We start from the raw sequence: 57,671 nt of genomic DNA, 5'->3' as shown, positions 1-57,671 counted from the left end.
AGCCCTGACCCACCGACTGCACAGCATCACGACCGCAGCAGCATCGTCGCCGCGGCGGCGGCCCCGATCAGGCCCGCGTGGGTGCCCAGCATCGCCGGGACGACCTGGAGGTCCTTGACGAAGGACAGGGTCGCGTACGAGGCCAGGTGCGCGCGGACCGGCCCGAAGAGGGTGTCTCCGCAGGCGGCGACGCCGCCTCCGATGACGGCGATGTCGGTCTCGACGAGGGTGGCGGTGGCCGCGATGGCGGCGGCCAGCGCCCGGCCCGCGCGGTCGAAGGCGGCCAGGGCGACGGGATCGCCCGCGGCAGCGGCGGCGGCCACCCCGGCAGCGGTGGCGTCCCCGGCCGGCACCCAGCCCTGGGCCAGGGCCCAGGCCGCGATGGCGGTGCCGGAGGCGAGGGACTCCACGCAGCCGCGGCCTCCGCAGGCGCAGGGCTCCCCGTCGAAGGCGACGCTGATGTGGCCGATGTGACCCGCGTTCCCGGTGGGGCCGGGGTGCAGCTGGTTGTTCAGGACGAGTCCGCCGCCGACGCCCGTGGAGACCACCATGCAGAGCGCGTTGGCGTGCCCGCGGGCCGCGCCCAGCCAGTGCTCGGCGGCGGTCATCGCCACCCCGTCACCGGCCAGCACCGTGGGGATCCGCAGCCCGTGCCGCGCAAGCTCGGCCTCCACCCGGGCCTGGACGGGGAAGCCCCGCCAGGCGCCGATGTTGACCGGGCTGACCGTGCCGCGCGCGGTGTCCACCGGGCCCGCGCTGCCGATCCCGCACCGGACGGCCGATGCCCACAGCGGGGACTGCGCGAGCTCGGCGACGACCTCCGCGACGGCGGCGAACACGGTGTCCCCGTCGGTGCCGCGCGGGGTGGGCCGGCGGGTGGTGGCCGTCATCGCCCCGTCGGAGTCCACCAGCGCTCCGGCGACCTTCGTACCGCCGATGTCGATCGCGACCGTCGGGCCGGAGTCGGCCGGCGCACCGGCGCGGGGGGCGGGGAATGCGGAGGTGGGGGTGGGAGTGGTCACGGTGGCGCTCCAGGAAGGGGTCGGTTTCAGTATGCGGCCGGCGGCGGCGCCGTACTCTCGCGGGGCTCCAGCCTGGGCAGCTCGCTCTCGCGGGACCTCGGCCTGCCCCCCGCGAGGAGGGCGAGGAGCTCTTCTGCGGCGAGCCGGCCGAAGCCGGCGGTATCGCGGACCAGGGCCGTGAGCCGGGGCCGGGTGACCCGGCAGAGCGCGGAGTCGTCCCAGGCGACGACGGAAAGCCCGCCCGGGACCGGGATGCCCAGCTCGGAGGCGACGGCCACACCGGCCACGGCCATGACGTCGTTGTCGTAGACGATCGCGGTCGGCGGCTCCGGCTCGGCGAGGATCCGCCGGGTGGCCTCCGCCCCCTCGGCATCGGAGTAGTCGGTGGTGACCGAGCGCACCTGTCCGGGCCCGAGGCCCAGCCGCCGGGCTTCGGCGCGCAGCGAGGCGATCCGGCGCTCGGTGTGGGCGAGCCCGGGCATTCCCGCGACGTGCGCGATCCGGCGGTGGCCGAGCCCGTACAGGTGGTCGAGCACCTGAGCCATGGCGCCGGCGTCGTCGGCCCGGACGGCGGACAGGGCGGCGGAGTCGGGGGCGGCGGGGGCAGCGGAGTCGGGGGCAGCCGAGTCGGGGGCGGCGGGGTCGGGAGAAGCGGAGGCCGGTCCCGTCTCCCCCACCGTGACGGCCGGCAGCGCGAGCTGTTCGAGCAGGGCCGGGCGCGGGTCGTCGATCCTCGGGTCCACGACGACGACCCCGTCGACGCGCCGCTCGGCCCACCAGCGGCGGTAGACGGCGCATTCGGCGTCGAGGTCCTCGACCACCTGGAAGAGCAGGGCGATCCGGCCTGCGGCCAGCACCTCCTGGATGCCGGAGACGAGCTGGAGGAAGAAGGACTCGACGCCGAGCGTGTGCGCGGGCCGGGCGAGGACCAGGCCCACGGCGCCGGACCGTTCCCCGGAGAGGGCGCGGGCGGCGCTGTTGGGCTGCCAGCCGAGCTCCTCGGCGACCCGCCGGATGCGGGCGCGGGTGTCCTCGGAGACCCCGGGCCGGTTGTTGAGCGCGAAGGAGACGGCGCTCTCCGACACCCCGGCCTGGCGGGCGATGTCCTTGATGGTGGGTCTGCGGGCCATGGCCTGTCTCATCCCTCGCTGACGTGGACGGCAATGGCCGGACCGTACGCGATCCTGCCCTGACAGACCGCCTTGACCACGATCCAGTACTCCCCGGCGGGGGCGCCGAGCGGCGGCCGCACCTCGAAGACGGCCTGGGCCTCGCCGTCCGCCGGGACCTCGACGGGCAGGACGGCGGGGGCCGTCAGCTCCCAGGTGCCGAACGGGGAGACGGCGTACGCCTGCCCCGTCAGGGGGGTGCGGATGCCGGTGGAGCCGATGCGCGCCCGTACGAGGGCCCGCCCGCCGGGGGCGACGGTGACGGCGGGTTCCGGCGCGGCCACCCACAGCCCGGCCGGCATCCCGGCCGGGCCGCCGGGGACGGTGACGGCGAGTACGTCCTCGAAGGTGCCCGCCGGGGTGGTGGCCAGGATCCGGACCAGGTGTTCGCCGGGTTCCGCTCCGGCGGCGGGCTCCACGGTGAGCGGGAAGGAGACGTGACCGCCGGCCGGGAGCTCGGTCCACTGCCGGGTCCAGGAGGTGGTCCAGCCCTCCGGGGCCCGGACCTCCAACCCGACCGGGCCGCCGTCCGCCCGCCCGTGGGCGGCGAGGGTGACCGTGGCCCCGGCGGGGATCCCGTCACACGTCACCGTGTACGGGGCGTCGCCGAGCGGCGCGGTCCCGGTGTTGTGCAGCCAGTACCGGCTGAACACCGGCTGGTGCGCCTCCCGTTCGCCCTCCCGCAGCGGCATGCCGGATTCCGTGAGCAGCAGGAGCGTGGTCGTCGCGGCGCCCTGGACCTGCCCCTCGAAGAAGCCGGTGGGGCGGTCCAGCAGATCGGCCTCGGCGGCCGGATCCGTCGGCCACAGGGTCTCCGCCATCACCGGGCGGCCGTGCGTTTCGCGCAGCCGGACGGCAAGGTCGCCACGGTCGCCGGAGCCCTCGGCCCGCTTCACCGTCTCGATCAGCACCCGGTCGGAAGGCTCCACCCCGAGCAGCGAGCGCGCGGGCGGACGGGGTCCCTCGGCGGGGGCGGCCGTGACGGCGGTGAGCGGTTTGTTGAACTCCCGTCCGCGGCGCGCGAGGTCCACCGCCCGCCAGTCCCCGGAGCCGGCGACCAGCGCGTGCTCGAAGACGTGGGTCCAGTGCTGGAGCTGGAAGGAGCTGCCGTCGGGGGCGGTGCGCCGCGGCGGATCCATCCACTCCCCGCTCGGACGGCCCGTGCAGGACCGCATCAGGGTGCTGTGCAGCCGCCCGGCGGTGTCGACGGCGAAGCTGGGCGTGCCGCGCACCAGGATCCCGACGGTGCGGTCGGCGTACGGATCCTCGTGCGGGCATGCCGTCTCGTGCGGGTACGCCTCCTCGTGCCGGTACGCCGTCGCGTCCGCGCCCTCTTCGCCCGCCGGAGCCACGGCGTCGATCCGGCCCGACGCGGCGACGGCCCGGGCGAGCTGCTCCGGGGGACCGGCGTGGACCAGGACCGGCAGGTCCCGCAGGCCCGTCAGATCGCAGCCGGGGCTCCAGAGCGAGCGCAGCCCCGCTCGGGCCGCCACCCAGACCTGCCCGTGTTCTCGTAGGGCTTCTCGTAGGGCCTTCTCGTGGGCGGGACCGGTCGACTCCAGCAGTGCCGCCGTGAAGGGGTTCTCCTCGGGGCCGCCGAGTGCGATGCGGAAGTCGGGCAGGCTGCTGTCCACCGCGAGGTCGCCCCAGCGCGGCCCGGCCGCCCGGGTCGGGGTCGCGGTGACCCCGTACCGGCCGAGGCCGGTGACCAGCTCGCGCAAGCCCGCAGGGGTGTCCGCGTCCGGGAGGACGATCTCCGCCGCACCCAGGGCCCGTCCGCCCGGCCCGGTCATCGGCGCCGACAGCGCGAACCAGTTCAGGCAGGGGCTGTCCAGGGTCCAGGGGGCCCGGGTGTGGTCGGCCCCGGTGTCCGCCTCGGGGAAGGCGAACCCGCGCCCCACCGCGGAGGCGGCCGTCTCGGCGACCGGCAGCGCCCCGGGCACGTCCGCCGGGATCCGCAGCCGCAGCAACTGGTCGGAGCCTTCGAACGCGTGCACCGTCGTGGTGAGTTCCGCCCGGTCCAGGCCGTTCCACAGGGTGGCGGTCCGGGTCCAGCGGACGGGCCCGGTCCGCCCGGTGGCCACGATGCGCGAACCGAGCGGCCCGCGCTCCGCGTGGCAGGACTCGGCGGGTTCGGCGCCCGAACCGGTGCCCGGGCCCTTGGGCAGCAGGTGCCAGGGGCCCTCTTCGAAGTAGGGGTGCTTGTCGTACTCCTCCTGCACGACGAGCTCGTCCACCTCGCCGGGGGTGAGGATCTCCTGACCCGTGCGCCGCTCCAGCAGCCGGGCCAGGCCGCCGCCTCGCGCGGGATCGGCCTCGGCGCGCAGGAACTCGTTCTCCACGGTGTGCCCGGGCGCGGGCTCCCACCCGCCCGAGAGCGGCAGCTCCGATGCCGCGAGCCACCAGGTGCGGTGGCCGAGCGAGGGCACGTCCTCGGCGAGGAAGGCCAGTTCGGCGGTCCCGTCGGCCACGGCCTCGACGTGCACGGGCGCTCCGCGGCCCGCCCCGTCCAGGACGGTGAGCAGGTCGGCGCGGTCCTCGGCGAGGCCGAGCGCCGCCAGTTCGACGCGGGTGCGGACCAAGTCGGTACGGGTCCACGAGACCGGGTTGTGCACGGTGACGGCGAGCGGCCCGGGACCACGGGTGTCGGCCGCCGCGGTGAGGGCGGCGAGCGCCTCCTCCCGTACGCCTTCGGCCAGTTCGCAGGCCTCGCGCCAGGTGGGGAGCAGGTCGAGGTACACCTGGTCGGAGAAGGTCCCGGTGACGGCGTCGTGGTGGGCGGCGTGCAACAGGTGGCGCCAGGCCTTGGACAGGGTCTGCGCGGGGTAGGCGGTCAGGCCTTCGGCGCCGGCGAGGGCGGCGAAGGTCTCGGCCTGTTCGAGGAGGTTCTCGGCTGCCCGGTGCGCCTGCTTCACGTCGGCGTAGGTGACGTCCTTGCCGGTGTAGACCGGCCCCATCTCCCGGGTGACCGGTAGCGGTTGCCGGCCGCGCGCGGCGAGCTCGGCGCGGACGGCGTCGAAGTGGGCGCGCGGGCCGGTGTGTTCCATCCGGGGCCAGCAGTAGCGGCGGTTCCAGGCGTGCTGCACGTCGAGGCCCCAGCGGTGCGGCCAGGAGAAGTCGGTGCCCATCGGAATCAGGACGTTCTTCGTCGCGGCGGCGGTGCACAGCAGCTCGTACAGGTCCAGCAGCTGTTCGGCGGCGGCCTCGGCGTCCGGCGCCTGGTGGGAGAACCAGCCGGCGGAGTAGTGCGCGGGCAGGTAGTGCAGGAGCAGGCCCTCCCCGCCGGGGGCGATCCACTCGTACTCGGCGGGCAGCTGCATGGCGGCGGGCGGGCGCAGCTCGTCGCCCCAGGTGTCCATCATCGGTCCCCACTGGTGGTGGGGGCCGCGGGCGAGGACGGCGGAGTCGAGCCCTGCGCCGGCCATCAGGGCGGGGAAGGAGGGGTCGTGGCCGAAGACGTCGAGCTGCCAGGCGGTTCGCGGGTCGGCGCCGAGGGTCCCGCGGTGCAGGGCGAGGCCGTGGACGACGGAGCGGATGGTGGTCTCGGCGGAGGTGAGGTTGGTGGAGGGCTCGTTGTAGGTGCCGCCGACGATCTCCACGCGGCCTTCGGCGATCAGCGCGCACAGCTCGGCGCGTTCGGCGGGGTGGGTGTCCCAGTAGGGCTTGAGGTAGTCGACCTCGGAGAGCACGAAGCGGTAGGCCGGGTCCTCGCGGGCCTGCTGGAGGTGGAGCGGGATCAGGGTGAAGGCCGGGACGCCGGTGTACTCCCAGCCGCGCTCGGCCTCGCCGGGTTTCGGCGGGGCGTCCCAGAGGGCGGTGTAGGCGGCCTGGGTGTTCCACCACATGGGGTCGTAGTGGAAGTGCGGGACCAGCCGGACGGTCCAGCCGGGCTCGGCGACGACCAGGTCGAAGGACAGCTCGGCGAGCGGCCGCCCGTCGGGGGTGGTGACGCGGACGGTGGCGGGCAGGACGCTCCCGGGGGCGGCGTCAGGGGTGCGGACGGCGACCTCGACGGTGGACTCCGGGACGGGCCGGGGGCCGGACCCGGCCAGATCGGCGCGGGCGTCGGTACCGGCGTAGGCCTCGGCGGTGTCGGCCCGCACGAGGCGGGGGTGCGGGGTGGTGATGCCGTCGCCGTGCACCGCCACGTGCAGCGGGCCGGCCGGGCGGGCCCTGCGGATGCGGACCCGGACGACCTGGGAGGGGGTTTCCGGCGGGCCGGCGAAGAGGGCCGGGGTGGTGACCGCCGTGACGGTAATTCCGCTGTCCATTTCCGCACACTTCCTTGTGTGACAACACCGCTCAACAAGAACTAAACCGCATTAGTGCGCTTAGCTTCGAGCGGCTGGAACCCTTCTGTCAACGGGACTGAAGCGCATAAGTACCAGCGTCCGCGAGGACAGGACTTTCATCCCGCCAAGTCGGGACGTCCGGAGATAAGGTCGGTGTTGACTTTTCCCTCGCGCAGGCGGCAGGTTGTGGGCATCCCGCGAATTCCCCCCTGAACTCCAGGACCCTTCATGCACGACGGCAACGCCGCCTCCGCACCCGCCCCGGCCCCGGCCCCCGCACCCGCACCCGCCCGCGCCCTGCGTTTCGGCGCCAACTACACGCCGACGCGCGGCTGGTTCCACCACTGGCTCGACTTCGACCTCGACGAGGTCGAAGCCGACCTCGACTCGATCGCCGACCTCGGCCTGGACCACGTACGGGTCTTCCCGCTGTGGCCGGTGTTCCAGCCGAACCGGACGCTGATCCGGCCGCGCGCCGTCGAGCAGCTCGTCGCGCTCGCCGACGCGGCAGCCGACCGCGGGCTCGACGTCAACGTGGACGGGCTCCAGGGGCACCTGTCGAGCTTCGACTTCCTGCCCGCGTGGACCGGCACCTGGCACCGGCGCAACATCTTCAGCGATCCGCAGGTCGTCGCCGGGCAGGAGGAGTACCTGCGCACGCTGGCCGCCGCCCTCGCGGACCGGCCGAACTTCCTGGGCATGACGGTCGGCAACGAGATCAACCAGTTCTCCGACGATCCCCACCCCTCCCCCGACCGCATCACCCAGGAGCAGGCAGGGCGCTGGCTGGAGCGGATGCTCGCCGCCTGCGAGCGGGGCGCGCCGGGCCGCATGCACCTGCACGCGGAGTACGACGCCGCCTGGTACCAGGACGGCCACCCCTTCACGGTGGCCCAGGCGGCCCGTCTCGGCGCCGCGACCGCCGTGCACTCCTGGGTGTTCAACGGCACCGCCCAGCGCCACGGCCGGACCGGGACGGCGACCGAGCACCACGCCGCGTACCTGATCGAGCTCTCCAAGGCCTGGGCCCGCGATCCGCACCGCCCGGTCTGGCTCCAGGAGGTGGGCGCGCCCGCGCCGCTGATCCAGCCCGAGCACGCGGCCTCCTTCACCGAGGCGACCGTGGCGAACGCCCTGGACTGCCCCGGCCTGTGGGGCGTGACCTGGTGGTGCTCGCACGACGTGTCCCGGGAGCTCGCGGACTTCCCCGAGCTGGAGTACGGACTGGGCCTGCTCACCAACGACCGCCGGACCAAGCCCGCCGGCGAGGTGATCGCCGGGATCACCGAGGAGTGGCGGGGCCGCGAGCACCGCCCGGCGGTGCGGTCGACCGCGCTCGCCGTGGACGTCGGCGGCGCCGAGTCCGCGCCGAACCGCTCGGTGTGCGCACCCGGCGGGGCGTTCTTCGAGGCCTGGGCGGCGCTCACCGCCCAGGGGGTCCGCCCGGCCGTGGTCCTGGCGGAGCTGGCCGAGGACGCGGAGCACCTGGCCGCCCGCGGCATCACCGAGGTACTGCACGTGTCCGACGTCCCCACCGGGAACTGACCGGCCCGAGCGGGCCCGGCCGAGCCGGGCCGAATCCGACCCGGCCCCGACCCCCGGCCCCGACCCGGCCCCGCCCCACGGGCCCCGACCCGGCCCCCACCGGCCGCTACGGAGGAGAACCCCTCATGTCCGAGATCGACAACGGCGTCGACCCTCGCACCGCCCACCAGCCCGACCCGCATCAGGTCGACCCGCACCAGGCCGGCCACCACCGGCCCGCCCCCCGCACCGCCTCCATACGCCCGACCCGGCGCGGGATGCTGCTCGCCGGAGCCGGGGCGGGCGCCGCCACCCTGCTCTGCGGAACGGCCGCCCCCGCGACGGCAGCCCCAACGGCCCCGCCCCCGGCCCCCGCCCCGGGCACCGGCCCCGCAACCGCCGAACTCCCGGCCGGACTCGCCCCGTACGCCTCGTACTGGTTCCCCGACTCGCTGCCCGCGGGGACCCCGGGTCCCGGGATCACCTGGCGCTCCCTGATGCGGTGGACCCCGGAGTCCGACCCCGATCTGGCCTACAACACCGCCACCGTTCCGCTGGCGCCCCGCTTCACCCCGGTGCCGCCGAACACCACGGCCCGCGCCGGCCAGGCTCGTATCGCCTCGCTCGTCTCCTTCGGGAACACGGCGGGCAATCCGGCCCAGGGGTCGCCCACCGCCGACTACTACGCCCTCACCCACTGGGCGTACATCGACGAGCTCGTCTTCTGGGGCGGCTCCTCCGGCGAGGGCATCGTGCTCGCCCCGAACGCGCCCGTCACCGACGCCGCGCACCGCAACGGCGTCCGGGTGCTGGGCAACGTGTTCCTGCCGCCCGTGCCCTACGGCGGCGACCTCCAGTGGACCCGCGACCTGGTCCGGCAGGACTCCCTCGGCCGGTTCCCGGTCGCCGAGAAGCTGGTGGAGGTGGCGCGGGCGTACGGGTTCGACGGCTGGTTCGTCAACGCCGAGACCGAGGGCGGCGACAGCGAACTCGCGGCCCGGATGCAGCGGTTCCTGCGCGCCCTGCGCGCCGCCGGTGAACCGCACGGCCTGAGCATCACCTGGTACGACGCGATGAACTCCACCGGGAAGGTCGGCTGGCAGGGCGCGCTGAACGAGCTCAACCAGGAGTTCTACGAGGACCGCAGGGGCAAGGTCGCGGACACGATGTTCGTGGACTTCCGCTGGACCCGGGCGAAGCTGGCCGCCTCCGGCGCCCTCGCCGACCGGCTCGGCCGCAGCCGCCACGAGCTGTGGGCGGCCGTGGACATGGAGTCCCACGGCTGGAACTCGACGGTGGACTGGGACGCCATCGTCCCGCGCGGGAGCGACCACGTCGTCTCCTACGGTTTCTACCGGCCCGAGTGGACCCGCAACCACCTCGCCGACCGCTCCCCCGGCGCCTTCCACCGCGCCGACGACCGGTTCTGGACGGGCGAGTCCCTGGACCCCGCCCACCCCTCCCCCGAGGACACCTGGCGCGCCCCCGCCACCGTCGTCGCCGACCGGTCCACCGTGACCGCGCTGCCCTTCGCCTGCTCCTTCAACACCGGGCACGGGGAATGCTGGTACGAGGACGGCGAGCCCGTCTCCGACACCGGATGGAACCACCTCGGCCTCCAGGACCGGCTCCCGGGCCGCCGTTGGGCCGTGCACACCACCGGAACCCGCCCCGAGGTCACCCTCGACTTCGCCCGGGCCTGGCGCGGCGGTTCCAGCCTGCTCGTCGCCGGCGGGCTCACCGCCCCGGTCTCCGTGGGACTGCACGCCACCCGGCTGCCCCTGACCCGCTCCACCGTCGCCGAGCTGGTGCACTCCACGGAGTCGGGCCCGGTGACGGTCGAGCTCGGCGTGGCCACCCGTGAGCCGTCCGGCGCCGGGCAGGAGGTCCCGTACACCTGGCTGAAGGCGAAGACCCTCGGGACCGGTCAGGGCTGGCGCACGACCAGGGTCCGGCTGTCGGACCTGGCGGGCGGGACCGCCCACGGTCTGGCCGTACGGATCACCCGACGCGGGAAGGAGCCGGTGCGCTGGCGACTCGGCGCACTGACGGTACGCGAGGCCGCCGCGCGGCCCCGCCCGGCGACTCCGGGCACCCCGGCCGTGTCCACTTCCTCCCAACAGTCCGGCAAGGCCGCCCTGCGACTGACCTGGCAGCGTTCCGCCGGGCCCGTCCGCCATTACGAGGTGTCCCGCGTCCTGCCGGACGGCACCCGCCGCTTCCTCGGCGGCAGCTGTGGCACCGCCCTCCACGTGCCGGCCGTCGAGCGCGCCGGCCGGGAGAAGGCGGCCGTCTTCGACATCCGGGCCGTGGACGAGCTGTACGCCGTCTCCGCCCCCGCCCGTACCACTCTCACCTGGGCCTGAGCGGCGCCTCTTCCGCCTCACCCACAGCTCGGCCCGTTCGCACTGGTGACCCGCAAGTTCAGTCGGGGCCGGCGGCGGGATCGGTGCGCGGGACGGCCACCGTCACGCGCAGCCCGTGCGGCGGGTTCTTCTCGTAGGAGAGGGACCCGCCGCCCGCGCCGAGCAGGATGCGGGCGATGGAGAGGCCGAGCCCGGAGCCCTTGATGTTCTGGTGGCGTCCGCTGCGCCAGAACCGGTCCCCGATCCGCAGCAGCTCCTCCTCGGTGAGCCCGGGGCCCCGGTCGGCGACCACGATCAGCACCCGGTCGCCCTCCACGGAGAGCGCCACTTCGACGTCCTCACCCTCCGGAGTGAACTTGAGGGCGTTGTCGATGACGGCGTCGAGCGCGCTGGAGAGCGCGATCGGGTCGGCCCAGCCGGTGGCGGCGCTGCGCCCCGTCCCGGTGAGCCGGACGCCCTTCTCCTCGGCGAACGGGCGCCAGGCGGTCACCCGCTCGGCTGCCAGCCCCGCGATGTCCACCAGGCTGATCTCGGCGGTGGCGTGCTCGGCCAGGGCCAGGTCGAGCAGGTCGTCCAGGACCTGGGTCAGGCGCTTTCCCTCGGTCCGTACGGAGGCGATCTCCTCGTTGCCCTCGGGCAGTTCGAGGGCGAGCAGCTCGATCCGCAGGAGCAGGGCGGCGAGCGGGTTGCGCAGCTGGTGGGAGGCGTCGGCGACGAAGGCCCGCTGCTGTTCCAGCACCTCTTCGACGTTGTCGGCCATCTCGTTGAACGAGCGGGCCAGGCGTCTGAGTTCCGGGGGGCCGCCGCCCGCCGCGACACGGGAGTTCATCCGCCCGGTGGCGATGCCGTGGGCGGCGGCGTCCAGGGTCTGCACGGGCTTGAGCACCCAGCTGGTCAGCCGCAGGGCGGCGCCGAAGGCCACGAGCATGGCCGCGCCTAGTCCGGCGGCGATCACCAGCCAGCCCTGCAGGATCCGGGCGCGCATCTGGCCGGTGGGCGACTCGGTGGCGACCACGGCGACCACGTCCCCGTCGAGGACGACCGGGGAGGCGACGATGAGTTTGCCGTTGGTCTGCCAGGGCCACACCTGGCCGGGGTCGTGGCTGCGCCGTCCGGCGAGCGCCTCTCTGAACGCCTTGCGGCCCTCCCCCTCCCCCGGCAGCTCCCACCAGCTGGGGGACCGGGCGATGGCGTTGTCGTCCCGGCGGAAGATGCCGACGCGGATCCCGTACAGCTCCTGGTAGCGGGCCAGTTCGTGCTGGAGGGTTTCGCGGCGTTCGCCGGCTCCGCTGGACTTCGAGCCCTCGGCGTCGATGACGAACTGGGCGAGCGCGGCGAAGCGGGCGCTGTCGTCGATCCGGTCGACGACCACCCGCTGCTGCTGCCCGGCCGCGAGGGCCACCGCGAGCGGGAAGCCGAAGGCGATCAGGACGCCCGCCATCAGGACGACGAGCAGCGGGAGCAGACGGGCGCGCACGACGGGTGGCCGTTAGACGGCGGGCGGGGCGGAGGCGGCGGGCGGGACCGGGGCCGCCGGGGCGGGCGGTACGACGAGCCGGTACCCGACACCGCGGACGGTCTCGATGAGCGCCGGCATGCGCAGCTTGGACCGCAGCGAGGCCACGTGCACCTCGAGGGTCCGGCCGGTGCCTTCCCAACTGGTGCGCCACACCTCGCTGATGATCTGCTCGCGGCGGAAGACGACGCCGGGGCGCTGCGCGAGCAGCGCCAGCAGGTCGAACTCCTTGCGGGTCAGCGCCACGTCGACGCCGTCCACGCTGACCCGGCGGGTGGAGAGCTCGATGCCGACGGTCCCGAGCCGGACCACGCCGGGCGTGCCCGCGGGGCCGGCGGCGCTCTCCTCGGAGGAGCCGGTACGGCGGGCCACCGCGTGGATGCGGGCGAGGAGTTCGCCGGTGTCGTAGGGCTTGGTGACGTAGTCGTCGGCGCCCATGTTGAGCCCGTGGATGCGGGAGCGCACGTCGGCCCGCGCGGTGACCATGATGACGGGCGTGCTGGTGCGCTTGCGGATCTTGCCGCACACCTCGTAGCCGTCCTGGTCGGGCAGGCCGAGGTCGAGCAGGATCACCCCGTAGGGAGAGGCCTGGGGCGGTGCGCCCGCCGACAGCAGGGCCTGCAGGGCCTCCTCACCGCTGCGGGCGTGGGTGACCTTGAAGCCGTGCCGGGCGAGGATCGCGGACAGGGCGGCGGCGACGTGGTCATCGTCCTCGACGAGCAGCAGTCTCATGTCGTCCCCCTCTCCATCTCTTGATCTCTTCGCGTTCGCATGGCGGACATCATGGGCCACCAAGCATCCACGCCGATGCGGACTCCCACGTCAAGACGGTTCCGGCCAGTCGGGGGTTCCGTTACGCACCCGGTACGGCCACAGCCGGTGCCGAGCACCTTCGCGTACGGAGCGTATCGGCGCGAGGCCGGATCGTTATGCTCAATTCTCCCTCAGATGTGATGACGGTGTGCGCGCCACGTCACTACTGTCCTCCCAACCGAGGAGGACGGAGCCACAAGCCGATGAGCGGAGTATCAGTGACCAAGGACGTGCAGGACGCGGCCGGTGCCGCGGACGACCTGGTCGTGCTGAGCAACGTAAACAAGCACTTCGGCGCGCTGCACGTGCTTCAGGACATCGATCTGAGCATTGCTCGCGGTGAGGTCGTCGTGGTGATCGGCCCTTCGGGGTCGGGCAAGTCCACGCTGTGCCGGACCATCAACCGCCTGGAGACGATCGATTCGGGCAGCATCACGCTCGACGGCAAGCAACTGCCGTCGGAGGGCAAGGCGCTGGCGAAGCTGCGTGCCGATGTGGGCATGGTCTTCCAGTCGTTCAACCTCTTCGCGCACAAGACGGTGCTGCAGAACGTGATGCTGGGCCAGCTCAAGGTCCGCAAGGCGGACCAGGCGGCGGCGCTGGAGAAGGCCAAGTCCCTCCTCGACCGGGTGGGTGTCGGCTCGCAGGCCGACAAGTACCCGGCTCAGCTCTCGGGCGGCCAGCAGCAGCGCGTGGCGATCGCCCGCGCCCTGGCGATGGACCCGAAGGTGATGCTCTTCGACGAGCCGACCTCGGCCCTCGACCCGGAGATGATCAACGAGGTGCTGGAAGTCATGCAGCAGCTCGCCCGGGAGGGGATGACCATGGTCGTCGTCACGCACGAGATGGGCTTCGCCCGCTCCGCCGCCAACCGGGTGGTCTTCATGGCCGATGGGAAGATCGTCGAAGAGGCCACGCCCGAGCAGTTCTTCAGCAACCCGCGGAGCGACCGCGCCAAGGACTTCCTCTCGAAGATCCTGCACCACTGACCTTCGTATCTGGTAGTGATCCGGTGACGGATCGTCGTCCAGCACGCACGTCTCACTTCACTGCTGTCTCACGTCTCACTTCGAGGGAAGTCCACCATGAAGCTCTCCAAGGTCGGCGCGGCCGCCGCCATCGCCGTTGCTCTCGCCCTGACCGCGACCGCCTGTGGCGGCGACAGCGACAAGACCGGCAGCGACGCCGGCGCGTCGGGCGGGACCAAGAAGGACAAGATCGTCATCGGCATCAAGTTCGACCAGCCGGGTGTGGGCCTCAAGGCCCCCGACGGCAAGTTCACGGGCTTCGACGTGGACGTGGCGACGTACGTGGCCAAGGAGCTCGGCTACGCGCCGGACCAGATCGAGTTCAAGCAGGCCGTCAGCGCCGAGCGCGAGAACCTGATCTCCAACGGTGACGTGAAGCTGGTCGTGGCGAGCTACTCGATCAACGACAAGCGCAAGGAGCGGGTCGACTTCGCCGGCCCGTACTTCCTCGCGCACCAGGACCTGCTGGTCCGCGCCGACGACACCTCGATCACCAAGGCCGAGGACCTGAACAAGAAGAAGCTCTGCTCGGTCACCGGCTCCACGTCGGCGCAGAACGTCAAGACCAAGCTGGCCCCCGAGGCCGACCTGCAGCAGCTGGGTGGCTACTCCGAGTGCCTGACCGGCCTGGAGAACAAGGCCGTTGACGCCCTGACCACGGACAACTCGATCCTCGCGGGCTACGCGGCGCAGGACAAGAACAAGGGCAAGTTCAAGCTGGTCGGGCTGAGCCTGAGCAACGAGAACTACGGCATCGGTCTGAAGAAGGGCGACAAGGAGCTTCAGACCAAGGTCAACGCCGCCATCAAGAAGATGGAGGCTGACGGTGCCTGGGCAGCGGCCATCGAGAAGAACTTCGGCCCGTCCGGCTACAAGGCCGAGCCGGCCCCCGCGGTCACCGAAGGCAGCTGACCCGGCGGCCGGTCCGCCGGCCGATCCATCGGTGAGGAGCGTCGCCGCCCGCCTGCCGCGGGCGGCGCCGTGACCCACCGGCCAACCTGGCCATCCTGGGGAGAGCGCAGGCCATCGTGTTCGATTTTCTTGATTCCGGGCAGTACGACGTGCTCGGAGCCTTCTGGGTGACGGTTCAGCTCACCCTCTACTCGGCCGTCGGGTCCCTGATCTGGGGCACCGTCCTGGCCGGGATGCGGGTCAGCCCGGTCCCGCTGATGCGGGGCTTCGCCACCGCGTACGTCAACGTGGTCCGCAACACCCCGCTGACCGTGCTGATCATCGGCTGTTCGCTGGGCCTCAACCAGACCCTCGGCGTCACGCTCGGCGGCGGCACCTTCAAGGACATCGGTTTCCGGCTCGCGGTCCTCGGGTTCATCGCCTACACCGGCACCTTCGTCTGCGAGGCGATCCGCTCGGGCATCAACACGGTCCCGGTCGGCCAGGCCGAGGCCTCCCGCGCCCTGGGCATGAGCTTCGTCCAGACGCTCACCCTGATCGTGCTCCCCCAGGCCTTCCGCGCGGTCGTCGCACCGCTCGCCAACGTACTGATCGCCCTCACCAAGAACACCACGGTGGCGGCGGCGATCGGTGTGGCCGAGGCGGCGCTGCTGATGAAGGAGATGGTCGAGAACGAGCCGCAGGACCTCTTCGCCGTCTTCGGCGTCTTCGCCCTCGGATTCGTCCTTCTGACCCTGCCCACCGGCCTGCTCCTGGGCTGGGTGGCCAAGCGCGTGGCGGTGAAGCGATGACCTCGGTGCTGTACGACGCCCCCGGCCCCCGGGCCAAGGCCCGCAACTGGATCTACAGCGGCGTCTTCCTCGTGGCGGCCGCCGCCCTCGTGTGGTGGGTGCTGTCCTCCCTGGCGGACAAGAACCAGCTCGACGCCGACAAGTGGAGCCCCTTCGCCGAAGGCCAGGTGTGGACGACCTTCCTGCTCCCGGGACTCGGCGAGACCCTGCGGGCCGGCGCCATCGCCATGGTGATCGCCCTGCCGCTCGGCGCCCTGCTCGGCATCGGCCGACTCTCCGACCACGCGTGGGTACGCAGCGCCGTGGGCACCTGGGTCGAGTTCTTCCGGGCCATCCCGGTGCTGATGCTGATGCTCTTCGGCTCCGCCTTCTACGTGCAGTACACGGGCGTCGACTCCGAGATCAGGCCGCTGTACGCGGTGATCACCGGTCTGGTCCTGTACAACTCCGCGGTCATCGGCGAGATCGTCCGGGCCGGCGTCGAGTCGCTGCCGAGGGGCCAGACCGACGCCGCGAAGGCGATCGGCATGCGCAAGGGCCAGGTCATGACCAACGTCCTGCTCCCGCAGGCGGTGACCGCGATGCTGCCGGCGCTGGTCAGCCAGCTCGTGGTGGTCCTCAAGGACACCGCGATCGGCGGTGCCGTGCTGGGCCTCGCCGAACTGCTGTCCACGTACCGGCAGATCTCGGCGAACTACAGCAACACCATCCCGACCCTGGTCGTGATCGCGGCGATCTACATCGCGGTGAACTTCGCCCTCACCACCTTCGCCTCCTGGATGGAGGGCCGCCTGCGCAAGTCGAAGCGGACCACCGACGCGATCGTGCCGGTCAGCGAGTTCGACGTGGGCGAGAACACAGGCGCCTGACCGGACCCCCGGCGGAACATCGGACATGTGCTCGGACCCGCGTCCGGCATCCGACCTGACAGCCGGTCAGTACACTTGCGGGACACGTGTGGTGCGACGGAACTCATACGTCGCACCACACGGCCTTGTCCGGCCCGGCGTCACTTGACGCAGGCACCTCCAGTAGGTTGCATACGTTCTGTGATCACATACCGGACACCGGGAGCCACATCATGGACCCGGTGATCGTCGTCGGCGCGGGGCCGGTCGGGCTGTCCCTGTCCCTCGCCCTGGCCGACCAGGGCGTGCCCTGCGTCGTGCTCGACGAGGGATCCGGCAAGGACGAACCCCGCCCCGCCCGTACCGTCGCCCTGCACACCGACACCGCCGCGATGGTGCACCGGCTGGGCTGTACGACGCTGCGCGACGAGGGTGCGTACTTCACCGCCTGGCGCACCATGCGGCGCGGCCGCGAGTCCCAGCGGATCACCTTCGAGGACGGCCCGGCCCCGATCCACCTGCCCCAGCACGCCCTGACCCGCGGACTGCGCGACGCCGCCGCCGCGCATCCCCTGGTCCAGCTGGTCACCGAGAGCAAACTCGACGCCCTGGAGCAGGACAGCCGCGGGGTCACCGCCCACACCCGGGGCGCCGAGACCACGTGGTGGCGCGGGAGCCACCTGGTCGGCTGTGACGGGGCCCGCTCCACCGTGCGCAAGCTGCTCGGCATCCGCTTCCCCGGCCGCACCGCCGTCGAGCGGCACGCCGTGGCCGCGCTGCGCACCGAACTTCCCTGGCCCGGCGAGGCGTTGCTGGACCGCAGCCCGCCCGACGAGGTCACCGCCCGGCCGCTCGCCGACGGGGCGTACCGGCTGGACTGGCTGCTCCCCGCGCGCGGGGACCTGGTCACCCCCGATGCGCTGGTGACGCTCATCCGTGACAGCCTCGCGCTGTGGTGCGGGGGCACGACACCCCCGTACGAGCTCCTCGACACCGGGGTCCACACCCTGCACCACCGGCTCGCCCGGCGTTGGCGCGACGGCCGCTGCTTCCTCGCCGGGGACGCGGCGCACCTGCTCGGCGCGCTCGGCACCCAGGGCGTGGAGGAAGGGCTCCGGGACGCCGAGAACCTCGCCTGGAAGCTCTCGCTCGCCTGGCACCAGGGGGCCTCCGAGGAACTCCTCGACAGTTACGAGGCCGAGCGCCGCAGGGCGGTGGCCGCCCGGCTGCGCGCCGCCGACCAGGCCATGCCCGCCCTCCGGACCGGAGGAGGCCTGCGCACGTACCTCCCCGGAGCCTCGCGCGCCGCCGAACTCCTACTGACCGACGGCCACTTGGGCCGCGGCCCGCTCGGCGCGGAGCCGGTGTACGCCCCGCCCGTGGCCGTCCACGACGTGCCCACCGCCACCGAGCCGGGCGGGCCCGTCGAGAACGTCCCGGTGACCGCGCCCGACGGCTCTACGGTGCCGCTGCGCGACCAGCTGGGCCGGGGCCGGCTCCTCGTGGTCCTCGTCGCCCCGGGCACCGGGGTCTGGGACCGGCGGCACTGGGTGGGCGCCGGCCTGATGCCCCGCCTCGCGGCGGCCGTCTCCGCGCTGCCGGTCCGGTCGGAACTGCTCGTGGCGGACGGCTACCCCGGGGCGGCGGCGCACACCGTGCTCCTCGTACGACCGGACGGGCATCTCGCGGCCACCTTCGCCGGGGTCCACCCGGCCGGGCTGTACGAGGCCGCGGACGCGGTCCGGCACGGCGCACCGGCTCCGGCAGCCACCGGCCGGCCCGCCATCACCACCGCACCCGTGATCGATTGACCCTCCGGCCGAGTCGTGCTTCACTCGCGGACATGACCGGCAACGACGTACGCCTGTGGCGGAGGGTCCATATGGACCTGCTCCGCTACGCGGGCTGCGTGTGTCGCCCTTCCTGCTGATTCGCCCTTCCTTCGCGCGCCCCCATGCGGGTGTGCCGCGCACTCTCGCGAACCCCCAGGACGGTCATCCTCCATGTCTGCACCCACGCACGCCCCTGCCCCGGCGGCGGCTCCGGCTTCCGCCCCGGCCATCTCGGCGGCGGATCTCCTCGCCTTCACCCGGCGCATCGCCTCCGACCCCGAACTGATCGCCTCCCTCCCCCTCGATCCCGAGGGCCGGACGTGGATCCGGCTCGACGGCCCGGGCGGCAGCGAGGCCTGGCTGATCGGCTGGCCGCCCGGCACCGGCACCGGCTGGCACGACCACGCCGAGTCGCGGGGCGCGTTCACCACCGCGCGCGGCCGGCTCACGGAGAACTCACTCGCGGTCCGCCTCCCCTCGGAGGGCTGGCAGTCCCTCTCCCTGGCCCCCGACGTGGACCGCACGCGCCGGCTGGGCGCGGGCACCGGGCGGGCCTTCGGCGAGCACCACGTGCACGAGGTGCTCAACGAGTCCGCGACCGAGCACGCGATCTCCGTCCACGCGTACTACCCGCCGCTGCCCCTGATCCGCCGCTACAGCCGCACCGGCCCGGTGCTCACGCTGGAGCAGGTCGAGCGTCCGGCGGACTGGCAGTGAGCGGCATCGACGCCCTCGTCGACCGGCTGCGGACCACGTACACCCGGGTGGACGCGGCCCAGGCGCACGCGGAGTCCCTGACCGGGGCCCTGCTGGTCGACATCAGGTACCAGGCCCTGCGCGAGCGGGACGGACTCATCCCGGGCGCGCTGGTGGTCGAGCGCAACGAACTGGAATGGCGCCTCGACCCCGAAGGCTCCCACCGCCTCCCGGAGGCGGTGGACCACGACGTCCGCATCATCGTCATCTGCAACGAGGGCTACGCCTCCACCCTCGCGGCAGCATCCCTCCACGCCCTGGCCCTCCCCAACGCGACGGACCTCACGGGCGGCTTCCAGGCCTGGAAGGCGGCCGGCCTGCCCGTCGCTCATTGACGCACCGCTCAGCGCCGGCGCGCTTCCCGGGCTTCCCGGGCTTCGCGGCGCTGCGCCGGACTCCGTCCGTCGGTGGCCGGTCGGGTGGTGCGGCCACCGCCGCCCAGGGCGGTGGCCCGGTGCGCTGGTGCGGTTACTCCCCCGCCCAGTACGCGGCACGCACCTCCCCCTCCTCGAAGTCCCGGCGCGGCAGACGCAGTCCGAGGGACTCCTCCAGGGCGTGGAAGTACAGCTCGTAGGTGTTGGTCAGTTCGGGGTGGTCCAGCTCGGCGCGGCGAACGGCCCGGTTGAGGAAGTCCAGCTCGCCGCCCCGCAGATAGGGCGCGCGGCCGCGCTCGTACCAGAGCAGCTCCAGCATGCCCCAGCCGTCGTCGACGCGACGGCCGTCGCGCAGGTGGTCGAAGGTGTAGATGGCCTTCGCGGAGGTCGCGCTCAACCACACCCTCTCCGTGATCCCGAGCTCCGCCATCACCTTCTCCCTGTCGGCGAAGTTCCCCGGCGGCGTGTCGTGGTACAGGAGGAACGTCCACTCACCCGACTGCCCGAAACAGCAGCTCTCCCACGCGCGGTCCCCGTGGGCCCTGCCGTTGTCGGCGGCCTCCAGGTCCTTCAGGCGCGTACCGGCGGCGACCTGCGCGGGGTCGGCCCCGTACAGCAGGGCCAGTTGCTCGGGGTCGACGGTACGCCCGGGCTCCGCGCGGAAGAAGGCGAGCGTCGTGTACGGGTCCTGGTCCTTCCAGCGCCCGGCTATCCAGGCGAACCCCTCCAGCGGGTCGCGCCCACAGGCCTCGACCGTCCCCGGGTCGTCGAGGCCGCCTCCGCGGAACCGCCTGCCCCACACCGGATCGATCCGGTCCAGCGCACCGGCCGCCTCTTCGGGGCCGCCGCCGCGTCCGGTCATCGCGGCCTCGGCGATCAGGTACAGCACCTGGTCGAGGTCACGGGTCGCGAAGGCCTCCAGGTAGGGGCCGTAATGGCCGCGCACCGTGCCGTCCTCGTCCAGCAGCAGGCGCAGGTCGCCGTCCTCGGTCCCCTCGACGTCGGCCCAGGACTCCAGTTCGTCCGCCGAGAGCGCCACGGGCGGCAGCCCGAACGTGGCGAGCAGCTCGTGCCGCGCGGCCGTCCGCCGCCAGGCCTCCGCGAGGGTCCCCTCGGTGATCTTCATGACGCCAAGGTAGAAGGGGCCACTGACAACGCGCCGCCCCGGGCGGCGCGGCGCGGGCCGGGCGGCGCGGGTCGGCAGGGTCCTGACGAGACGGCCTATCCCTTGGCCGCCGCGAGGTCCACCGGGCGGGGCCGCATCGCCATCCGCCCGGCGAAGCCCGTGGCGCACAGCGCCACCAGCCCGGCCCCGCCCACGACCACCCCGTACACCAGCGGCAGCACCACCGCGGCCGCCGACCCGGTCATGCCCACGCTGAACGCGGTGAGGACCGCCAGCGAGATCCCCGACCCCAGCACCACCCCCATCAGGAGCACGGCCAGCGCCTCCACCCGCAGCATCCCCCGCACCTGCCGCCGCGTCGCCCCCGCGAGCCTCAGCATCGCGAACTCCCGCAGCCGCTCCCCCGTGGACATCGCCAGCGTGTTGGCCACCGCGATCGCGGTGAAGGCCAGGACGAGCCCCATGGCCAGCAGGTTGATCTCCGACCCGGCCGCCTGCCGCTCCGCCCGCGCGCCGTCCGCTTCGGCCGCGGACAACACGGCCACGCCCGGGTACTCCCGTACCGCCGAGGCGAGCACTTCCCGCGTCGCCGGACCCGCCACCAGCACGCTCGAAGCCAGCGGATCGTCGACGTGCGCGGCCATCAGGCCGTGCGGCAGCGTCACGTCCCCGAAGCCCAGCCCCCGCGCGTACACCGCGGACACGGTCAGGGTGACCGGCGTTCCGTCCCCCAGCGTCAGCGCGAGCGGGCTGCCCGGCTTCAGGCCCAGCTGGTCCGCGGCCAGTTCGCTCACCGCGACGCTCTGCTCCCCGAACCCCGCCAGGCTCCCGGCCGTCACCCCCGGGTCCCAGGTCCGGTCCAGCCCGGCCGGGGTCACGCCTTGCGCCGCGTACTTCGTCAGCCCCACCCGGATCGACGTGTGCACGATCTCGGTGGCCGCGAGGACCCCGGGGGTCCGGCGGATCCGCTCGGCGGCGGCGCCGGGAACCCCCGGCCCCCGTCCCTGGAGCACCCACTCGGCCCGTACTCCCTCACGGGCCTGCGCCCGGGCCGCGTCGCCGAGCGTCGGAGTGACGAAGAGGACGGTGCAGGCCATCCCGATCAGCAGGGTGAGCGGGGTGACCGCGGAGGCCATCCGGGTCGCGTTGCCGCGCAGGTTGGCGGTGGCCAGCCGGCCGCCCGGACCGGCCAGCCGCAGCGGCCCGGCGAGCAGTGCGGCCGCGCCCTTGACGATCAGCGGGCCGAGCAGCGAGACGGCTCCGGCGAGCACCACGACGGCGAGGAAGGTGACCGGAGTCGAGGCCGGTTCGGTGCGCAGCGTACTGAGTACGGCGACCAGCACCACCCCGGCGGCCAGCAGCAACGCCCCGGCGGTGAGCCGTGCCCACGCGGGCCGGTTCCGCTCGACGGCGGCCTCGGCCAGTGCTTCGGCGGGACGGACGCGGGCCACCCGCCGTGCGGTGATCCGGGCCGCGGCCCATGCCCCGAGCAGGCTCGCGCCGACGGCGGCGACCATCGGGAAGATCCCGGCGGTGCGCTCCAGGGTCACCGGGACGACCCCCGCGTCGACGAACCGGCCGTGCAGCCAGGCGGCCAGCGGCAGCCCGGCGAGGGCTCCGGCGATTCCGGCGGCGAGCCCCACGAGCAGCGCCTCGCGGCCGATCATGCGCCGCAGCTGCTTGGGGGTGGCGGCGATGGCGCGGAGCAGGGCGAGCTCGCGGTGGCGCTGCTGGATCGACAGGGAGAAGGTGCCGACGACCACCAGGACCGCAACCAGGAGCGAGGTACCGCCCATCGCGCCGCCCATGGAGACCAGCTTGATCCGGGCGCCGGCCGCGTCGAGGAATTCCACGGGGCCCCGCCCGTCTCCGGTGGCCACCTGCGCGGTGGTGCCGTGGAGCGCCTGGCGGATCCGCCCGGCCAGCTCGCCCGCGTCCACTCCGTCCCGGGGCAGTACCCCGATGGCGCTGACCCGGCCGTCGCGGGCGGCGAGCCGCTGCGCCTCGGCGTCGCCGAAGAACAGCGCGCTCTGGTGCGCGAGGCCCCCGCCGGCCGCGGCCGCGATCCCGCTGACCGTGTAGGTCTTGGGCGCGCCGGTGGACTGCACGGTGAGCTCGGAGCCGGGCTTCAGGGCTGCGCGGGCCGCGAGTCCGCGGTCGACGACGACCTCGTCCCCACCCTGGGGGGCGCGGCCCTCGGCCAGCGTGAAGGGGGTGAGCGCGGCCGAGCTCCAGGCGTGCCCGTACGAGGGCTTCGCGCCTTCGCCGCCGGGGCCGCCCCGGGTGAGCGGTACGGCCTGGAAGGTGAGCTCGGGGACGGCCCGCTCGACTCCGGGCACCGCGCGGACGGTGTCCACGGCGGTGGCCGGCAGCCAGGCCCGTTCGGCGACGGGCTTGGCCTTGTGCTTGGTTTTCGTTTTGCCCTTCTTCTCCTTGACCGTCGTCGCATGGACGTTCTGGTCGGCGGAGACGACCACCGGGGCGCCCGCGTAGCGCTCGGTGGCGATCGTCCCGCGGAGTCCCGTCTCCAGGAGGGTTCCGCAGGCGGTGACGAGGGCCGCCGCGCACAGCAGGGCGAGGAAGGCACCGAGGAAACCGGCTTTGCGGTCCCGGACGGTCTGGAGTGCGTAGCGCAGCATCATGGGGAAAACTCTGCCGCCGGGGCCGCGTTGAGACATTGGAGCGCCCCGGCGTCCTCGGCCGGGGGCTAACCCCACCCCACGCGATCCCGGCCCACCGCTCGGCCCCGTGTCACTCCGTCAGATCGTCGGCGTCCTCGCCCTCCGCCTCCAGCGCGCGACGGACCACCCGCAGGGCCATGCCTTCGGGGTACCCCTTGCGGGCGAGCATTCCGGCGAGGCGCCGGATCCGCTTGTCCCGCTCCAGGCCCCGGGTGGCGCGGAGCTTGCGCTCCACGAGCTCCCGGGCGGTCTCCTCCTCCTGGTCGGAGTCCAGCTGTTCCAGGGCCTCCTGTACGAGGGTGGGGGCCACCCCCTTGGTACGGAGCTCCTGTGCGAGCGCCCGGCGGGCCAACCCCCGACCCCGGTGCCGGGACTCGACCCAGGCCCCGGCGAAGGCGGCGTCGTCGATCAGGCCCACCTCCTCGAACCGGGAGAGGACCTGCTCCGACACCTCCTCGGGGATGTCCCGCTTGGCCAAGGCGTCCGCGAGCTGCCGCCGGGTGCGCGGCATCCCGGTGAGCAGGCGCAGACAGATCGCCCGCGCCTGCTCCTCGGGACTCTGGGGCGGCAGTTCCTGGCGGCCCTCGCGGCCTTCCCGGTCCTCCCGGCCCTCACGGCCCTCCGTACGACGGCCTCCCCGGCCGCCGCTCTCGCGGCGGCCCCGGCGACTGCCCTCGCGGCGGTCCTCAGCGCCGTCCGCGCCGTCGGTGCCGCCCCTTTCGTGCTCCCACACGGGTCAGCTCTTGGCGACGGCGGCCTTGACCGCGGTCTTGGCCTTCGACGCGGGAGCGGGCACCGCGGCGGTCTCGGCGGACGCGTCCGCGCCGGCCTCGGCCGTGGCGGCAGCCGCAGCGGTGTCCTTGCGGATACCGACGCCCAGCTTCTCCTTGATCTTGCGCTCGATCTCGTCGGACAGGGCGGGGTTGTCGCAGAGGAACTTCCGCGCGTTCTCCTTGCCCTGGCCGAGCTGGTCGCCCTCGTACGTGTACCAGGCACCGGCCTTGCGGACGAAGCCGTGCTCCACGCCCATGTCGATCAGGCCGCCCTCGCGGCTGATGCCGTGGCCGTAGAGGATGTCGAACTCGGCCTGCTTGAAGGGCGGCGCGACCTTGTTCTTGACGACCTTGACGCGGGTGCGGTTGCCGACCGCGTCCGTGCCGTCCTTGAGGGTCTCGATGCGCCGGATGTCGAGGCGCACGGAGGCGTAGAACTTCAGCGCGCGGCCACCGGTGGTGGTCTCCGGCGAGCCGAACATCACACCGATCTTCTCGCGGAGCTGGTTGATGAAGATCGCGGTGGTCTTGGACTGGCTGAGCGCACCGGTGATCTTGCGGAGGGCCTGGCTCATCAGACGGGCCTGGAGACCCACGTGCGAGTCGCCCATCTCGCCCTCGATCTCCGCGCGCGGCACGAGGGCCGCGACGGAGTCGATGACGATGAGGTCCAGCGCACCGGAGCGGACCAGCATGTCCACGATCTCCAGCGCCTGCTCGCCGGTGTCCGGCTGGGACAGGATGAGGTTGTCCGTGTCGACGCCGAGGGCCTTGGCGTACTCGGGATCGAGCGCGTGCTCGGCATCCACGAAGGCCACGGTGCCGCCGGCCTTCTGCGCGTTGGCCACGGCATGCAGCGTCAGGGTCGTCTTACCGGAGGACTCCGGCCCGTACACCTCGATCACACGGCCGCGCGGCAGCCCGCCGACACCGAGCGCGATGTCCAGCGCGGTCGATCCGGTGGGGATGACCTCGATGGGGTCGTTCGGCTTGTCGCCGAGACGCATCACGGCACCCTTGCCGAACTGCCGTTCAATTTGTGCGAGCGCGGCTTCGAGAGCCTTCTCGCGGTCGTTGCCTGCCATGGGTTCCACCCGATTTGCTTGAGTCGATCGCTTCACGCCATTGACGCTAACGCCTGCCACTGACAACGCGGTCCCACGTCCGTTTTGGCTGTGGATAACCAATGAGAATGCGTGTTCGATTTCCCTGTCAAGCGCGCCACGCCGGACCCGTCCGCCCCACCGGCTGCTGGCATGATCCACTCCCATGAAGGACACCGCGGACGACACCACATCCAGCATGTTCCCCGCCGGGCGCACCGCGCTCATCGTGCGGATGCCCGAAGCGGAACCCGCCGTCCGGGACTGGCGGGACCGGATCGACCCCGCGGCCCGGGCCGGGGCCGGGGTGCCGGCGCACGTGAGCGTGCTCTACCCGTTCCTCCCGGAGAGCCTGATCGACGCCTCGGTCCACGCCGGGATCGCCGCGGCCCTGAGCCCCCACCACGCCTTCGACCTGCGCTTCGAGCGGACCGGCCGGTTCCCGGGGATGCTCTACCTCGCCCCGGAGCCGGACGCCCCGCTGCGCCGGCTGACCCGCGCCATCACCGAGCGCTGGCCGGACATCCGCCCCTACGGCGGCCGCTACCCGGACCCGGCCCCGCACCTCACGGTGGCCCAGCGCGCCCGGGAGGCGGACCTGGACGCCGCCGAGGCTGACCTGCGCGACCGACTCCCCCTCGCCGCCCGCGTCCGCACCGTCGACCTGGTGGCCTACGACGGGACGGCCTGGCAGGAGCGCGCGAGCTTCACGCTGCGGGAGCCCGGAGAGTGACAACCCAGGGTTGACACCCAGCCGACTGTCAACCTAGGGTTGCACCCATGACGAACCCTTCGGTGGAACCCGTTCGCATGACCAATCCGGTACGCCTCGACGACCTGATCGAGGCCATCAAGAAGGTCCACACCGACACCCTGGAGCAGCTCAGCGGCGCAGTCGTGGCCGCCGAGGCCCTCGGAGACGTCGCGGACCACCTCATCGGCCACTTCGTCGACCAGGCCCGCCGCTCCGGCGCCTCCTGGACCGACATCGGCCGCAGCATGGGCGTCACCCGCCAGGCCGCCCAGAAGCGCTTCGTCCCCAAGGCCGACAAGGAGGGCGACGCCGGGCTCGACCCCAGCCAGGGATTCGGCCGCTTCACGCCCCGCGCCCGCAACGTGGTCGTGACCGCGCAGAACGAGGCCCGCGCCGCGAGCAACACCGAGATCCGCACCGAGCACCTCGTCCTCGGCCTGCTGGCCGAGCCCGACGGCCTCGCCGCCCGCGCCATCGCCGACCAGGGGGTCGCGGCCGACGACGTGCGCGCCGCCGCGACCGCGGGCCTGCCCCCGGCCGCGGCGGACCTCCCCGCCCTGGTCCCCTTCGACGCCTCCGCGAAGAAGGCCCTGGAGCTCACCTTCCGCGAGGCCCTGCGCCTCGGCCACAACTACGTGGGCACCGAGCACGTCCTGCTCGCGCTCCTGGAGCTGGAGAACGGAACGGGTCCGCTCAGCGGCCTCGGCGTGGACAAGGACGCCGTCGAGAACTGGGTCAACGACGCCCTGGCAGCCGTACTCGCCTCCGCGGACGAGGCCGGGAAGTAGAGGCGTCCGCATCGCCGGTCAGCGCGTACCGCTTCACGTACGCGCCGAGGAAGGCCTGCATCGTGGCGACGGCCGGGATCGCGATGAGCGCCCCGACCGCGCCCAGCAGGGCAGTGCCCGCGATGACCGACCCGAAGGCCACCGCAGGGTGGATGTCCACCGTCTTCGACGTCAGCTTCGGCTGGAGCACGTAGTTCTCGAACTGCTGGTACACCACCACGAATCCGAGGACGTACAGCGCGTACCAGGGGTTGACCGTGAAGGCGAGCAGCATCGGCAGCGCACCCGCCAGGTAGGTGCCGATGGTGGGGATGAACTGCGACACCAGCCCCACCCACACCGCGAGCGCGGGCGCGTACGGCACGCCCAGCACCGCGAGGACGATGTAGTGCGCGATCCCGGAGATCAGCGCCATCAGCCCGCGCGAGTAGAGGTACCCGCCCGTCTTGGTGACGGCGATCTCCCACGCCCGCAGCACCTCCGCCTGCTTCCTCGGCGGCAGTACGGAGCACAGCGCGCGGCGCAGTCGCGGCCCGTCGGCGGCGAAGTAGAAGGAGAACAGACCGATCGTCAGCAGCTTGAACAGTCCGCCGAGCACCGTGGCGGACACGTCGAGCACGCCGCTCGCGCTGTTCTGCACGTACTTCTGCAGCCAGTCGGAGTGCAGCAGGCTGTCCTGGATGTCCAGCCGGGACAGGTCCGTGTGGAAGGTGTCGTTGATCGAGCCGATCAGCGAGTCGAGATAGCCGGGGAAGCCTTCCACCAGGTCGACGATCTGAGCGGCGAGGACCGAGCCGAGCAGGACGACGAATCCGACGGCCGCGACGAACACCCCGAGGAACACCAGGAAGGTGGCGAGCCCGCGGCGCATGCCGCGGGCCGCCATCCGGGCCACGGCCGGTTCTATCGCGAGCGCGAGGAAGAACGCGATCAGGATGTTGACGAGCAGCCCGATGAGCTGGTGGAACGCCCAGCTGCCGAGCTGGAAACAGGCCACCAGGGCCAGTACGAGAACCACCGCGCGCGGCAGCCAGCGCGGCATCCGGGCATCCGCCGGAGCCGCTGCCGGATCCCCTGCGGAGCCGGGCGGCGAGGGAGGGCCCGCGCCGGGCCCCGACCCCCCGGCGTCTCCCGTTGCGGGGCCTGCGGCCGGCGGGTCCGCCGGTGCCTGCGGGCCGGCCGGCGGCGCGCTCCGGGGGTCTTCGTGCCGGTCGGTCGTCTCATCACTGGCTGCCACGCCGACCAGTCTGTCCCACCGGCGCCGCGAAGCACGAAGCGGTCGCCGCGGCCGCTCCCCCGCGGGGCGGACCGGACGCCGCTCCGGCGTCGGGCCCGCGGGCGAACCGGCCGGCAGGACGCACCGCGGCTAGCGCAGCGAGGCGGGCACGTCCACCGCCGAACACACCGCGCGCCACACGTCCTTGGTCTCCCAGCCCGCGTCCAGCGCTTCGTGGACCGTACGTCCCCCGAGCTCCGTCATGACGTGGTCCCGCGCGAAGGAGTCCGCGTAGCCCGCACCGAAGTGCTCGGCCATCCGCTCCCAGAAAATCGTCAACCGCATGCCTCCAGTATCCCGCCCCGGAGAGTGCACCCTCCCCGTTCGGGCCACTTCGGCGCAGCCGGGGCCCCTACGGTTCCTGGCATGCCTGGAGACGAAGCGTGCGCCCCGGCGGCGACGACCGCAACGACCGCGCCGAGCGCACCGACGGCGACGAGCGCACTGGCCCGCGCCGAGCAGTTCATCTGGCTCACGGCCCGCGTGCTGGAGCAGCGGCGGTTCGCGTTCCACTTCCTCGGCGGGGACGCGGACCCGGTCGATGCCGCCCTCGGCGCCTACCTCGGCGGCGACGACGGATACGGCCACGCCCTCGACCCGGATCTGCGCGGTCCGCTGAGCCACCCGCTGCACACCGCCCACGCCCTGCGCGTCCTGGACGGCCTGGGCCGCTGCGCCGGACAGCGCATCGAGCGGCTCTGCGCCCACCTGACCCGGGTCTCCACCGCGGACGGGGCGCTTCCGGCGACCGCTCCCGCCTCCGGCGGCTACCCGGCGGCCCCCTACCACCCGCTGCACGACGATCCGCCGGGCGACCTGCTGGCCACCGGCCCCGTCGTGGGGATCCTGCACCGCAACCGGGTGTGGCACGCGTGGCTGTTCCGGGCGACGGACTACTGCTGGGACCGGGTGGAGAACCTGCGCCACTGGAACCCGTACGAGGTCCAGAGCGCGGTGGCCTTCCTGGACGGGGTGCCCGACCGGGCCCGGGCCACGGCGGCCTCCGACCGGCTGGGGCGCTTCGTCCGCGAACAGCGGCTCGTCGTACTGGACCCCGCGCGGCAGGACGCGAACCCGCCGGTCCCCGGCCACGCGCCGGACGAGCACCTGTACCCGTACGATTTCGCCCGCCGCCCGGAGTCCCTCGCCCGCGGCTGGTTCACGGACGCGGAGCTGTACGGCTCGCTGCGCTTCCTCGCCGACCTGCAGCAGCCGGACGGCGGCTGGCCGGAGCACCGCGGGGCGTGGGCGCCGGGCAGCTCGCTGGAGCGGCGCCCGATCGCCACGCTGGAGGCACTGCTGACCCTGCGCGCGTACGGCCGGCTCCCCGGCCCTAGCCTCCCAGGGCCCGCAGCCCCGCGGTGACGGCGACGGCCGCAGCGACCACGACGAGGAACGGGGCCCGCAGCAGCAGCGCGACCGCGGCGGCCGCGAGCCCGGCGGCGCGGGCGTCGAGCACGAGTTCCTGCCCGGTGGCGAAGGTCTGCTGCGCGGTGAGCGCGGCGAGCAGCGCGACCGGCAGGAGCGCGGCGAGCTTGCGCACCGCGGGCCGCTCCAGGGCTCCGGCGGGGACGAGCAGCCCGGCGAGCTTCACGGCGTAGCAGCCGACGACGGTGAGCCCGATGGCGATCCAGACGTTCACGAGCGGCGTCCCTTCATCCACAGCACGATCGGCGCGGCCAGGGCCGCGATCAGCACGGGCACCCCGGCGGGCAGCAGGGGCAGCAGGCCCAGCCCGAGGACGAGGGCGAGCCCGGCGACGGCCCGCTCGGTGCCGGTCTTCAGCATCGGCGCGAGCAGCGCGAGGAACACGGCGGGCCCGGCGGCGTCCAGCCCCCACGCCCTGGTGTCCCCGATGGCCTCGGCGCCGAGCGCGCCGAGCAGCGTGGTGAGGTTCCACAGGACGTAGAGGCTCAGCCCGGTCACGGTGAACCCGAGCCGCGCGGACTTCCGGTCGGGCTGGGCCAGGGCCACGGCGGTGGTCTCGTCGATCACCCAGTGCGCGGCGAACGGGCGCACGCCCTTGGGGAGCGCGAGCAGCTGGGACAGCCGCAGCCCGTAGAAGGCGTTGCGGGTCCCGAGGAAGAAGGCCCCGGCGGCGGCCGTGAACGGATTCCCGCCGGCGGCCAGTGCTCCGACCAGCGCGAACTGCGAGGCCCCGGTGAACACCAGCAGGCTCAGCACGCACGCCTGCAGGGTGCTGACCCCGGACCCGGCGGCGGTCACCCCGAAGGCGAACCCGGACAGCCCGACCGCCACTCCGACGCCGAGCGCGTCCCGGACCACGGCGGCACGCGGCTTGTCCACCGCGGGCGCCCCCGCGGGCGCCCCGCCGGGGACCTCCCGATCGGGTCCTTCTCGTATGATCATCCGCTGTTCTCCCACGCCCCGAAATTACGTGGGTCACGCCATCCCGGTCTTGTACGTTCTTGCACCATGCACGAAGTGATCAAGGAAATGGCGGACCGGCTGGCCGAGGTGCCCGGCGTCCGCGGAGTCATGCTCGGCGGCAGCCGGGCCCGCGGCGAGCACCGCCCCGAATCGGACTGGGACCTCGGCGTCTACTACCGCGGCCCCCTCGACATCGCCGCGCTGGACGCGCTGGCCGGACCGGACGTGGAGGTGGCCGGCCCGGGCGGCTGGGGCCCCTGGGTCAACGGCGGAGCCTGGCTGCGCGTCGACGGCGTGGCGGTGGACTGGATCCTGCGCGACCTGGACCGGGTGGAGCGGGTCTGGCAGGACTGCCGCGAGGGCCGCTACGAGGTGGGCGTGCAGCCGGGGCACCCGCTCGGCTTCTGGTCCCCCTGCTATCCGGGCGAGGTGGCCCTGGGCCAGGTCCTCGCGGACCCGTCGGGCCAACTGACAGCGCTGCGCACCTCGGTCTCGGCCTACCCGGAGCCGCTCCGGGACGCCCTGCTGGCCGGTGCCTGGGAGGCGGAGTTCCTCGCCGCGGGCGCCGCGAAGGGCGCGGCCCGCGCGGACGCCCTGTACGTCTCCCTGTGCCTGTCCAAGGCCTTCGGCATCCTCGTCCAGGCCCTGTACGCGGCAGACCGCCGCTGGTGCCTCAACGAGAAGGGCGCCCTGGCCGCCGCCGAGCTCCTGCCGTCCGCGCCACCCGCCTTCGGCAAGCGCGTACGGACCCTGCTGGGCGCGCAGGGCACCACCCCCGAGTCCCTGACGGCAACGGTGACCGAGGCCCGCACCCTGATCGAGGAGACCCGCGCGGCACTGGCGTCCTAGCTCCGGCCCCTAACCGGCCGCCCGCCCCCGCCGGTACGCCCCCGGGGGTACGCCCACGATGCGGGTGAAGTGCCGGTTCAGGTGCGGCTGGTCGGTGAAGCCGACGGTGACGGCCGCCTCCGCCGGCGGGATCCCCGCGTCGAGCAGCCGGCGCGCCCGCCGGACCCGGGCGTCGGTCAGCCAGGTGTGCGGGGGCATGCCGTACCGGTCCCGGAAGGCCCGCAGCAGGGCGAAGGGGCTCGTGCCCAGCTCCGCCGCGAGCTGCTCCAGGGACGGGGGCTCCCCCATCCGCTCCTCCAGCACGGCCCGGGCCCGCTCCGCGTCGGCGGCGCCCGCGCGGCCCGCCGTACGGGCGGGCAGCGGCCCGGCGTGCCGGGTCAGCATCCGGGCCACCACCCCGCGCAGCAGGGTGTCGGCGGCCAGCGCGTTGCCGGCCTCGGCGGCCCGGTGGACCTCGGTGATGGCCCGCGAGGCCTGCGGGTCGGCGACCATGTCGGCGGTGAAGCCGGGGGTCCCGCGCAGGGTCCCGATCTCGGTGGCGACCTCGGTGATCAGCGCCCGGGAGGGGTAGAGGGTGGCGTAGGCCCAGCCCTCGGGGACCCCGGCGCGGGCGGTGTGCGGGACCTCGGGGTTGATCAGGACCACGCTGCCGGGCCCGGCGCGCAGGGTGTCCCCCGGCAGGCCGATCTCCTCGACGCCGCCGGTGACGGCCGCGATGACGTACCCGTCGTGGGCGTGGCGCGGGAAGGTGTGGCGCACGTAGTGGGCACGCAGGAGGTCCAGCCCGGGCAGTTCCGCGTACTGCCAGTGCCGCGCCCACTCCCGGCGGCCCTCGTCCGCTCCGGTCCCCGTGCCCATCCCCCCATTCTGCGCCCGGCCCGGCCGGGGTGTTTCCACAGGTCCGGCCGGTTGTCAGTGGGCGGGTGCACGATGGGGGCATGTCCGGTACCGCGCTCGACTCGTTCTCCCCCGCGACCCGTTCTTGGTTCACGGGGGCCTTCGTCTCACCCACCGCCGCCCAGGAGGGCGCCTGGCGGGCCATCGGTGCGGGCTCGGACGTGCTGGTGGTGGCCCCCACCGGCTCCGGCAAGACCCTGGCCGCCTTCCTCGCCGCCCTCGACCAGCTCGCCTCGGCCCCGCCCCCGGCCGATCCGAAGAAGCGCTGCCGGGTGCTGTACATCTCGCCCCTGAAGGCCCTGGCGGTGGACGTGGAGCGAAACCTCCGCAGCCCGCTGACCGGTATCCGGCAGGAATCGGTGCGCCTGGGCCTGCCCGAGCCCGAGATCCGGGTCGGCATCCGCTCCGGCGACACCCCGCCGGCCGAGCGGCGCGCGTTGGTGACCCGGCCGCCGGACATCCTGATCACCACGCCCGAGTCGCTGTTCCTGATGCTGACCTCGGCCGCCCGCGAGGCCCTGGCCGGGATCGAGACGGTGATCCTGGACGAGGTGCACGCGGTCGCCGGGACCAAGCGCGGCGCCCATCTCGCGCTGTCCCTGGAGCGGTTGGACGAGCTGCTGCCCCGCCCCGCGCGCCGGATCGGCCTGTCGGCGACGGTCCGCCCGGTGGAAGAGGTGGCCCGCTACCTCGCTCCGCGCGGCAAGGTGGAGATCGTCCAGCCGCCCTCGACCAAGGAGTTCGACCTGTCGGTGGTCGTTCCGGTCGAGGACATGGGCGAGTTGGGCGGCTCCCCCGCCACCGAGGGCAAGGAGGGCGGCGACAAGCCCTCCATCTGGCCGCACGTGGAGGAGCGGATCGCCGATCTGGTCCAGGCCCACCGGTCCACCATCGTGTTCGCCAACTCCCGCCGCCTCGCCGAGCGCCTGTGCAACCGGCTCAACGAGATCGCGTACGAGCGGGCCACCGGCGGCCCGCTGCCCGAGGGCCCGCCCCCGGCCGAGATCATGGCCCAGTCGGGCGCCGCCCAAGGTGCTCCGCCTCTGATGGCCCGCGCCCACCACGGCTCGGTCTCCAAGGAGCAGCGGGCGCTGGTGGAGGAGGACTTGAAGGCGGGCCGGCTGCCCGCCGTGGTCGCCACGTCGAGCCTGGAGCTCGGCATCGACATGGGTGCGGTGGACCTCGTCATCCAGGTGGAGTCCCCGCCGTCGGTGGCCTCCGGGCTACAGCGGGTGGGCCGGGCCGGGCACCAGGTGGGCGCGGTCTCCACCGGAGTCGTCTTCCCCAAGTACCGGGGCGACCTCGTCCAGGCGGCCGTGGTCACCGAGCGGATGCGCACGGGCTCGATCGAGTCCCTGCGGATCCCCTCCAACCCGCTGGACGTCCTCGCCCAGCAGCTCGTCGCGATGACCGCGATGGACACCTGGCAGCTGGACGACCTGCTCGCCCTGGTGCGCCGGGCGGCCCCCTTCGCGGCGCTGCCCGACTCGGCCTTCACGGCGGTCCTGGACATGCTGGCCGGCCGCTATCCCTCGGACGCGTTCGCCGAGCTCAGGCCCCGGGTGGTGTGGGACCGCGTCGCCGGTACGATCACCGGCCGGCCCGGCGCCCAGCGGCTCGCGGTCACCTCCGGCGGCACCATCCCGGACCGCGGACTCTTCGGCGTCTTCCTGGCCGGGTCGGACCCCAAGAAGGGCGGGGGCCGGGTCGGCGAGCTCGACGAGGAAATGGTCTACGAGTCCCGCGTCGGCGACGTCTTCACCCTGGGCACCACCTCCTGGCGGATCGTGGACATCACCCGCGACCGCGTCCTGGTCACCCCCGCCCCCGGTGTTCCGGGCCGCCTCCCGTTCTGGAAGGGCGACCAGCTGGGCCGCCCGCTGGAACTGGGCCGCGCCGTCGGCGCGTTCCTGCGCGAGCTCGGCGGCCTCACCACCGAGGACGCCCGCCTGCGCCTGCTCGCGGCGGGCCTGGACGCATGGGCCGCCGAGAACGTCCTGTCCTACCTCGCCGAACAGCGCGAGGCCTGCGGCCACGTACCGGACGACCGGACCATCGTCGTCGAGCGGTTCCGCGACGAGCTCGGCGACTGGCGGGTCGTCGTCCACTCCCCCTTCGGCGCCCAGGTGCACGCCCCCTGGGCGCTGGCGCTCGGCGCCCGCCTCTCCGAGCGGTACGGGATGGACGCGCAGGTCATGCACGCGGACGACGGCATCGTGCTGCGCCTCCCGGACGCCGACCTGCTGAGCATGGACCTGGACCTGCTGGACCACGACCCGGCACGGAACAACTCCTCCGCCTCCTTCACCTCCTTCGACTTCGACGACGAGAAGCCCCCGCTGGGCGCGGCGGACGTGACCTTCGACCACGGCGACATCCAGCAGATCGTCACCGACCAGGTGGGCGGTTCCGCGCTGTTCGCCTCCCGCTTCCGCGAGTGCGCGGCCCGCGCCCTGCTCCTCCCGCGCCGCAATCCCGGCAAGCGCACCCCCCTGTGGCAGCAGCGCCAGCGCGCCTCGCAGCTGCTTCAGGTGGCCTCCGAGTTCGGTTCGTTCCCGATCGTGCTGGAAGCCGTACGGGAATGCCTGCAGGACGTCTTCGACGTGCCGGGCCTGACCGAGCTGATGGGGGACATCGAGGCACGCCGGGTCCGCCTCGTCGAGGTCACGACGCCCGAGCCCTCCCCCTTCGCCCGCTCCCTCCTCTTCGGCTACGTCGCCCAGTTCCTCTACGAGGGCGACTCGCCCCTCGCCGAGCGCAGGGCGGCCGCGCTGTCGCTGGACTCCCGGCTGCTGGCCGAGCTGCTCGGCCAGGCCGAGCTCCGCGAACTGCTCGACGCGGACGTGCTGACGGAGCTGGAGCGGGAGCTCCAGTGGCTGACCGAGGACCGACGGGCCAAGGACGCCGAGTCGGTGGCCGACCTGCTGCGCCTACTGGGCCCGCTCACCCCGGCGGACCTGGCCGCCCGCGGGGCGGAGGCGGAGTGGGCGCCGTCCCTCGCCGCCTCCCGCCGGGCGATCCGGGTCCGGATCGCCGGCGAGGACCACTGGGCGGCCGTCGAGGACGCCGGCCGGCTGCGCGACGCGCTGGGCACGGCGCTCCCGGTGGGCGTCCCGGAGGCGTTCACCGAGCCGGTGAAGGACCCGCTCGGCGACCTCCTGGCCCGGTACGCCCGCACCCACGGCCCCTTCACCACGGTCACCGCCGCCGCCCGCTTCGGGCTCGGCACGGCCGTGACGGACGGAGCGCTGCACCGGCTCGCCGCGGCCGGGCGGGTGGTGCAGGGCGAGTTCCACCCGGCGGGCATCGGCCAGGAATGGTGCGACGCCACGGTTCTCCGACGGCTGCGGCGACGCTCCCTCGCCGCCCTGCGCCAGGAACTGGAGCCGGTCCCTCCCGCTTCCCTCGCCACCTTCCTCCCCCAGTGGCAGCACCTGGGCGGAGCCCTGCGCGGCATCGACGGCCTGGCCCGCGCGATCGAACAGCTCCAGGGCGCCGCGGTTCCCGCCTCCGCCCTCGAGCGCCTGATCCTCCCCTCCCGCGTGGCGGACTATTCCCCCACCCTCCTGGACGAGCTCACCACCACCGGCGAGGTCGTCTGGGCCGGCGCGGGCGCCCTCCCGGGCAAGGACGGCTGGGTCTCCCTCTACCTCGCGGAGGCCGCCCCCCTCCTCCTCCCGCCCCCGCACCCCCTGGAGCTCTCCCCGCTCCACGAAGCGGTCCTCTCCGCCCTCTCCGGCGGCTTCGGCCTGTTCTTCCGCCAGCTCACGGACCGGGTCCGCGCGCAGCACCCGGACGCATCGGACGCGGACCTCTCCTCCGCCGTCTGGGACCTGGCGTGGTCGGGCCGCCTGACCAACGACACCCTGGCCCCCCTGCGCTCCCTCCTCGGCTCGGGCCGCACGGCGGGCGCCACCGCCCACCGCGCCCGCCGGACGATCCCCCGCGGCCGTTACGGCACCCTCAGCGGCCCTTCTTCCCGTACGGGCCCGCCCACGGTGTCGGGCCGCTGGTCCCTGCTCCCGGTCCACGCCCCGGACCCGACCCACCGCGCACACGCCCTGGCCCGCACCCTGCTCGACCGCCACGGGGTGGTGACCCGGGGTGCGGTGGCCGCGGAAGGCGTGGAGGGCGGCTTCAGCGCGGTCTACCGGGTCCTGTCCGCCTTCGAGGACAGCGGCCAGGCCCGCAGGGGCTACGTGGTCGAAGGCCTGGGTGCGGCCCAGTTCGCCATGGACGGCGCGGTGGACCGCCTCCGCGCCGCCGAGCGGACGCCGCCCCCTCTTGCCGCAGTGGTCCTCGCCGCCGCCGACCCGGCGAACGCCTACGGCGCCGCCCTCCCCTGGCCGGAGCCCCCGACCGGCGCCACCCACAAGCCGGGCCGCAAGGCGGGCTCCCTGGTGGTCCTGGTCGACGGCGAACTCACCCTCTACCTGGAGCGCGGCGGCAAAACCCTCCTCGCCTGGCCCGACCCGGAAGACCCCCGCCTCACAGCCGCCCTGACGGCCCTCACCACGGCGTCCCGCAACGGCACCCTCCCCACCCTCACGGTGGAACGCATCAACGCCGCCCCCTCCCTCACCTCCCCCTACGCCCCACCCACGGAAGCCTCCGGCTTCCACGCCACCCCCCAAGGCCTCCGCCTCCGCCACTAACCCCAAACCGGGCCCGAGCCACAGCCCAGAAACGAGAACCGAGCCGCACCCGGGAAACGAACCCCAGAACACGCCCCAGCAACGAGGGCCCGGTACACGACCACACAACCCCGGAAATCCAACCCCCCACCCGACCCGAGCACCGGGCCCGACGACAGCCCCGGGAACGGCCCGAGGGCAGGCCCGGGGCGGCTCCGGGGGACGAGTCCAGGAGCAGCCCAGGGCGGGTCCGGGGGGCCGGAGGCCGATCCGGGGCGGGTCCGGGCGCAGCCCCGAGGAAGGCCCGGCGGCCGATCCGCGGCGCAGCCCCGAGGGAACGGGTCCGGGGCGGGCCCGGAGGCCGACCCGATGAACGGGTCCGGGGCACAGCCCCAAGGAAGGCCCGGCGGCCGATCCACGACGCAGCCCGAGGGAACGCGTCCGGGGCGGGCCCGGAGGCCGACCCGATGAACGGGTCCGGGGCACAGCCCTAGGAAGGCCCGGAGGCCGATCCACGGCGCAGCCCGAGGGAACGGGTCCGGGGCACAGCCCTAGGAAGGCTCGGAGGCCGATCCACGGCGCAGCCCGAGGGAACGGGTCCGGGGCACAGCCCCAAGCCGGGGTCCGGGGCACAGCCCCGGGGAACGGAGGAAGGGCGGGGCGGGGAGCAAGCACCGCGCAGCGGAGCCCCGGCCGCACCCCACGAGCCCGACTCCGCAGGAGAATGGACGCATGCCCGAAGGCGACACCGTCTACCGCACCGCAGCCCGGCTCCGCGAAGCCCTCGCGGGCAAGGAACTCACCCGCTCCGACCTCCGCGTCCCCCGCTTCGCCACCGCAGACCTCACCGGCTTCACCACCCTGGAAGTCGTCCCCCGGGGCAAGCACCTCCTCATGCGCTTCGGCCCCCCGCCGGCACCCGACACCGAAGCAGGAACCGGCACCGACCCAGGAGCCACCCCCCACCCCCGCCTCACCCTGCACACCCACCTCCGCATGGACGGCACCTGGCGCATCCTCCCCACCACCCCCCGCACCACCGGCACCCCCACCCCACCCCGCCCACCCCGCCCGCCGGGCCCCGCCCACGAAATCCGCGTCATCCTCGCCACCGCCGACCACACCGCCTTCGGCTACCGCCTCCCCGTCGTCGAACTGCTCCGCACCGCCGACGAGCACCGCGCCGTCGGCCACCTCGGCCCCGACCTCCTCGGTCCCGACTGGGACGAGGCCACCGCCGCCGCGAACCTCCTCGCCGCCCCCGCCCGCCCCCTGGGCGAAGCCCTCCTCGACCAGCGCAACCTGGCCGGCATCGGCAACGTCTACAAGGCCGAGCTCTGCTTCCTCGCCCAGGTCACCCCCTGGACCCCGGTGGGCGATCTACCGCCCCGCACCCTCCCCCGGCTCGCGGCCGCCGCGCACCGGCTCCTCGACGCGAACAAGGCCCGCCGCCGCAACACCACCGGCAGCCTCCGCCCCGGCCAGGACCTGTTCGTCTACGGCCGCGCCCACCGCCCCTGCCTGCGCTGCGGCACCCCCGTCCGCGAGGCTCCGCAGGACGACCGGCCCACGTACTGGTGTCCTCGTTGCCAATCCGGCCCGACGCCTTAGTTGACGCCCCGTCAGATACGGTCGTACCGTCCCCGCATGCCTACACCCAGCGCGTACGAACTCACCGGCCGCACCGCTCTGATCACCGGCGCCGCCAGCGGCATCGGCCGGGCCACCGCCGTACTCCTCGCCGAGGCCGGAGCCGCCGTGCACTGCGCGGACCGCGACGCCCAGGGCCTCGAGGAGACAGTCGAACTGATCGCCAAGGCCGGCGGCCGGGCCACCGCCCACCCCCTCGACGTGACCGACCGCGCCGCGATCAAGGCGGCGATCGCCCAGGCCGGTCCGCTCGACATCACCGCCGCGATCGCCGGGATCATGCACAGCAGCAGCGTTCTGGAGACGTCCGACGAGGACCTCGACCGGGTCCTGGACATCAACTTCAAGGGGGTGCTGCGCACCTGCCAGGAGGCGGCCCGCGCCATGATCGCGGCCGGCCGGCCCGGTTCGATCATCACCATGGCCTCCGGCGCCGTGGACGCCGCCCAGCCCGGCCTGCTCTGCTACAGCGCCGCCAAGGCCGCCGTCGTCCAGCTGACCAAGACGCTCGCCACCGAGGCCGGCCCGCATGGCATCCGTGTCAACGCCGTCGCGCCCGGTTGGATCCGCACCCCGATGACCGGCCGACACAGCCCCGAGGTCCAGGAGCAGACCGAGGCGATGATGACGCGGATGTCCCCGCTGCGCCGCGTGGGCGAGCCCGAGGACATAGCCCAGGCAGTGCTCTACCTCGCCTCGGACGCCTCCTCCTTCATGACGGGCCAGATCCTTCGCCCGAACGGAGGAGTCGCCATGCCCTGGTAACCAACCACCCGTCGCCCGACCACCCGGGCCTCGACCACCCGGCCCGATCCACCCGCCACCCGGCCCCCAGGCCCGGAAACCCGCCACCGGCCACCGTCACCCGACGACCAGGCCCACGATCACCAAGCCCCCGACGACCCGCCCCCCGGCTCCCCGCCCCCCGACGGCACCACCCCCGGCTCCCCGACCGCCACCGACCCGTCAGCAGCCCGCTCCCCACCGTTGCCCCCGGCTCCGCCGCCACCCCCGCCACCACGACCACCCGCCGCCCCCCGGCGGCGACGACCACCCGCCGGCCCCGGCACGCAGTGCACCGGCAGCAGCCCCAGCCCCCACCCCCCGACGGCGACCGCACCCTCCACCGGCCCGGCCTCGGCCGGAGCCAGCACGAGCCGCAGCACGGCCCACCACCACAGGACGCCCACCGACAGCGCGAGGGCCAGACCCACGGGTATACCCAGCAACCGCCGCACGGCCACCTCCAGGGGCCGGAGACCCGAACGGGCCCATCCTCCCGCACCCCGCCCGCACCCGCACCCCCTCGCGCCCGCACCAGAACCAGAGCCGGGACCACACCCGCACCCGGGACCACACCCGCACCCGGAACGGCAAGAAGCCCCGCCCGGCACCCAAGGGGCACCGGCCGGGGCTCCGGCCACACTCATACGCTCAGCACGCACGCATCACGCGGCTACGACATTCACCGCTTCCACGGGCGCCTTGATGGTCACCCGTTCCGGGCCACCCGTGACCGAGGCCACGGATACCGAATTGAGCATCGGGCGGACCGGTGCGGACACCGGTTCGCTCGCCGCGGCGGACTGGGCCAGCTCGGCGAGCGAAAGCTCGTCGCTGACTTCCCGCATCAGCTCTGACATCCGTACGTCAAGCGCGTCGCAGATCGCGGAGAGCAGCTCGGAAGATGCCTCCTTCTGCCCCCGCTCCACCTCGGAGAGATAGCCGAGCGAAACCCGGGCGGACGAGGAGACTTCGCGCAGAGTACGGCCCTGGCGCTGGCGCTGCCGACGCAGCACGTCACCCAGCAGGCGACGGAGCAGAATCATCGGTGGCTCCCTCCTCTGACCGTGTAGCCGTAACCTTCACGCCCCACCGTACCGCCTCGCGCGGCGGCCGTGCGGGGAGCGATGTCGTGTTCACTCAGGGCTGCAAACATCAATTCCCCCCGTCCTGTTCCGTATCCTGCCCCCGCAGATTGTCGCGGAGTTCGCTCGCGAGCAGCTCGAGCACTGTCCGTGCACTCTCCCTACGGATTTCCGCGCGGGAGCCTTTCAACCTCAGCCGGGCCGTTTTCCTGCCCCCGGGACCCGCCACGGCGATGAAAACGGTGCCCACCGGCTGCCCGTCCTGCGGCTCGGGACCGGCCACTCCGGTGGTCGCGATGCCCCAGGAGGCGCCGAGCACGCGCCGCACTCCGGCGGCCATCTCCTCCGCGACCTGCGGGTTCACCGCACCCTCGGCCTCGAGCAGCCCGGCGTCCACACCGAGCACCTGGTGCTTCAGCTCGGTCGCGTACGCCGTGACGGACCCGCGGAACGACTTGGAGGCGCCGGGGACGGCCGTGAGTTCCGCGGCGACCATGCCGCCGGTCAGCGACTCCGCCACAGCAACCGTACCGTTACTCTCCGCGAGGAGTCGCAGCACATCGGCCGCAACCGCCCCAGTGTCCCCATCGGCCCCTGCGGCATTCCGCACGGCTTCACCGGCCACCGAAGAACCGCCCGTCTCTTGCAGCACCGCGCCATCCCCCGGCAGGTTCACCGCGCGGCACGCTCCGCGGCGAGGCCCTTGCGCCGGAGCACGACGGCCTGCCGGATGTAGTCCAAACCGGTGACGACGGTCAGGACGACGGCGACCGCCATCACCCAGAACCGCAGCGTCGCCAGCGGCCCGGTCAGCGCGAGCACGTACATGCCCACGGCCGTGCCCTGGGCCAGGGTCTTCAGCTTCCCGCCCCGGCTCGCCGGAATCACTCCGTACCTGATGACCCAGAAACGCATGAGCGTGATCCCGAGTTCCCGGCCGAGGATCACCCCGGTGACCCACCAGGGCAGATCGCCGAGCCAGGACAGACACACCAATGCCGACCCCATGATCGCCTTGTCGGCGATGGGGTCGGCGATCTTCCCGAAGTCGGTAACCAGATTGTACGTACGGGCCAGATGCCCGTCGAAGATGTCGGTGATCATGGCGACGGCGAACGCCGCCCACGCCAGCGCCCGCCAGACGGGGTCGTAGCCCCCGTCGGCGAGCAGCAGCATCACGAATCCCGGCACCAGGACCAGCCGGATCATCGTCAGGATGTTGGCGATGTTCCACAGGCTGGCCTGATTGACCGCCGCGGCGCCCAGCTTCGCGCCGGGCGCGGGCCGGCGGCCGGTCCCGCCCGCCGCAGATGCCGGGGCTCCGGTCATCCGGCCGCCTCCTCAAGATCCACGCCCAGGGGCTCCGCCACGAGGTCCACACCCAGGGTGCCGACCACCTTCGCGGTGACGATACGCCCCGGGACCAGGCCCGCGCCGTCCGTGAAGACGACCTGGCCGTCGGTCTCGGGCGCCTGGTGGGCGGCGCGCCCGTAGGCTCCCTCGCCGTCCTCCGCCTCGTCGATCGGGACGACCGTCTCGACGAGCACCTCCAGCGTCTCCCCGATCCGCTCCTCCGCGCGCTGCGAGGTGAGCTCCTCGGCGAGGCGCTGCATGTGGGCGAGGCGCTCGGCGATGGTGTCGGCGTCCAGCTTGTTCTCGTACGTGACGGCCTCGGTGCCGTCCTCGTCGGAGTAGCCGAAGACACCGATGGCGTCGAGCCGCGCGCTGGTGAGGAAGCGCTCCAGCTCGGCGAAGTCCGACTCCTTCTCGCCGGGGAAGCCGACGATGAAGTTGGACCGGACGCCGGCCGTCGGGGCCTTGCTGCGGATGGTGTCCAGCAGCTCCAGGAACCGGTCGGTGTCACCGAAGCGGCGCATGGCGCGCAGCACGTCGGGGGCCGAGTGCTGGAAGGAGAGGTCGAAGTACGGGACGACCTTGGGGGTCGAGGTGAGTACGTCGATCAGGCCGGGTCGCATCTCGGCGGGCTGGAGGTAGCTGACGCGGACGCGCTCGATGCCGTCCACCTCGGCCAGCTCGGGCAGCAGGGTCTCCAGCAGGCGGATGTCGCCCAGGTCCTTGCCGTACGAGGTGTTGTTCTCGGAGACCAGCATGATCTCCTTGACGCCCTGCTCCGCGAGCCAGCGCGTCTCGCCCAGCACGTCGCTGGGGCGGCGGGAGATGAAGGAGCCCCGGAAGGACGGGATGGCGCAGAAGGAGCAGCGCCGGTCGCAGCCGGAGGCGAGCTTGACCGAGGCGACCGGGCTCTTGTCCAGGCGGCGGCGCAGCGGCGCACGCGGACCGGAGGCGGGCGCGACGCCCTCCGGAAGGTCCTCGGGGGCGGCCTCCGGCTCCTGGGCGTGGCCGGGGAGCGCCACATCGGCGTCCTGGCGCTGGGCCGGGCTGATCGGCAGCAGCTTGCGCCGGTCGCGCGGGGTGTGGGAGGCGTGGATGCCGCCGTTGAGGATGGTCTGGAGGCGGTCGGAGATGTCGGCGTAGTCGTCGAAGCCGAGTACTCCGTCGGCCTCGGGGAGCGCTTCGGCAAGCTCCTTGCCGTAGCGCTCGGCCATACAGCCGACGGCTACGACGGCCTGCGTGCGGCCGTGATCCTTGAGATCATTGGCCTCCAGCAGGGCGTCTACGGAGTCCTTTTTGGCGGCTTCGACAAAGCCGCAGGTGTTGACGACGGCTACGTCCGCATCGGCGGCGTCCTCGACGAGCTCCCAGCCATCCGCCGCCAAGCGGCCTGCGAGCTCCTCCGAGTCCACCTCGTTACGGGCGCAGCCAAGAGTGACAAGGGCGACGGTACGGCGTTCGGGCATGGACTCAAGACTACTTCGTCCCGGCACCGGCCCCCGCCTCCCGTCCCGGACGGCAAGATCCCCGGGGTGCGGCGCGGCACCCCGGGGATCCGGAACGTTTTATTCCCTGCTGGTCAGCCCGCCTGGGCCTGGCCCTGACGCGGGTCGTCCTTGGTGTATGTGAGACGTTCCACCTGTCCGGGCTGGAACTCGTCCTTGATCTCCTTGCCGTTCACGAAGAGCTTCACGACCCCGGCATCGCCGAGCACCAGGTCGATGGACTCCTTGTCCGTGAACGTCTTCGACTGACCCTGTTCGAGGGTGCCGTCGAAGAGGAGCCGGCCACTGTGGTCCTTGGCCGAGATCCAGCTCTCGCCGTCGTTGGCCGTCAGGACGACCGTGACGAGGTCCTTGGGCGCGGCGGCGATGGCGCTGTCCGAGGGCTCCGGCTTGGGAGCCGTGGGCGCCGGCGGTGCCTTGACCGACGGCTTGGACGCGTTCGGGGTGGGTGCGGGCTTCGGCGCGGCGGAACCTTCCGCCACCGGCCGCTTGGTCTTCTCGTCGGCGCCGCCGAAGGCCGTGAAGCCGACGAAGCCGATCACGGCAACGATGGCGGCGACCATGGCGGCGGTCCAGTTGGGCCGCTGCCGTTCGGGGCGGATCCGCTCGGCTTCGAACATCGGCGCGGCGGGGGTGGGTGCCGGCCGGCCGCCGTGGGCCGCGTCGTAGCTGTCGATCAGGGGTTCCGGATCGAGTCGTACGGCACGGGCGAGCGTACGGATGTGGCCGCGGGCATAGACATCGCCGCCGCAGCGCGTGAAATCGTCGGATTCGATCGCGTGCACGATCGGGATGCGCACGCGGGTGGTGGAACTGACCTCGTCGACAGTCAGCCCGGCGGCGATCCGGGCCTTCTTGAGGGCCGTCCCGATGGACGGCTCTTCGACGGAACGTTCGACGAGGCGGTCCTCGGACCGGTCGTCGGTCGAAGGCCGCTCTTCTTCGGGGGAGTTGGCGTTGCCGATGGACACGAGGGCGCCTTTCGAGCGTGTAGCCACCTGCTGGAAGTCCAGTCTAGGGGGGTGACGAAAGGGTGGAGCAACCGGAGGGGCACCTCCCTACGCCATACGAATGGCCAAGGGGCTCCCGCCCGGTGCGGCGACCCGGAACAGACCGCCACCTCCCTCAACTAGACACACGACCGGGGGAAACGGTTGCCCCCGATCCTTTGTCCGTTACTCGGGAGTCTCCCCCCGGATCACCGCGAGCACGCCGTCCAGCTCGTCGGCCTTCAGCAGCACGTCGCGCGCCTTCGACCCCTCGCTCGGTCCGACGATCCCCCGCGACTCCATCAGGTCCATCAGCCGCCCGGCCTTCGCGAACCCGACCCGCAGCTTGCGCTGGAGCATCGAGGTGGACCCGAACTGCGTGGAGACCACCAGCTCGGCCGCCTGGCACAGCAGGTCGAGGTCGTCGCCGATCTCCTCGTCGATCTCCTTCTTCTGCTTCTGCCCGACCGTGACGTCGTTGCGGAACACCGGCGCCATCTGGTCCTTGCAGTGCTGCACGATCCCGGCGATCTCGTCCTCGGTGACGAAGGCGCCCTGGAGCCGCACCGGCTTGTTCGCGCCCATGGGCAGGAACAGACCGTCGCCCTTGCCGATGAGCTTCTCCGCACCCGGCTGGTCGAGGATGACCCGGCTGTCGGCGAGCGAGGAGGTGGCGAAGGCCAGGCGCGAGGGCACGTTCGCCTTGATCAGACCGGTCACCACGTCCACCGAGGGCCGCTGGGTCGCGAGCACCAGGTGGATGCCGGCCGCCCGGGCCAGCTGGGTGATGCGGACGATCGAGTCCTCCACGTCGCGCGGGGCCACCATCATCAGGTCGGCGAGCTCGTCGACGATCACCAGCAGGTACGGGTACGGGCTGAGCTCCCGCTCGCTGCCCGGCGGCAGTTTGATCTTGCCGTCGCGGATCGCCTGGTTGAAGTCGTCGATGTGCCGGTACCCGAAGGCCGCCAGGTCGTCGTAGCGCAGGTCCATCTCGCGCACGACCCACTGCAGCGCCTCGGCGGCCCGCTTGGGGTTGGTGATGATCGGCGTGATCAGGTGCGGGATGCCCTCGTACGCCGTCAGCTCCACCCGCTTGGGGTCCACGAGCACCATCCGGACGTCCTCCGGGGTGGCCCGCACCATCACCGAGGTGATCAGGCAGTTGATGCAGGAGGACTTTCCGGAACCGGTGGCTCCGGCCACCAGGACGTGCGGCATCTTCGCCAGGTTGGCCATGACGTAGCCGCCCTCGACGTCCTTGCCGAGCGCCACCAGCATCGGGTGGTCGTCCTCGGCGGCGTCCGCCAGCCGCAGGACGTCCCCCAGGTTGACCATCTCGCGGTCGGTGTTCGGGATCTCGATGCCGACCGCCGACTTGCCCGGAATCGGGCTGATGATGCGCACGTCGGGCGAGGCCACGGCGTAGGCGATGTTCTTCGCCAGCGCCGTGATCCGCTCGACCTTCACGGCCGGGCCGAGCTCCACCTCGTAGCGGGTCACCGTCGGGCCCCGGGTGAAACCGGTGACCTTCGCGTCGACCTTGAACTCCATGAACACGTTCGTCAGCGAAGCCACGACCGCGTCGTTCGCGGCGCTGCGGGTCTTGCCCGGGCCGCCCTTCTCCAGCAGGTCCAGCGAGGGCAGGGAGTACGTGATGTCCCCGCGCAGCTGGAGCTGCTCCGCGCGGGTCGGCAGCGCCTGGGTCGGGGGCGGGGTCTTGGTCAGGTCGGGAACGGACAGCGTCCCGGAGGCCGCCGCGGTGGTGTCGTGCGGCGGGGCCGCGGCGTCGACGGGCTTCTCCTCGCGGGCGGCCTTCTCCTCGCGGGACGGCCCCTCCTCCCGGGCCGCCGGAACCGGAGCGGTGATCTCCGCGCCCTCGCGCTCGACCGAGATGCCCTGGGTGAGGTCGGCGACCAGCGGGGAGGGCGGCATCCCGCCGTACACCACCCCGTCCAGCGCGGCGGCGGCCGCCGCGGCGACGTCGACGGCGTCCATCCCGCGGTCCATGGCCCGGCCCGCGGACCGCCGGGGGCGCCGCCGCCGGGCGAGCGCCTCCTCCTCGGCGGTCTCCGCCGGGTCTCCCGGCCCGGCAGCGCCGGAGCGGGCCCGCCACTGCTCGGCATCGTGCCGGTCCGCGGCGGCCGAGGCCGCGCTCGCGGGGTCCCCCTGCGCCGCGTACTCGGCGTACTCGGCGTCGTGTTCGTTCGGAGCGATGACCCCGAGGCGGATCCCCGCGCTCCGCAGCCGCTGCGGGATCGCGTTGACGGGGGTGGCGGTGACCACCAGCAGCCCGAACACGGTGAGCAGCACCAGCATCGGCACGGCCAGCGGCGCGCCCATGGTGAAGATCAGCGGCTTCGAGGCGCCCCAGCCGATCAGCCCGCCGGCGTTCTGCATGGCGGTGGTGCCCTCGTCGCGCCCGGGGGCTCCGCAGGCGATGTGCACGAGCCCCAGGACTCCGATGACCAGCGCCGAGAGCCCGATGCCGATGCGGCCGTTGGCGTCGGCCTGTTCGGGATGGCGGATGAAACGTACCGCCATGACACCGAGCAGGACCGGCACGAGCAGGTCGAGCCGCCCGAAGGCGCCGGTGACCAGCATGGTCACCAGGTCCCCGACGGGCCCGCTCAGGTTCGACCAGGTCCCGGCGGCGACGATCAGCGCGAGCGCGAGCAGCAGCAGGGCGAGGCCGTCCTTGCGGTGGGCCGGGTCGAGGTTCTTCGCGCCCTGCCCGATGCCGCGGAAGATGGCGCCGACCGCGTGCGCGATGCCGAGCCAGAAGGCGCGCACCAGCCGCAGCACTCCCCCGGTGGGGGACGGCGCGGGCTTCGGCGCGACCTTCTTGACGGGCCGCTTGGCGGCTGCCGTCTTCTTGGCGGGCGGCTTGCGCGCTGGGGCAGCTTTCTTCGCCGGCGCCGTCGTACGGCCGGTGCGGCCCTTCGCGGTGCCCGCCGTGCTCTGGGAACCCTTACCGGACGTACTTGAGGCCATGCGCCCGAGGTTACCGGTGCGCGCGCCGGTGGACACGCGTGCCCACCCCTTCACCCGTTCGTGTCGTTCCGGGTCTCGGGTGGGAGACGCCCGCGGGCTCGGCCCGTACCGGCGGCCCACCCTGACGCCCAGCCAGACCTGACGGCCCGCCAAGCGGACCCGCACGCGGCCCTCCCGGGTCGCGAGCGGCCTCCGCGAGCCTCGGCCCTGCGTGAAGCCCAACCGTGAAGCCCAGCCGTCAAGCCCATCCGTCAAGCCCAGCCGCGAGCCTCAGCCGTGAGCGGGCAGCACGGGAGCCCCGCCGCCGGTCCCCGGCTCCAGCGCGTCGAGCGCCCGCCGCAGCCCGGTGAGCTTGCGCTCCAGGTGCGCCGCGGTGGCCACCACCGAGGGGTCGGCCGCTTCTTCGCCGAGCTGCTTGGTCAGCGCCTCCGCCTGCTCCTCCACTGCGGCGAGCCGCGCGGAGAGCTCGGCCAGCAGGCCGGCCGTCTCCTTGGAGCCGTCCACCGCGCCGTTGGAGCCGCCGCCCTCCAGCTGGAGCCTCAGCAGCGCCGCCTGCTCGCGCAGTTGGCAGTTCTTCGTATACAGCTCGACGAACACCGAGACCTTGGCCCGCAGCACCCACGGGTCGAAGGGCTTGGAGATGTAGTCCACCGCACCCGCCGCGTACCCGCGGAAGGTGTGGTGCGGACCGTGGTTGATCGCCGTGAGGAAGATGATCGGGATGTCCCGGGTCCGCTCACGCCGCTTGATGTGCGCGGCCGTCTCGAACCCGTCCATGCCCGGCATCTGCACGTCGAGCAGGATGACCGCGAAGTCGTCCGTCAGCAGCGCCTTGAGCGCTTCCTCCCCTGACGACGCCCGGACCAGTGTCTGATCGAGCGCGGAGAGGATGGCCTCCAGCGCCAGCAGATTCTCCGGCCGGTCGTCGACCAGGAGGATCTTGGCCTTCTGCACCATGCCCTGTCCTCCTCGCCCCGGCATGGGGCCTCCCCGGCTCCTGGCTCCGGCCTGTGCGCCGGGCCCCGCCCCAGAGGACGGCATCCTTGCGCCGTCCGTCCTTGTGCCGGTCATCGTAGCCCCAGTCCCGAGATCGCCACACCCTGTCACCAAGATGTCACAGCGCACGAAGCGGAAACGTACTGGAAGGGCAGAAGGTTCCCTCGGGAGTCCCCCTCCGCCCGCCCGGTCACGCCCCGGCCCCGCGCATGTGCCCTTCCATGACCGACAGTAGGTAGTCGGGCTCGACCGGCTTGGTCACGTAGTCCGAGGCACCGGACTCGATCGCCTTCTCCCGGTCGCCCTTCATGGCCTTCGCCGTCAGCGCGATGATCGGCAGCCCCTCGAACTGGGGCATCCGCCGGATCGCCGAGGTCGTCGCGTACCCGTCCATCTCCGGCATCATGATGTCCATCAGCACGAGCGCCACGTCGTCGTGCTGCTCCAGGACCTCGATGCCCTCCCGGCCGTTCTCCGCGTACAGCACCGCCAGCCCGTGCTGTTCCAGCACGCTGGTCAGCGCGAAGACGTTGCGCACGTCGTCGTCCACGATCAGCACCCGCTCGCCGTGGAAGTCGTACGTCCGCGGCGTCGAGGGCAGCGGCTCCTCGACGGACCACGCCTCCGCGTCGCCCTGTCCGGGCACCTCCGCCCGCAGCGGCGGCTCGGCCATCGCCTTGCGGCGCCGCCGGAACAGCGCCGAAGACCCCTGCCCGACCGGCTCCCCGGCCCGCGGCAGCGCCATCGGCCCCACGGGCGCTACGGGGCCCTGCGCCATCGGAGCCGCCGGCAGTTCGGGCCGCGCCTCCTCGGCGGCCGGGCGGCGGTACAGCTCCCCGCGCGCCCCGCCGGGCGTCGGCGGCGCGTACCCCTGCGGGGGCAGCTCGCTCGGATGCAGCGGCAGGTACAGCGTGAAGGTCGACCCGCGCCCGGGCTCGCTCGCCGCGTGGATCTCCCCGCCCAACAGCCGGGCGATCTCCCGGCTGATGGACAGTCCGAGGCCGGTGCCGCCGTACTTGCGGCTGGTGGTCCCGTCGGCCTGCTTGAACGCCTCGAAGATCACCAGCATCTTGCTCGCCGCGATCCCGATCCCGGTGTCCGTCACCGAGAAGGCGATCAGGTCGGCGTCGGCCTCCCGCAGCGAACCGGCCTCCAGGAGCTGCTCGCGGATCGCGATCGGCACATCGGCCCCGGCGGGCCGGATCACCAGCTCCACCGCCCCGGTGTCGGTGAACTTCACCGCGTTCGACAGCAGGTTGCGCAGCACCTGGAGCAGCCGCTGCTCGTCGGTGTGCAGGGTGGCGGGGAGCTCCGGGGAGACCCGTACCGAGAAGTCGAGCCCCTTCTCCGCGGTCAGCGGCCGGAAGGTGGCCTCCACGTAGTCGACGAGCTGGACCAGCGCGATCCGCGTCGGGGAGACGTCCATCTTCCCGGCCTCGACCTTCGACAGGTCGAGGATGTCGTTGATCAGCTGGAGCAGGTCGGAGCCGGCCCCGTGGATGGTCTCGGCGAACTCCACCTGCTTGGGCGAGAGGTTCTCGTCCGCGTTGTCGGCGAGCAGCTTGGCCAGGATCAGCAGGGAGTTGAGCGGGGTACGCAGCTCGTGCGACATGTTCGCCAGGAACTCGCTCTTGTACCGCATCGAGACCGCGAGCTGCTCGGCGCGCTCCTCCAGGACCTGCCGGGCCTCCTCGATCTCGGTGTTCTTCACCTCGATGTCCCGGTTCTGCTGGGCCAGCAGCTCGGCCTTCTCCTCCAGCTCGGCGTTGGCCGCCTGGAGGGCCTTCTGCCGGTTCTCCAGCTCGTCGGAGCGCTCGCGCAGCTGCTCGGTCATCTCCTGCGACTGCTTGAGCAGCATCTCCGTCTTGGAGTTGACGGAGATGGTGTTGACGCTCGTACCGATCATCTCGGCGATCTGGCTGAGGAAGTCCTTCTGGATCTGCGTGAAGGGCTGGAAGGAGGCCAGCTCGATGACGCCGAGCACCTTCCCCTCGAAGAGCACCGGCAGCACGATCACGTGCGCGGGCGGGGCCTCGCCGAGCCCGGAGGAGATCTTCAGGTAGCCGGGCGGGGTGTTCTCGATGAGCACCATCCGCTTCTCCTCGGCGACCATCCCGATCAGTCCCTCCCCCGGCCGGAAGGAGATGGGCATCTGCCCGCCGGCGTACGCGTAACTCCCGCGCATCCGCAGCTCGTACGAGCCGTCCGCGCCCCCGTCGGTCCCGATCTCGGTGGATCCCCCGGTCGGCAGCGCCAGGAAGAACGCCCCGTGCTGCGCGGAGACCACCGGGGTCAGCTCGCTCATGATCAGCGAGGCCACGTCGTCCAGCTCGCGGCGGCCCTGCATCAGGGCGGAGATGCGGGCGAGGTTGCCCTTGAGCCAGTCCTGCTCCTTGTTGGCCAAGGTGGTGTCGCGCAGGTTGGCGATCATCGTGTTGAGGTTGTCCTGGAGGACCTGGATCTCGCCGGCGGCGTCCACGTCGATCTTCAGGTTGAGGTCGCCCCGCGTCACCGCGGTGGCCACGGCCGCGATGGCACGCACCTGCCGGGTGAGGTTCCCGGCCATCTCGTTCACGGACTCGGTCAGGTCCCGCCAGGTGCCATCCACGTCCCGGACCCGCGCCTGGCCGCCGAGGATGCCCTCGGTACCCACCTCGCGGGCCACCCGCGTCACCTGGTCGGCGAAGGAGGAGAGCTGGTCGACCATCGTGTTGATCGTGGTCTTGAGCTCCAGGATCTCCCCGCGCGCGTCGATGTCGATCTTCTTGGTCATGTCGCCCTTGGCGATGGCGGTCGTGACCATGGCGATCTGCCGCACCTGGCCGGTGAGGTTGGAGGCCATGAAGTTCACCGAGTCGGTGAGGTCCTTCCAGGTCCCGGAGACCCCGGGCACGTGCGCCTGGCCGCCGAGGCGACCCTCCGTACCCACCTCGCGGGCCACGCGCGTGACCTCGTCGGCGAAGGAGGACAGGGTCTTGACCATCGTGTTGACGGTGTCGGCGAGCTGCGCGACCTCGCCGCGCGCCTCGACGGTGACCGTCTTGGTCAGGTCGCCGTTGGCCACCGCGGTCGACACCTGCGCGATCCCGCGCACCTGGGCGGTCAGATTGCCGGCCATGGTGTTGACGTTGTCGCTGAGGTCCTTCCAGATGCCGGTGACCCCGCGCACCCGTGCCTGGCCGCCGAGGATGCCCTCGGTGCCCACCTCGCGGGCCACCCGCGTCACCTGCTCGGCGAAGGAGGACAGCTGGTCCACCATCGTGTTCACCGTGGTGACGAGCTCCAGGATCTCGCCCTTGGCATCGACGGTGATCTTCTTGGAGAGGTCGCCCATGGCGACCGCCGTGGTCACCTCGGCGATGTTGCGCACCTGCGAGGTCAGGTTGTTCGCCATGAAGTTGACGGACTGGGTGAGGTCCTTCCAGGTACCGGAGACCCCCTTCACCTCCGCCTGGCCGCCCAGGATGCCCTCGGTGCCCACCTCCCGGGCCACCCGCGTCACCTGCTCCGCGAAGTTCGAGAGCTGGTCCACCATCGTGTTGAGGGTGTTCTTCAGCTCCAGGATCTCGCCCCGGGCGTCGACCTCGATCTTCTGCGACAGATCGCCGCGGGCCACCGCGGTGGCGACCTGCGCGATGTTGCGGACCTGCGAGGTCAGGTTCCCGGCCATGCCGTTCACGGAGTCCGTCAGGTCGCGCCACACGCCGGCCACACCGGGCACCTGCGCCTGACCGCCGAGCCGGCCCTCCGTACCCACGTCCCGGGCCACCCGGGTCACCTGCTCGGCGAAGGCCGAGAGCTGGTCGACCATCGTGTTGATGGTGTTCTTCAGCTCCAGGATCTCGCCCCGGGCGTCCACGTCGATCTTCTGGGAGAGGTCTCCGCGGGCCACCGCCGTGGTGACCTGGGCGATCTGGCGCACCTGGGAGGTCAGGTTTCCGGCCATGAAGTTGACGGAGTCGGTGAGCTCCTTCCAGGTGCCGGACACCCCCTCGACCCGCGCCTGGCCGCCGAGCCGGCCCTCCGTGCCCACGTCCCGCGCCATCCGCGTGACCTGGTCGGCGAAGGAGGACAGCTGGTCCACCATCGTGTTCACGGTGTTCTTCAGCTGGAGCATCTCGCCGGAGACGTCGACCGTGACCTTCTGCGACAGGTCGCCGTTGGCCACCGCCGTCGTCACCTGGGCGATGTTGCGGACCTGCCCGGTGAGGTTGCGGAAGGCGGTGTTCACCGAGTCGGTGAGGTCCTTCCAGGTACCGGCCGCGCCTGGAACCTGCGCCTGCCCGCCCAGTTCGCCTTCGACGCCGACCTCACGGGCCACCCGCGTCACTTCGGCACCGAAGGACTGGAGCTGGTCCACCATCGTGTTGACGGTGTTCTTCAGCTCCAGCATCTCGCCGGCCACGTTCACGGTGACCTTCTGCGACAGGTCGCCGTTGGCCACCGCCGTCGTCACCTGGGCGATGTCGCGCACCTGCGTGGTGAGATTGCGGAAGACCGTGTTCACCGAGTCGGTGAGGTCCTTCCACGTCCCGGCCGCGCCCGGCACCTGCGCCTGCCCGCCGAGCAGGCCCTTCGCGCCGACCTCGCTGGCCACGCGCGTGACCTCGTCCGCGAAGGTCCGTAGCGTCTCGGTCATCTGGTTGATCGTTTCGGCCAGCTGCGCGACCTCGCCGCGCGCGCTGACCCGTACCTTCTGCGACAGGTCGCCGTTGGCCACCGCCGTGGTCACCTGGGCGATGCCGCGCACCTGGGCCGTCAGGTTGCCGGCCATGGTGTTGACGGAGTCGGTCAGGTCCTTCCACACGCCCGCGACCCCGGGCACCTTCGCCTGGCCGCCGAGCTCACCCTCCGTGCCCACCTCGCGGGCCACGCGGGTCACCTCGGAGGAGAACGAGGAGAGCTGGTCCACCATCGTGTTGACGGTGTTCTTCAGCTGCAGCATCTCGCCGGCCACGTGCACCGTGACCTTGCGCGACAGATCTCCCTTGGCCACCGCCGTCGTCACGAGAGCAATGTCACGCACCTGGGCGGTGAGCCGGTACGCCATCGTGTTGACGGAGTCGGTCAGATCCTTCCAGGATCCGGACATACCACGCACCTGCGCCTGGCCGCCGAGCTTGCCCTCGGTACCGACCTCCAGCGCCACCCGCGTCACCTCGTCGGTGAACGCGGAGAGCTGGTCGACCAGGTTGTTGACCGTCCGCCCGACCTTCAGGAACTCCCCGCGCAGTGGGTGCCCGGCACCCTCCGCGGCCTGGGTCCGCAGGTCCATGCGCTGGTCGAGATCGCCCTCGGCGACCGCCGACAGCACCCGGCCCACCTCGGACACCGGCCGGGCCAGGTCGTCGACCAGCTGGTTCGAAGCGTCGATCGCGGCCGCCCAGGAGCCCTCGCAGGCGCCTGTTTCCAGCCGTTCGCTGAGCTTGCCCTCGCGGCCGACCATGCGCCGCACCCGGGACAGCTCCCCGGTCAGGTGGAGATTGCGGTCGGCGACCTCGTTGTAGACGGCGGCGATCTCCGCCATCACGCCGTCGCCGGACACCGTGAGCCGCTTGCGGAAGTTTCCGTCCCGCATCGACACCAAGGCCGTGAGCAGCCTGTTCAGGGCCGCGGTATCGACTTCCGTCGTCCCGCCCCGCCGGGAGCGTCCTCCCTTCGGGCGCGTTCCCGTACGCCGCACCGCCGCGCCAGCCTCCACCGTGTCCCTCCCGAAAGGGTCGACCACTGTTCCACCGGGCATCTTGTTCATCAGACCGCGTCCTACGCCGTGCCCATTAACTAACCGACTCCAAGCCTGCCCAGTGTTTCACCCCGGCCGAACCCGGCCATAACACTCCGGCACCATCGCACACCGGCCGCACCCTGCGGGTGGATTCCCGGACGACGGCACCATGGCGACCGTGAAGGTAAGTAACCTGGCATCCGTTGTCCACCGCGTCGAAGGAGACTTGTGATCACGGCACGGGCGGCTGCCAGTTTCGAACCACAGGGGCGTTCAGTCGCTGCTGCCCGCGCATTCGTCCGCGATACCCTCCAGGGCTGGGGTTTCTCGGACATCATCGACGACGCGGTGGTCCTCACCAGCGAGCTCGTCACCAACGCGGTGGTCCACGCCGGCACCCGCGCCGAAGTCCTGTGCCTGCGCACCGAGGACGGCGTACGCGTAGAGGTCGCCGACCGCTACCCGGAGCGCGAGCTCCCGCTCCAGCACCCCGGCGAGCGCCCGTACGCCGATCCCGACCGCGAGAACGGCCGCGGGCTCATGCTCTGCGCCGCCCTCGCCACCCGCTGGGGCGTCGAGTACACGGCCACGCACAAGCACGTGTGGTTCCGGCTCGACATGCCGGACCGTCCGGTCGGTACCCGCTCCGCGGGACCCGTCGTCCCCGACCAGCTCCTCCCCCTGGCCGACAGCCGGGTCCGCGTCGCCGTCCTGCAGATCGACTCCGCCGGCACCGTCTCCGCCTGGAACGAGGACGCCGAGATCATCTTCGGCCACCTCGCCTCGAAGGCGGTCGGCCGCCCGCTCGCCGAGCTCGCCGCCTGGCCGCAGACCCCCGGCACCGGCACCGGCATCGCCGAGGCCCTGCGCCTGTCCCGCTGGGAGGGCAGCTACGGCATCCGCGGCGCCGACGGCCGCGTCATCCCCATCTACGCCTCCCACCTGCGGGTCCGCGATGCCCACGGCGAGCCCTCCATCGTCTGTCTGCTCGTGCACGACGACGAGCGGGCCCTGCTGCAGAGCCCCGTACGGGTCCCCATGGACGGCGGCCAGCTGACCGAGGCCCGCCCCACGGACCCCTTCGAGATCTTCATCGGCTCCCCCGCCCCCGACGACCTCGACGGCCTTCTCCAGCGCACCGTGGAACGCGCCCGTGACCTCCTCGACGCCGACTCCGCCTTCCTCCTCCTCGCCACCGACGACGAGACCGAGCTCGAAGTCCGCGCCACCACCGGCCTGCCCTCCACCCGCCAGCGCTTCGCCCGCGTCCCCGTCGAAGCCGGCACCAACCGGTACGGCAGCGCCCGCATGCCCGCCGTCCACGAGGACCTCATCGTCGTCCCCGGTGCGGTACCCCTCCTGGAAGCCACCGGCATGCGCTCCGCCATCACCGTCCCCCTCAAGGTCGAGGGCCGCCTCACCGGCTCCCTCGGAGTCGCCGCCGAAATCCCCGGCCGCTACTCCAACGACGACGCCCTGCGCCTGCAGTTCGCCGCGGACCGCATCGCCCTCGCCGTGGAATCGGCCCGCCTGGGCGAGCTCGAACGACTGCGCCGCGGCTCCCTCTCCTTCCTCGTCGAGGCCTCCGACCTGCTCGCCGGCACCCTCGACCGGGACCAGACCCTGGCCCTCATGGCCCAGATGACCGTCCCCACCCTCGCCACCTGGTGCGCCGTCTACACCATCGCCGACCAGGCCTCCGACCCGTTCCTCTCCTACGTCCTGCACGAGGACGAGGAGCGCATCGACGGCCTCAAGGCCCTGCTCGCCCAGGTCAGCCCGCCCGAACCGGTCCGCGAGTCCGGCGCCCGCCCCTGGCCCGAGACCTCCCTGGCGGTCGGCGGCGAGACGGTGGTCCTCCCGCTCCTCGCCCGCAACCGCGTCATCGGCATGCTGACCCTCGGCAAACCCTCCGAGGAGCACTTCCGGCAGGAGATCCTCGAACTCGCCGAGGACCTGTCCCGCCGCGCCGCCCTCGCCCTGGACAACGCCCGCCTGTACTCCGAGCGCACCGCCATCAGCCGCTCGCTCCAGCGCAGCCTGCTCCCGCCCGGCTCCCCCACCATCCCCGGCATCGAGGTCGAGGTCATCTACCGCGCGGCCGGCGAGGGCAACGAGGTGGGCGGCGACTTCTACGACGTCTTCCCGATCCGCCCCGGCGTCTACGGGTTCGCCATCGGCGACGTCTGCGGTACGGGCCCGGAGGCGGCCGCCGTCACCGGCCTGGCCCGCCACGCCCTGCGCCTCCTGGCCCGCGAGGGCCTGGGCGGCCCGGCCGTCCTGGAGCGCCTCAACGCCGCGATCCTCGACGAGGGCGACCGCAGCCGCTTCCTGACCCTCCTGTACGGCGAGCTGCACCCGCAGCCCGACGGCGGCGCCCACATGAAGGTCGTCTGCGCCGGCCACCCGCTGCCGCTGCGCCTGCGTCCGAACGGCGAGGTGACCTCCGCCGCCGACCCGCAGCCCCTCCTCGGCGTCCTCGAAGACCTGGACCTCTACGAGCAGACCCTCACCCTGGACCCCGGTGACGTCCTCCTCTGCGTCACCGACGGCGTCACCGAACGCCGCGAGGGCACCCGCATGCTCGGCGACGACGGCCTCGCGGAAGTCCTCACCACCTGTACGGGCCTCACCGCCGGCGCCGTCGCCTCCCGCGTCCTGCGCGCGGTGGAACGCTTCGCCGCCGAACCTGCCTCCGACGACATGGCCATCCTCGCCTTCCGCATCCCCCGGCAGCGCGACGGCGACTGAGCACCGTCGCGCCACTCGCCTCAGCGACGGGGCCCTGCCACCAGGATCATGAACGACGGGGCCGCCATTTCCCCGGTCCAGGAGGCACTGCCCGTTTCGACGACCTCGTCACGGCCGATGTCGGACCGGGAAGGAGACCTGGACGGAGGCATGAACGGGGACGGGGAGGCGCCGTCGGCAGCCCGGGCCGTCCTGAACGTGTGGGCGATGTGTCGGATCCGTTCGGTGTTCATGAGCGTTCCTCCCGTGGATCGAGGGCCTGGGAACTCCTGCTGATCCCATTGCGCCCCGAGCCCCGCCTCTGGTCACGGCCCGACAACTCGGGGCTTGACGAGGAGTCCCGGACCCCCCTCACGCACAAAAGGGCCCCCGCCAACCGGCAGAGGCCCTTCTACGCCGTCCCTCAAACGTCATCCCGACGCGTCAGCGCGATCCCGAGCACGTCCTGTACGTACAGCTCGACGAACTCGGGCAGCCAAGGATCACCGGCCATCCGATCGAAGACCTCCACCAGCCGGTCGTCCGGCTGATCGGTCAGCAGCACGATCCGCCAGGTATTGAGCGGCTGCTCGTCCGTACCCGCGACCCCGTGCTGGACGTGGAACAGCGGCTGGCGGTCGTCCGCGCGCAGCGGAGCTCCCTGCACGTCGGGGAAGGTCTCCCGGCCGAGGAAGGTGACCACCTGCCGGTCGTGGTTCAGGTACGTCTCTTCGAGCACGACTCCGTACGCGTCCGGCTCGAGCCACAGCCTCTGCTGCGACTGCCTGACGAACTCGGCCCCCAGCTCCGCACCCGTCCGTCCCGGCACCCAGGCGGAGGCAGAGCCCTCCTTGATGACGTACGGAATGAAGGCACCGGGATTGCCGGCCTTCCGGACCTCCATGTCCCAGATCCCCGCGCGGTCCAGGGCCACCGGCTCCGTGGCGAGGTACCGCTCCTCCAGGATCCGGTTCACGTCCACGGCCGGCAGAACCGCCCGGGTATACCTCTCGTCGGCCCAGGCCTGCTCGAACTCGGCCTCCGCCGGAGTCTGATCCGACATCACGCATTCCTCCCCATGAACAGCATCCTCAAGATCAATCCGAAGGATAGGCAGGGAGAACTCGGGGAACGCAAAAAGGCCCCCGCCAATGGCGGGGGCCTTCTCGTTTTGGAGCCCTTTAACGGAATCGAACCGTTGACCTTCTCCTTACCATGGAGACGCTCTACCGACTGAGCTAAAAGGGCGGGTTGTTCGGCGGCGTCCTACTCTCCCACAGGGTCCCCCCTGCAGTACCATCGGCGCTGAAAGGCTTAGCTTCCGGGTTCGGAATGTAAACCGGGCG

43 protein-coding genes, 1 tRNA gene and 1 rRNA gene (1 of these 45 running past the window's edge) are annotated in these 57,671 nt (G+C 72.7%); 19 read left to right on the top strand and 26 right to left on the bottom strand.

Translation table 11 applies throughout. From position 1 onward, the window contains the following. A protein-coding gene (locus ACFVX6_RS21190) for a TAXI family TRAP transporter solute-binding subunit (protein WP_389693592.1) crosses the window boundary here: on the top strand, window positions 1–8 show its end. The gene continues 988 nt to the left of window position 1, outside the view; 8 of the gene's 996 nt are visible here — the last part of the coding sequence; the start codon falls outside the window, past its left edge; the stop codon is at window positions 6–8. An 18-nt stretch (window positions 9–26) separates the two neighbouring features. On the opposite strand, the gene ACFVX6_RS21185 is transcribed toward ACFVX6_RS21190, so the two are convergent. The 3 genes from ACFVX6_RS21185 to ACFVX6_RS21175 form a co-directional block, all read right to left on the bottom strand. Further along, window positions 27–944 carry an ROK family protein gene (locus ACFVX6_RS21185; protein ID WP_389693619.1) on the bottom strand — a complete coding sequence of 306 codons (918 nt, stop codon included), beginning with the start codon at window positions 942–944 and terminating at the stop codon, window positions 27–29. Between the two features lie 104 nt (window positions 945–1,048). Next, a complete protein-coding gene (locus tag ACFVX6_RS21180; protein WP_389693590.1) occupies window positions 1,049–2,152 on the bottom strand; it encodes a LacI family DNA-binding transcriptional regulator in 1,104 nt (367 codons plus the stop codon). A gap of 8 nt (window positions 2,153–2,160) precedes the next feature. Continuing rightward, a complete protein-coding gene (locus ACFVX6_RS21175) occupies window positions 2,161–6,462 on the bottom strand; it encodes an NEW3 domain-containing protein (protein WP_389693588.1) in 4,302 nt (1,433 codons plus the stop codon). Window positions 6,463–6,711: 249 nt separating this feature from the next. Here ACFVX6_RS21175 and ACFVX6_RS21170 point away from each other — a divergent pair, with 249 nt between their 5' ends. Continuing rightward, window positions 6,712–8,028 carry a glycosyl hydrolase gene (locus ACFVX6_RS21170; protein WP_389693586.1) on the top strand — a complete coding sequence of 439 codons (1,317 nt, stop codon included), beginning with the start codon at window positions 6,712–6,714 and terminating at the stop codon, window positions 8,026–8,028. A 257-nt stretch (window positions 8,029–8,285) separates the two neighbouring features. Then, window positions 8,286–10,373, top strand: coding sequence for an endo-beta-N-acetylglucosaminidase (locus ACFVX6_RS21165; RefSeq protein WP_389693618.1), 2,088 nt, complete (start codon window positions 8,286–8,288; stop codon window positions 10,371–10,373). A 58-nt stretch (window positions 10,374–10,431) separates the two neighbouring features. Here ACFVX6_RS21165 and ACFVX6_RS21160 read toward each other — a convergent pair whose 3' ends face one another. After that, window positions 10,432–11,850 (bottom strand): ATP-binding protein, encoded by a 1,419-nt coding sequence (locus ACFVX6_RS21160; protein ID WP_389693584.1) that lies wholly within the window; start codon window positions 11,848–11,850, stop codon window positions 10,432–10,434. Window positions 11,851–11,862: 12 nt separating this feature from the next. Then, a complete protein-coding gene (locus ACFVX6_RS21155) occupies window positions 11,863–12,621 on the bottom strand; it encodes a response regulator transcription factor (protein ID WP_389693582.1) in 759 nt (252 codons plus the stop codon). A 284-nt stretch (window positions 12,622–12,905) separates the two neighbouring features. On the opposite strand from ACFVX6_RS21155, the gene ACFVX6_RS21150 reads away from it, so the two are divergent. The 8 genes from ACFVX6_RS21150 to ACFVX6_RS21115 all read left to right on the top strand — a co-directional run bounded on the left by ACFVX6_RS21150 (window position 12,906) and on the right by ACFVX6_RS21115 (window position 19,204). After that, window positions 12,906–13,691 carry an amino acid ABC transporter ATP-binding protein gene (locus ACFVX6_RS21150; RefSeq protein ID WP_389693580.1) on the top strand — a complete coding sequence of 262 codons (786 nt, stop codon included), beginning with the start codon at window positions 12,906–12,908 and terminating at the stop codon, window positions 13,689–13,691. Between the two features lie 96 nt (window positions 13,692–13,787). After that, the gene (locus tag ACFVX6_RS21145; RefSeq protein WP_389693578.1) at window positions 13,788–14,642 is read left to right on the top strand and encodes a glutamate ABC transporter substrate-binding protein; all 855 of its coding nucleotides are present in this window, start codon (window positions 13,788–13,790) and stop codon (window positions 14,640–14,642) included. 116 nt (window positions 14,643–14,758) lie between these two features. Next, on the top strand, window positions 14,759–15,433 hold the full coding sequence (locus ACFVX6_RS21140; protein WP_389693576.1) for an amino acid ABC transporter permease: 675 nt from the start codon (window positions 14,759–14,761) through the stop codon (window positions 15,431–15,433). After that, window positions 15,430–16,302 (top strand): amino acid ABC transporter permease, encoded by an 873-nt coding sequence (locus ACFVX6_RS21135; protein WP_389693574.1) that lies wholly within the window; start codon window positions 15,430–15,432, stop codon window positions 16,300–16,302. The genes ACFVX6_RS21140 and ACFVX6_RS21135 overlap by 4 nt, the downstream gene beginning before the upstream one ends. Before the next feature lie 212 nt (window positions 16,303–16,514). Next, entirely contained in the window at window positions 16,515–18,092 is a 1,578-nt protein-coding gene (locus tag ACFVX6_RS21130) for an FAD-dependent oxidoreductase (protein WP_389693572.1), read from the top strand. A gap of 32 nt (window positions 18,093–18,124) precedes the next feature. Then, entirely contained in the window at window positions 18,125–18,211 is an 87-nt protein-coding gene (locus ACFVX6_RS21125) for a putative leader peptide (protein ID WP_311318651.1), read from the top strand. Window positions 18,212–18,284: 73 nt separating this feature from the next. Beyond that, window positions 18,285–18,830, top strand: coding sequence for a cysteine dioxygenase (locus ACFVX6_RS21120; RefSeq protein WP_389693570.1), 546 nt, complete (start codon window positions 18,285–18,287; stop codon window positions 18,828–18,830). Further along, window positions 18,821–19,204, top strand: a complete 384-nt coding sequence (locus tag ACFVX6_RS21115) for a rhodanese-like domain-containing protein (protein WP_389693616.1) — start codon at window positions 18,821–18,823, stop codon at window positions 19,202–19,204. The genes ACFVX6_RS21120 and ACFVX6_RS21115 overlap by 10 nt, the downstream gene beginning before the upstream one ends. 133 nt (window positions 19,205–19,337) lie before the next feature. On the opposite strand, the gene ACFVX6_RS21110 is transcribed toward ACFVX6_RS21115, so the two are convergent. The 4 genes from ACFVX6_RS21110 to recA all read right to left on the bottom strand — a co-directional run bounded on the left by ACFVX6_RS21110 (window position 19,338) and on the right by recA (window position 24,908). Beyond that, window positions 19,338–20,369, bottom strand: a complete 1,032-nt coding sequence (locus ACFVX6_RS21110; protein ID WP_389693568.1) for a hypothetical protein — start codon at window positions 20,367–20,369, stop codon at window positions 19,338–19,340. 95 nt (window positions 20,370–20,464) lie between these two features. Continuing rightward, a complete protein-coding gene (locus ACFVX6_RS21105; protein WP_389693566.1) occupies window positions 20,465–23,011 on the bottom strand; it encodes an FtsX-like permease family protein in 2,547 nt (848 codons plus the stop codon). Between the two features lie 109 nt (window positions 23,012–23,120). Next, on the bottom strand, window positions 23,121–23,783 hold the full coding sequence (recX, locus tag ACFVX6_RS21100; RefSeq protein WP_389693564.1) for a recombination regulator RecX: 663 nt from the start codon (window positions 23,781–23,783) through the stop codon (window positions 23,121–23,123). A gap of 3 nt (window positions 23,784–23,786) precedes the next feature. Next, window positions 23,787–24,908, bottom strand: a complete 1,122-nt coding sequence (gene recA / locus ACFVX6_RS21095; protein ID WP_389693562.1) for a recombinase RecA — start codon at window positions 24,906–24,908, stop codon at window positions 23,787–23,789. A 184-nt stretch (window positions 24,909–25,092) separates the two neighbouring features. Between recA and ACFVX6_RS21090 the strand changes: the two genes are divergently transcribed. Beyond that, window positions 25,093–25,659: a 2'-5' RNA ligase family protein gene (locus ACFVX6_RS21090; RefSeq protein WP_389693560.1), complete on the top strand. Its 567-nt coding sequence runs from the start codon at window positions 25,093–25,095 to the stop codon at window positions 25,657–25,659. Between the two features lie 47 nt (window positions 25,660–25,706). Beyond that, complete coding sequence (locus ACFVX6_RS21085; protein WP_389693558.1) at window positions 25,707–26,468, top strand: Clp protease N-terminal domain-containing protein; 762 nt, start codon at window positions 25,707–25,709, stop codon at window positions 26,466–26,468. Here the strand turns inward: ACFVX6_RS21085 and ACFVX6_RS21080 are convergent. Both ACFVX6_RS21080 and ACFVX6_RS21075 read right to left on the bottom strand, forming a co-directional pair. Continuing rightward, the gene (locus ACFVX6_RS21080) at window positions 26,416–27,510 is read right to left on the bottom strand and encodes an AI-2E family transporter (protein ID WP_389693556.1); all 1,095 of its coding nucleotides are present in this window, start codon (window positions 27,508–27,510) and stop codon (window positions 26,416–26,418) included. The genes ACFVX6_RS21085 and ACFVX6_RS21080 overlap by 53 nt on opposite strands. A gap of 324 nt (window positions 27,511–27,834) precedes the next feature. After that, window positions 27,835–28,029 (bottom strand): DUF3046 domain-containing protein, encoded by a 195-nt coding sequence (locus ACFVX6_RS21075; RefSeq protein WP_254386113.1) that lies wholly within the window; start codon window positions 28,027–28,029, stop codon window positions 27,835–27,837. An 81-nt stretch (window positions 28,030–28,110) separates the two neighbouring features. Between ACFVX6_RS21075 and ACFVX6_RS21070 the strand changes: the two genes are divergently transcribed. After that, the gene (locus tag ACFVX6_RS21070) at window positions 28,111–29,109 is read left to right on the top strand and encodes a hypothetical protein (protein ID WP_389693554.1); all 999 of its coding nucleotides are present in this window, start codon (window positions 28,111–28,113) and stop codon (window positions 29,107–29,109) included. Here ACFVX6_RS21070 and ACFVX6_RS21065 read toward each other — a convergent pair. Beyond that, entirely contained in the window at window positions 29,078–29,386 is a 309-nt protein-coding gene (locus tag ACFVX6_RS21065) for an AzlD domain-containing protein (RefSeq protein WP_327255239.1), read from the bottom strand. The genes ACFVX6_RS21070 and ACFVX6_RS21065 overlap by 32 nt on opposite strands. Next, window positions 29,383–30,114, bottom strand: coding sequence for an AzlC family ABC transporter permease (locus ACFVX6_RS21060; protein ID WP_389693552.1), 732 nt, complete (start codon window positions 30,112–30,114; stop codon window positions 29,383–29,385). The genes ACFVX6_RS21065 and ACFVX6_RS21060 overlap by 4 nt, the downstream gene beginning before the upstream one ends. A 66-nt stretch (window positions 30,115–30,180) precedes the next feature. Here ACFVX6_RS21060 and ACFVX6_RS21055 point away from each other — a divergent pair, with 66 nt between their 5' ends. Then, on the top strand, window positions 30,181–30,984 hold the full coding sequence (locus ACFVX6_RS21055; protein ID WP_389693550.1) for a nucleotidyltransferase domain-containing protein: 804 nt from the start codon (window positions 30,181–30,183) through the stop codon (window positions 30,982–30,984). A gap of 9 nt (window positions 30,985–30,993) precedes the next feature. Here the strand turns inward: ACFVX6_RS21055 and ACFVX6_RS21050 are convergent, their stop codons facing one another. Beyond that, window positions 30,994–31,842 (bottom strand): AraC family transcriptional regulator, encoded by an 849-nt coding sequence (locus ACFVX6_RS21050; RefSeq protein WP_389693548.1) that lies wholly within the window; start codon window positions 31,840–31,842, stop codon window positions 30,994–30,996. An 80-nt stretch (window positions 31,843–31,922) separates the two neighbouring features. Here ACFVX6_RS21050 and ACFVX6_RS21045 point away from each other — a divergent pair, with 80 nt between their 5' ends. From ACFVX6_RS21045 to ACFVX6_RS21035, 3 genes are all read left to right on the top strand, one after another. After that, window positions 31,923–36,536, top strand: a complete 4,614-nt coding sequence (locus tag ACFVX6_RS21045; protein ID WP_389693546.1) for an ATP-dependent helicase — start codon at window positions 31,923–31,925, stop codon at window positions 36,534–36,536. A 711-nt stretch (window positions 36,537–37,247) separates the two neighbouring features. Beyond that, on the top strand, window positions 37,248–38,126 hold the full coding sequence (locus tag ACFVX6_RS21040) for a DNA-formamidopyrimidine glycosylase family protein (RefSeq protein ID WP_389693544.1): 879 nt from the start codon (window positions 37,248–37,250) through the stop codon (window positions 38,124–38,126). Window positions 38,127–38,162: 36 nt separating this feature from the next. Beyond that, the gene (locus tag ACFVX6_RS21035) at window positions 38,163–38,930 is read left to right on the top strand and encodes an SDR family NAD(P)-dependent oxidoreductase (protein ID WP_389693542.1); all 768 of its coding nucleotides are present in this window, start codon (window positions 38,163–38,165) and stop codon (window positions 38,928–38,930) included. Between the two features lie 683 nt (window positions 38,931–39,613). Here the strand turns inward: ACFVX6_RS21035 and ACFVX6_RS21030 are convergent. The 8 genes from ACFVX6_RS21030 to ACFVX6_RS20995 all read right to left on the bottom strand — a co-directional run bounded on the left by ACFVX6_RS21030 (window position 39,614) and on the right by ACFVX6_RS20995 (window position 53,571). Further along, complete coding sequence (locus ACFVX6_RS21030) at window positions 39,614–39,994, bottom strand: helix-turn-helix domain-containing protein (RefSeq protein ID WP_112451800.1); 381 nt, start codon at window positions 39,992–39,994, stop codon at window positions 39,614–39,616. A gap of 109 nt (window positions 39,995–40,103) precedes the next feature. Next, complete coding sequence (locus ACFVX6_RS21025) at window positions 40,104–40,643, bottom strand: CinA family protein (RefSeq protein ID WP_389693614.1); 540 nt, start codon at window positions 40,641–40,643, stop codon at window positions 40,104–40,106. Between the two features lie 62 nt (window positions 40,644–40,705). Further along, complete coding sequence (gene pgsA / locus ACFVX6_RS21020; RefSeq protein ID WP_250751772.1) at window positions 40,706–41,362, bottom strand: CDP-diacylglycerol--glycerol-3-phosphate 3-phosphatidyltransferase; 657 nt, start codon at window positions 41,360–41,362, stop codon at window positions 40,706–40,708. Next, on the bottom strand, window positions 41,359–42,852 hold the full coding sequence (rimO, locus tag ACFVX6_RS21015; RefSeq protein ID WP_389693539.1) for a 30S ribosomal protein S12 methylthiotransferase RimO: 1,494 nt from the start codon (window positions 42,850–42,852) through the stop codon (window positions 41,359–41,361). The genes pgsA and rimO overlap by 4 nt, the downstream gene beginning before the upstream one ends. A gap of 113 nt (window positions 42,853–42,965) precedes the next feature. Beyond that, complete coding sequence (locus tag ACFVX6_RS21010; RefSeq protein ID WP_389693537.1) at window positions 42,966–43,862, bottom strand: helix-turn-helix domain-containing protein; 897 nt, start codon at window positions 43,860–43,862, stop codon at window positions 42,966–42,968. Between the two features lie 204 nt (window positions 43,863–44,066). Then, window positions 44,067–46,874, bottom strand: coding sequence for a DNA translocase FtsK (locus ACFVX6_RS21005; RefSeq protein ID WP_389693535.1), 2,808 nt, complete (start codon window positions 46,872–46,874; stop codon window positions 44,067–44,069). A 270-nt stretch (window positions 46,875–47,144) separates the two neighbouring features. Further along, entirely contained in the window at window positions 47,145–47,831 is a 687-nt protein-coding gene (locus ACFVX6_RS21000; protein WP_250751754.1) for a two-component system response regulator, read from the bottom strand. A gap of 229 nt (window positions 47,832–48,060) precedes the next feature. Further along, window positions 48,061–53,571: a HAMP domain-containing protein gene (locus ACFVX6_RS20995; protein ID WP_389693533.1), complete on the bottom strand. Its 5,511-nt coding sequence runs from the start codon at window positions 53,569–53,571 to the stop codon at window positions 48,061–48,063. A 252-nt stretch (window positions 53,572–53,823) separates the two neighbouring features. Here ACFVX6_RS20995 and ACFVX6_RS20990 point away from each other — a divergent pair, with 252 nt between their 5' ends. Continuing rightward, window positions 53,824–56,346, top strand: a complete 2,523-nt coding sequence (locus tag ACFVX6_RS20990) for a SpoIIE family protein phosphatase (protein ID WP_389693531.1) — start codon at window positions 53,824–53,826, stop codon at window positions 56,344–56,346. 20 nt (window positions 56,347–56,366) lie between these two features. On the opposite strand, the gene ACFVX6_RS20985 is transcribed toward ACFVX6_RS20990, so the two are convergent. The 4 genes from ACFVX6_RS20985 to rrf all read right to left on the bottom strand — a co-directional run. Then, on the bottom strand, window positions 56,367–56,579 hold the full coding sequence (locus ACFVX6_RS20985) for a hypothetical protein (RefSeq protein WP_389693529.1): 213 nt from the start codon (window positions 56,577–56,579) through the stop codon (window positions 56,367–56,369). Window positions 56,580–56,749: 170 nt separating this feature from the next. Further along, the gene (locus ACFVX6_RS20980; RefSeq protein ID WP_389693527.1) at window positions 56,750–57,388 is read right to left on the bottom strand and encodes a hypothetical protein; all 639 of its coding nucleotides are present in this window, start codon (window positions 57,386–57,388) and stop codon (window positions 56,750–56,752) included. Window positions 57,389–57,497: 109 nt separating this feature from the next. After that, window positions 57,498–57,573: transfer RNA gene (locus ACFVX6_RS20975), tRNA-Thr, on the bottom strand. A 5-nt stretch (window positions 57,574–57,578) separates the two neighbouring features. Then, window positions 57,579–57,671 (bottom strand): 5S ribosomal RNA (rrf, locus tag ACFVX6_RS20970); the annotation flags it as partial.

This window comes from Streptomyces sp. NPDC058289 (assembly GCF_042880975.1).
GTDB classification, from domain to species: Bacteria; Actinomycetota; Actinomycetes; order Streptomycetales; family Streptomycetaceae; genus Streptomyces; species Streptomyces stoeckheimensis.
The sequence above is the reverse complement of the archived record's forward strand: the minus strand, read 5'-3'. Positions and strand labels throughout refer to the sequence as shown.

Coding starts and splice junctions, on each gene's coding strand:
- ACFVX6_RS21180 (WP_389693590.1), bottom strand. CDS start 2,152: ATGGCCCGCAGACCCACCATCAAGGACATCGCCCGCCAGGCCGGGGTG.
- ACFVX6_RS21165 (WP_389693618.1), top strand. CDS start 8,286: ATGCTGCTCGCCGGAGCCGGGGCGGGCGCCGCCACCCTGCTCTGCGGA.
- ACFVX6_RS21005 (WP_389693535.1), bottom strand. CDS start 46,874: ATGGCCTCAAGTACGTCCGGTAAGGGTTCCCAGAGCACGGCGGGCACC.
- ACFVX6_RS21085 (WP_389693558.1), top strand. CDS start 25,707: ATGACGAACCCTTCGGTGGAACCCGTTCGCATGACCAATCCGGTACGC.
- ACFVX6_RS21135 (WP_389693574.1), top strand. CDS start 15,430: ATGACCTCGGTGCTGTACGACGCCCCCGGCCCCCGGGCCAAGGCCCGC.
- ACFVX6_RS21155 (WP_389693582.1), bottom strand. CDS start 12,621: ATGAGACTGCTGCTCGTCGAGGACGATGACCACGTCGCCGCCGCCCTG.
- ACFVX6_RS21105 (WP_389693566.1), bottom strand. CDS start 23,011: ATGATGCTGCGCTACGCACTCCAGACCGTCCGGGACCGCAAAGCCGGT.
- ACFVX6_RS20980 (WP_389693527.1), bottom strand. CDS start 57,388: ATGTCGGATCAGACTCCGGCGGAGGCCGAGTTCGAGCAGGCCTGGGCC.
- ACFVX6_RS21175 (WP_389693588.1), bottom strand. CDS start 6,462: ATGGACAGCGGAATTACCGTCACGGCGGTCACCACCCCGGCCCTCTTC.
- ACFVX6_RS21060 (WP_389693552.1), bottom strand. CDS start 30,114: ATGATCATACGAGAAGGACCCGATCGGGAGGTCCCCGGCGGGGCGCCC.
- ACFVX6_RS21070 (WP_389693554.1), top strand. CDS start 28,111: ATGCCTGGAGACGAAGCGTGCGCCCCGGCGGCGACGACCGCAACGACC.
- pgsA (WP_250751772.1), bottom strand. CDS start 41,362: ATGACCGGAGCCCCGGCATCTGCGGCGGGCGGGACCGGCCGCCGGCCC.
- ACFVX6_RS21000 (WP_250751754.1), bottom strand. CDS start 47,831: ATGGTGCAGAAGGCCAAGATCCTCCTGGTCGACGACCGGCCGGAGAAT.
- ACFVX6_RS21040 (WP_389693544.1), top strand. CDS start 37,248: ATGCCCGAAGGCGACACCGTCTACCGCACCGCAGCCCGGCTCCGCGAA.
- ACFVX6_RS21055 (WP_389693550.1), top strand. CDS start 30,181: ATGCACGAAGTGATCAAGGAAATGGCGGACCGGCTGGCCGAGGTGCCC.
- ACFVX6_RS20985 (WP_389693529.1), bottom strand. CDS start 56,579: ATGAACACCGAACGGATCCGACACATCGCCCACACGTTCAGGACGGCC.
- ACFVX6_RS21045 (WP_389693546.1), top strand. CDS start 31,923: ATGTCCGGTACCGCGCTCGACTCGTTCTCCCCCGCGACCCGTTCTTGG.
- recA (WP_389693562.1), bottom strand. CDS start 24,908: ATGGCAGGCAACGACCGCGAGAAGGCTCTCGAAGCCGCGCTCGCACAA.
- ACFVX6_RS21030 (WP_112451800.1), bottom strand. CDS start 39,994: ATGATTCTGCTCCGTCGCCTGCTGGGTGACGTGCTGCGTCGGCAGCGC.
- ACFVX6_RS21125 (WP_311318651.1), top strand. CDS start 18,125: ATGACCGGCAACGACGTACGCCTGTGGCGGAGGGTCCATATGGACCTG.
- ACFVX6_RS21075 (WP_254386113.1), bottom strand. CDS start 28,029: ATGCGGTTGACGATTTTCTGGGAGCGGATGGCCGAGCACTTCGGTGCG.
- rimO (WP_389693539.1), bottom strand. CDS start 42,852: ATGCCCGAACGCCGTACCGTCGCCCTTGTCACTCTTGGCTGCGCCCGT.
- ACFVX6_RS21170 (WP_389693586.1), top strand. CDS start 6,712: ATGCACGACGGCAACGCCGCCTCCGCACCCGCCCCGGCCCCGGCCCCC.
- ACFVX6_RS21090 (WP_389693560.1), top strand. CDS start 25,093: ATGAAGGACACCGCGGACGACACCACATCCAGCATGTTCCCCGCCGGG.
- ACFVX6_RS21110 (WP_389693568.1), bottom strand. CDS start 20,369: ATGAAGATCACCGAGGGGACCCTCGCGGAGGCCTGGCGGCGGACGGCC.
- ACFVX6_RS21035 (WP_389693542.1), top strand. CDS start 38,163: ATGCCTACACCCAGCGCGTACGAACTCACCGGCCGCACCGCTCTGATC.
- ACFVX6_RS21080 (WP_389693556.1), bottom strand. CDS start 27,510: ATGCCGCGCTGGCTGCCGCGCGCGGTGGTTCTCGTACTGGCCCTGGTG.
- ACFVX6_RS21120 (WP_389693570.1), top strand. CDS start 18,285: ATGTCTGCACCCACGCACGCCCCTGCCCCGGCGGCGGCTCCGGCTTCC.
- ACFVX6_RS21050 (WP_389693548.1), bottom strand. CDS start 31,842: ATGGGCACGGGGACCGGAGCGGACGAGGGCCGCCGGGAGTGGGCGCGG.
- ACFVX6_RS21145 (WP_389693578.1), top strand. CDS start 13,788: ATGAAGCTCTCCAAGGTCGGCGCGGCCGCCGCCATCGCCGTTGCTCTC.
- ACFVX6_RS21150 (WP_389693580.1), top strand. CDS start 12,906: ATGAGCGGAGTATCAGTGACCAAGGACGTGCAGGACGCGGCCGGTGCC.
- ACFVX6_RS21130 (WP_389693572.1), top strand. CDS start 16,515: ATGGACCCGGTGATCGTCGTCGGCGCGGGGCCGGTCGGGCTGTCCCTG.